The 53841-nt window shown below is 35.7% G+C and carries 44 protein-coding genes and 2 pseudogenes; 3 read left to right on the plus strand and 43 right to left on the minus strand.

Annotated features, from left to right (window positions below; all coding sequences use genetic code 11):
- Positions 1-318: 318 nt before the first annotated feature.
- The 5 genes and pseudogenes from RT261_RS02160 to pgmB form a co-directional block, all read right to left on the minus strand.
- Complete coding sequence (locus tag RT261_RS02160; protein WP_313128789.1) at positions 319-1350, minus strand: D-alanyl-D-alanine carboxypeptidase family protein; 1032 nt, start codon at positions 1348-1350, stop codon at positions 319-321.
- Between the two features lie 179 nt (positions 1351-1529).
- Complete coding sequence (vanS, locus tag RT261_RS02165; RefSeq protein WP_313129303.1) at positions 1530-2651, minus strand: vancomycin resistance histidine kinase VanS; 1122 nt, start codon at positions 2649-2651, stop codon at positions 1530-1532.
- Position 2652: 1 nt separating this feature from the next.
- Positions 2653-3354 (minus strand): VanR-ABDEGLN family response regulator transcription factor, encoded by a 702-nt coding sequence (gene vanR / locus RT261_RS02170; protein WP_313128791.1) that lies wholly within the window; start codon positions 3352-3354, stop codon positions 2653-2655.
- Between the two features lie 181 nt (positions 3355-3535).
- Positions 3536-3742, minus strand: a pseudogene (locus tag RT261_RS02175) (discoidin domain-containing protein); the annotation flags it as partial.
- Between the two features lie 146 nt (positions 3743-3888).
- Entirely contained in the window at positions 3889-4539 is a 651-nt protein-coding gene (gene pgmB / locus RT261_RS02180; protein WP_313128793.1) for a beta-phosphoglucomutase, read from the minus strand.
- Between the two features lie 195 nt (positions 4540-4734).
- Here pgmB and RT261_RS02185 point away from each other — a divergent pair, with 195 nt between their 5' ends.
- Positions 4735-5751: a LacI family DNA-binding transcriptional regulator gene (locus RT261_RS02185; RefSeq protein ID WP_313128795.1), complete on the plus strand. Its 1017-nt coding sequence runs from the start codon at positions 4735-4737 to the stop codon at positions 5749-5751.
- A 167-nt stretch (positions 5752-5918) separates the two neighbouring features.
- On the opposite strand, the gene RT261_RS02190 is transcribed toward RT261_RS02185, so the two are convergent.
- The 4 genes from RT261_RS02190 to RT261_RS02205 form a co-directional block, all read right to left on the minus strand.
- A complete protein-coding gene (locus tag RT261_RS02190) occupies positions 5919-8237 on the minus strand; it encodes a glycoside hydrolase family 65 protein (RefSeq protein ID WP_313128797.1) in 2319 nt (772 codons plus the stop codon).
- A 3-nt stretch (positions 8238-8240) separates the two neighbouring features.
- The gene (locus RT261_RS02195; RefSeq protein ID WP_313128799.1) at positions 8241-9119 is read right to left on the minus strand and encodes a carbohydrate ABC transporter permease; all 879 of its coding nucleotides are present in this window, start codon (positions 9117-9119) and stop codon (positions 8241-8243) included.
- A 12-nt stretch (positions 9120-9131) separates the two neighbouring features.
- Entirely contained in the window at positions 9132-10043 is a 912-nt protein-coding gene (locus tag RT261_RS02200) for a carbohydrate ABC transporter permease (RefSeq protein WP_313128801.1), read from the minus strand.
- Positions 10044-10156: 113 nt separating this feature from the next.
- Positions 10157-11632, minus strand: coding sequence for an ABC transporter substrate-binding protein (locus RT261_RS02205; protein ID WP_313128803.1), 1476 nt, complete (start codon positions 11630-11632; stop codon positions 10157-10159).
- A 448-nt stretch (positions 11633-12080) separates the two neighbouring features.
- Between RT261_RS02205 and RT261_RS02210 the strand changes: the two genes are divergently transcribed.
- Positions 12081-13037: a hypothetical protein gene (locus RT261_RS02210; protein WP_313128805.1), complete on the plus strand. Its 957-nt coding sequence runs from the start codon at positions 12081-12083 to the stop codon at positions 13035-13037.
- A 234-nt stretch (positions 13038-13271) separates the two neighbouring features.
- On the opposite strand, the gene RT261_RS02215 is transcribed toward RT261_RS02210, so the two are convergent.
- From RT261_RS02215 to RT261_RS02250, 8 genes are all read right to left on the minus strand, one after another.
- The gene (locus RT261_RS02215; protein WP_313128808.1) at positions 13272-14675 is read right to left on the minus strand and encodes an FAD-binding oxidoreductase; all 1404 of its coding nucleotides are present in this window, start codon (positions 14673-14675) and stop codon (positions 13272-13274) included.
- Positions 14676-14677: 2 nt separating this feature from the next.
- Positions 14678-15868 (minus strand): electron transfer flavoprotein subunit alpha/FixB family protein, encoded by a 1191-nt coding sequence (locus RT261_RS02220; RefSeq protein WP_313128810.1) that lies wholly within the window; start codon positions 15866-15868, stop codon positions 14678-14680.
- 13 nt (positions 15869-15881) lie between these two features.
- Positions 15882-16670, minus strand: coding sequence for an electron transfer flavoprotein subunit beta/FixA family protein (locus RT261_RS02225; RefSeq protein WP_313128812.1), 789 nt, complete (start codon positions 16668-16670; stop codon positions 15882-15884).
- A 286-nt stretch (positions 16671-16956) separates the two neighbouring features.
- On the minus strand, positions 16957-17655 hold the full coding sequence (locus RT261_RS02230) for a FadR/GntR family transcriptional regulator (protein ID WP_313128815.1): 699 nt from the start codon (positions 17653-17655) through the stop codon (positions 16957-16959).
- Between the two features lie 16 nt (positions 17656-17671).
- Positions 17672-18949, minus strand: coding sequence for an EAL domain-containing protein (locus RT261_RS02235; protein WP_313128819.1), 1278 nt, complete (start codon positions 18947-18949; stop codon positions 17672-17674).
- Positions 18950-19107: 158 nt separating this feature from the next.
- Positions 19108-19881: an ABC transporter permease gene (locus RT261_RS02240; protein ID WP_313128822.1), complete on the minus strand. Its 774-nt coding sequence runs from the start codon at positions 19879-19881 to the stop codon at positions 19108-19110.
- A complete protein-coding gene (locus RT261_RS02245) occupies positions 19881-20513 on the minus strand; it encodes an ABC transporter ATP-binding protein (RefSeq protein ID WP_313128825.1) in 633 nt (210 codons plus the stop codon). Before RT261_RS02245 ends, RT261_RS02240 begins: the two co-directional genes overlap by 1 nt.
- Before the next feature lie 334 nt (positions 20514-20847).
- Positions 20848-22131: a D-alanyl-D-alanine carboxypeptidase family protein gene (locus RT261_RS02250; RefSeq protein WP_313128828.1), complete on the minus strand. Its 1284-nt coding sequence runs from the start codon at positions 22129-22131 to the stop codon at positions 20848-20850.
- Positions 22132-22337: 206 nt separating this feature from the next.
- Between RT261_RS02250 and RT261_RS02255 the strand changes: the two genes are divergently transcribed.
- A complete protein-coding gene (locus RT261_RS02255) occupies positions 22338-23210 on the plus strand; it encodes an aminoglycoside 6-adenylyltransferase (RefSeq protein ID WP_313128831.1) in 873 nt (290 codons plus the stop codon).
- A 294-nt stretch (positions 23211-23504) separates the two neighbouring features.
- On the opposite strand, the gene RT261_RS02260 is transcribed toward RT261_RS02255, so the two are convergent.
- The 26 genes and pseudogenes from RT261_RS02260 to RT261_RS02385 all read right to left on the minus strand — a co-directional run.
- Positions 23505-27716, minus strand: coding sequence for an acyl-CoA dehydratase activase-related protein (locus RT261_RS02260; protein WP_313128834.1), 4212 nt, complete (start codon positions 27714-27716; stop codon positions 23505-23507).
- Positions 27717-28169: 453 nt separating this feature from the next.
- The gene (locus tag RT261_RS02265) at positions 28170-28982 is read right to left on the minus strand and encodes an MBL fold metallo-hydrolase (RefSeq protein WP_313128836.1); all 813 of its coding nucleotides are present in this window, start codon (positions 28980-28982) and stop codon (positions 28170-28172) included.
- Positions 28979-31132 (minus strand): ADP-ribosylglycohydrolase family protein, encoded by a 2154-nt coding sequence (locus RT261_RS02270; protein ID WP_313128839.1) that lies wholly within the window; start codon positions 31130-31132, stop codon positions 28979-28981. Before RT261_RS02270 ends, RT261_RS02265 begins: the two co-directional genes overlap by 4 nt.
- 20 nt (positions 31133-31152) lie before the next feature.
- Positions 31153-32466 (minus strand): amidohydrolase, encoded by a 1314-nt coding sequence (locus RT261_RS02275; protein WP_313128842.1) that lies wholly within the window; start codon positions 32464-32466, stop codon positions 31153-31155.
- A gap of 20 nt (positions 32467-32486) precedes the next feature.
- A complete protein-coding gene (locus tag RT261_RS02280) occupies positions 32487-33422 on the minus strand; it encodes a nucleoside hydrolase (RefSeq protein WP_313128845.1) in 936 nt (311 codons plus the stop codon).
- Positions 33423-34334 carry an ABC transporter permease gene (locus tag RT261_RS02285; protein WP_313128848.1) on the minus strand — a complete coding sequence of 304 codons (912 nt, stop codon included), beginning with the start codon at positions 34332-34334 and terminating at the stop codon, positions 33423-33425.
- The gene (locus tag RT261_RS02290; RefSeq protein ID WP_313128851.1) at positions 34327-35385 is read right to left on the minus strand and encodes an ABC transporter permease; all 1059 of its coding nucleotides are present in this window, start codon (positions 35383-35385) and stop codon (positions 34327-34329) included. Before RT261_RS02290 ends, RT261_RS02285 begins: the two co-directional genes overlap by 8 nt.
- A complete protein-coding gene (locus RT261_RS02295; RefSeq protein ID WP_313128854.1) occupies positions 35369-36940 on the minus strand; it encodes an ABC transporter ATP-binding protein in 1572 nt (523 codons plus the stop codon). The genes RT261_RS02290 and RT261_RS02295 overlap by 17 nt, the downstream gene beginning before the upstream one ends.
- Before the next feature lie 143 nt (positions 36941-37083).
- Positions 37084-38166, minus strand: coding sequence for a BMP family ABC transporter substrate-binding protein (locus tag RT261_RS02300; RefSeq protein WP_313128857.1), 1083 nt, complete (start codon positions 38164-38166; stop codon positions 37084-37086).
- Positions 38163-38354: pseudogene (locus RT261_RS02305) on the minus strand (PfkB family carbohydrate kinase); the annotation flags it as partial. The pseudogene RT261_RS02305 and the gene RT261_RS02300, both read right to left, overlap by 4 nt.
- A 72-nt stretch (positions 38355-38426) precedes the next feature.
- The gene (locus RT261_RS02310; protein ID WP_313128860.1) at positions 38427-39407 is read right to left on the minus strand and encodes a LacI family DNA-binding transcriptional regulator; all 981 of its coding nucleotides are present in this window, start codon (positions 39405-39407) and stop codon (positions 38427-38429) included.
- A 128-nt stretch (positions 39408-39535) separates the two neighbouring features.
- Complete coding sequence (nth, locus tag RT261_RS02315; RefSeq protein ID WP_313128862.1) at positions 39536-40162, minus strand: endonuclease III; 627 nt, start codon at positions 40160-40162, stop codon at positions 39536-39538.
- 277 nt (positions 40163-40439) lie between these two features.
- Positions 40440-40841: a hypothetical protein gene (locus RT261_RS02320; RefSeq protein ID WP_313128865.1), complete on the minus strand. Its 402-nt coding sequence runs from the start codon at positions 40839-40841 to the stop codon at positions 40440-40442.
- 201 nt (positions 40842-41042) lie between these two features.
- On the minus strand, positions 41043-41930 hold the full coding sequence (locus tag RT261_RS02325) for an aldo/keto reductase (RefSeq protein ID WP_313128868.1): 888 nt from the start codon (positions 41928-41930) through the stop codon (positions 41043-41045).
- 12 nt (positions 41931-41942) lie between these two features.
- On the minus strand, positions 41943-42281 hold the full coding sequence (locus tag RT261_RS02330; RefSeq protein WP_313128869.1) for a DUF6054 family protein: 339 nt from the start codon (positions 42279-42281) through the stop codon (positions 41943-41945).
- Between the two features lie 76 nt (positions 42282-42357).
- Complete coding sequence (locus RT261_RS02335) at positions 42358-42738, minus strand: DUF3783 domain-containing protein (RefSeq protein WP_313128872.1); 381 nt, start codon at positions 42736-42738, stop codon at positions 42358-42360.
- Between the two features lie 22 nt (positions 42739-42760).
- Entirely contained in the window at positions 42761-43615 is an 855-nt protein-coding gene (locus tag RT261_RS02340; RefSeq protein WP_313128875.1) for a DegV family protein, read from the minus strand.
- Positions 43616-43884: 269 nt separating this feature from the next.
- Entirely contained in the window at positions 43885-44352 is a 468-nt protein-coding gene (locus RT261_RS02345) for an HD domain-containing protein (protein ID WP_313128878.1), read from the minus strand.
- 151 nt (positions 44353-44503) lie between these two features.
- Positions 44504-45088 carry a thymidine kinase gene (locus RT261_RS02350; RefSeq protein ID WP_313128880.1) on the minus strand — a complete coding sequence of 195 codons (585 nt, stop codon included), beginning with the start codon at positions 45086-45088 and terminating at the stop codon, positions 44504-44506.
- A gap of 68 nt (positions 45089-45156) precedes the next feature.
- Positions 45157-46431, minus strand: coding sequence for a metallopeptidase TldD-related protein (locus tag RT261_RS02355; RefSeq protein ID WP_313128882.1), 1275 nt, complete (start codon positions 46429-46431; stop codon positions 45157-45159).
- A 54-nt stretch (positions 46432-46485) separates the two neighbouring features.
- Entirely contained in the window at positions 46486-47913 is a 1428-nt protein-coding gene (locus RT261_RS02360) for a TldD/PmbA family protein (RefSeq protein ID WP_313128884.1), read from the minus strand.
- Between the two features lie 116 nt (positions 47914-48029).
- Positions 48030-48302: a hypothetical protein gene (locus RT261_RS02365; protein WP_313128887.1), complete on the minus strand. Its 273-nt coding sequence runs from the start codon at positions 48300-48302 to the stop codon at positions 48030-48032.
- Positions 48303-48398: 96 nt separating this feature from the next.
- Complete coding sequence (locus RT261_RS02370; RefSeq protein ID WP_313128890.1) at positions 48399-49235, minus strand: mechanosensitive ion channel family protein; 837 nt, start codon at positions 49233-49235, stop codon at positions 48399-48401.
- 110 nt (positions 49236-49345) lie between these two features.
- A complete protein-coding gene (locus RT261_RS02375) occupies positions 49346-49981 on the minus strand; it encodes a chloramphenicol acetyltransferase (RefSeq protein WP_313128893.1) in 636 nt (211 codons plus the stop codon).
- 168 nt (positions 49982-50149) lie between these two features.
- Positions 50150-52378, minus strand: a complete 2229-nt coding sequence (locus tag RT261_RS02380; protein WP_313128896.1) for a Ger(x)C family spore germination protein — start codon at positions 52376-52378, stop codon at positions 50150-50152.
- Between the two features lie 70 nt (positions 52379-52448).
- Positions 52449-53841: spore germination protein (locus RT261_RS02385; protein WP_313128898.1), on the minus strand; the 1393-nt coding region annotated here is incomplete at its 5' end.

Genomic DNA, 53841 nt, shown 5'->3' on the forward strand with positions numbered 1-53841 from the left:
CCCAAAGCAAACATAGTGTTCCAAAGAATGCAAATATAATACTTTTAACAAAATAGCGGTATTTACTCAATCTGAATCGATGGATTAAACTTTTTATATAAATCAACTTCTATTCCCCCTAGCCAAATGAAAACCATAATTTGATAATTTAATAACTAATATCTCTATATATATTAGACGATTTTGAACGGAATTTTGTTTCAATAATTTTAAAAACAGTCAAAATGCAGTTAAAACAGTTAAATAGTCAACTACTTAAAAGTTTTAAATGTAAGTAAATTTGTTTTTCAATTGACCGGCAGTTTTTACCTGAAGTTATCAATTAGCTGCTGCAACTCCTAATTGACTATAAACATTTACAGCATCCATAATGTGCAATTGCTCTGTTTGATGTGTTCCGTCTGCATGTGCAGTCACTAATATATACTCATTACCATTAATACTAGCCAAACTTGCAAGGCAAAGTCCTGCTTCACCGGTATATCCGGTTTTTCCGCCTAAGATTTCCCCTCCGGGTACTTCAGAGGAATCCATGTTTTTAAACATAGTACTACGAAAAGTAAATCCATCTGGATGAGAATTAGAAGGGGTGGTACTGTATCTGCTGCTGGTAAAAACAGTACGAAAAACATCATTCTTTAGTGCATATTGAAGAAGTATAGATATGTCTTTAACCGTTGAATAATGATCATCGTCATGCAAACCTGTTGTGTTACGAAAATGAGTATTCTTCATTCCAAGTTCCTCAGCCTTCCGGTTCATCATCTCTACAAATTCAGATTCAGAACCAGCAATAGCGTCAGCGAAAGCCAAACAGCATTCAGCTCCGGAAGGGAGCAGTATTCCATATAGTGCATCTTTGTACTTTACTTCTTCACCTGGCTGAAACCCAGCCATGGAAGCATTTTGTGAATACAGGTCTTGAAATAACTCCGGCAAAAAAATCAATGTTTGATCTAAATCAGGTGTATTCTCAATTGCAAGTATTGCCGTCATAATTTTAGTTAAGGATGCCGGGTATATACGTTCACTGCTGTTATGTTCCACCAACACCTTTTCACTGTTTAAATCCACAAGAATGGCATTGGGACTATTTAAGCGGTCTAAATCAACCGGTATGCCAGTTGGATTGGCAGTTCTTCTATCCGGCGTTACTAAATCCTTAGTCTTTATATCCGATATTTTAAATGGTTGATCTTCATTCATTGACTGAAGCTCTTTCATTACTATAGGCATAAAGAGTAACAATGATATAACAATAAAAAACAACCCATATAGCTTAATCATTCTTCTGCGATGCTGCTTTTTCTTTTTCCTGACCAGCCGTTTATCTGTTCTATTTTCATTCAAAATAATACACACCTTTCTCTTTTAAAAAACTACTTTCATTCAAAATTATATACAATTTTCTCTTTTAGAAAATAAAAGGAGCTCCAATCCAGTAATCATTGTACCGAATCAGAGCAGCTTGTACTTTAACATTCCATTATTAAATTCCTAAGAAAATATTAATATTCTATTGATATTTACTAATCTTCAAAGGGCAGTGATACGATAAAGGTAACTGTGTTATCTTTACTTTGGGCTGAAATAGTCCCTCCATGTAGTGTAACAATTTCTTTTGCTATTGCTAATCCTAAACCAGAACCTCCTGTAACAGAGGTACGGGCTTCATCCATCCGGTAAAACTTTTCAAAGATAGTTGACAGTTTTTCTGAGGGAATGGTTTTTCCTTTGTTTTGAAAGGTAATAACCATCCTATTATTGTTTTTTTCAGCTGAAATTATTATTTCCGTATCAGGGTAGCTATAGGCTACCGCATTTTTCATGATATTATTAAATACCCTTGCCAGCTTTTCAGAATCTCCATGAATTGTAAGGTTTTCATCTGCCTGAATTATGGCAGTATTTCCTTTTGCAGTTAGGATTGGATAAAATTCATCTATTAATTGTACAAGCATAAAATAAAGATCAATTGTTCCTTTTTCCAAAATAATATGTTGCAAATTATACCGGGTAATTTCAAAAAATTCGTTTATTAGTTTTTCTAAACGGTTTGCTTTATCTAACGTTATATGAACGTATTTTGCTTTCTGCTCCGGTGGCATATCAGGAGCTTCATCTAATAAACTCAAGTAGCCAATTACAGATGTAAGGGGAGTTCTAATGTCATGAGCAAGATACATAACCAAATCGTCTTTACGCTGTTCAGCCAGTTGTGCCTCAAAAGCACGCTTTTCTAAAGTTTGGCGGACAGTGTTTAACTTTTTCTCTATGGCAAACATCTCGTCTGATAAAACAATCTCTTTTCCGTCATCTTTGAGTAATTTATCAATTCCTTGATTAATTTCATTGAAATACTTGGTAAATCCTATAAGAGAAAGCCTGAACAATATAAAGAAGACAATAGAAACAGCTACAATCCATATTATCTCATGATTGTCACGAAATACTTTCTGATAAATATTAAGTGCTTCATAATATCCCAAGGGAAAATACCTTTGGAGCACAGAAACCAGCCAATTTCCTCCTTTTCCACGCCAAACCGAATTATAAATTGCTCCTATAACTGCAAAGGCAATTACCACCATACCCAATGACTGTAAAAACATTTTAGTTTTTAACCGGGAAAAATCAGAATTATTTTTCATTTTATTTTTCAATTTTATAACCCACTCCCCAAATTGTTTTTATATATTTAGGATTTTCTACTGTATCGTTCATTTTCTCCCGCAAATGTCGAATGTGTACGGTAATTGTATTATTGCTTTTACTGTAATATTCATCTTTCCAGATTTCATGAAATATTTCTTCTGCACTTACTACGTTACCTTTTCTCTCAAGAAGGATTTGAAGTATGGCAAACTCAGTAGGAGTAAGAATAAGCTCCTTTTCATTTAATAAGCATTCATGGGTTTTTATATTCATTACAAGTCCGGAATGATCAATAACGGAATCCGTAATCCCATCATTTTGTACCGTATTATACTTTTTATATCGCCGCAGCTGGGCTTTCACTCTTGCCACCATTTCAAGAGGACGAAAGGGTTTCGTAATATAGTCATCCGCTCCCAAAGTTAATCCCGTTATCTTGTCTGTTTCATCATCTTTTGCTGTCAGCATAATAATAGGATACGCATGATGCTCACGTATCTTTTGGCAAAGAGTATATCCATTCATATCCGGCATCATTATGTCTAAAATAGCAAGATCAATTTCTGTACTTTCAATACAAGCAAGAGCATCCTTAGCAGAATAAAACTTAAAAACGGTATAATTTTCATTCTTCAAATATACTTCTACTAAGTCTGCTATTTCGTGTTCATCATCTACTATCAATACTTTATTATTCATTCATATTTATCCCTTCCCTAATACTTATCCCTATATTGTAACATGACAAGCAATAAAATGTGTTTATTTTTGCATAAAAAATTATTAATATTTTCCTAAGATTCATATTTGGGGATAGAAATTACTTTACCAATGGATAATCCAGTATTTATTACTCTTTGATTTTAAAATTTTGTTCCATTTATTTTTGATAAATTTCAAATTCAGCCACCTGTCCACCGCCGGCTCCGGAGTTCTCCGTAATAACAAGTTGTACATATCTTGCTTGTATATCATCAAAAAGCAGCTGTACTTCATTCCCCGTATCAGGATCGAAGGTATATCGCTTCTCCCCGGCAAGGAGAGTAAAGTTCTCACCATCATCACTGATTTCCACAGCAATGGTTTGAGTTCGTTTGCTTTTCGCTTACACTTATCAGTTCTTCCGATTTTGCATCTTGTAAGGATTTTGGGCCCTCATAGAGAACCACTGAGCAAACTCTATAAACTTTTTCCCTTTTTCCATATGCCTATTCCTCCTGAATCGATCCACTTCTATTCTTCCAAGATAACTTTCCAATTAATTTCTGCTCCAAGGTCCGGAGCCTCGTAATCTGCTCTCAGCTGTTTATATTCAGTTCCTATCCCCAATACTTTCATATGGGCCGCTTTCCCCGCCACCACACCGGCAAAAGAATCTTCTACCACCAAACATTCTTCATATTTTAGCCCCAGTTTGTCTGCTGCAACCTCAAATACTTGTGGATCCGGCTTTGATCTGGTTATATCAAGCCCACAGCTGACTTGATCAATATAATGATGGAGTCCGGTTCTTTTCAAAATAAGAGGCGCATTTTTACTTACGGAGCCGATTCCGATAAGAATTCCTTTTTGTCTTAGCATTAAAAGACATTCTTTCGCTCCTGGAAGTATTCCCCGCTCATCCAGTTCCTCCAAAAACTCTTTATAGTATGTATTCTTACGCTCTGCCAGCTCTTCTTTTTCGTTTTCCGTATAGATTTTACTCCCTTTACTTAAGACCACATCCAGTGAATTCATTCTGCTGATACCTTTTTGTCTTTTATTATCCTCTTTTGAAAATTTATCAATTCCAAGCTCTTCAGCTAGTTTTTTCCATGCTCTAAAGTGCAATTCATCCGTGGATACAAGCACTCCATCCAAATCAAAAATTACGCCTTTTATCATCCTACCTACTCCTTCATATTTCATTTTTCTTTTGATTTTTCGTCTTTTAATTTTATTTTTTGTATTACTGCTATTTACTACTATGTCTCCATTCTGGGAGGCAGTAATTGAATTCATCTGTACATTTTTACACAATTATGTTAAACTAATTACACTTGGTTTAACATAAAACCTGCAAAAGAAAGGAACTTAAAAATGACCACTATAAAAGACATTGCACAGGCTGTAGGGGTCAGTTGTACTACTGTCTCCAATGTAATCCACGGAAAGGCAGGCCGTGTATCCGAAGAAACCATCGCTCGTATTAAAGAAGCTATTGATACATTAGGCTATGTTCCGAATATGTCAGCACGCTCTTTGGTGTCTAGTTCATCGAAAGTAATCGGAATGATCAGCCACCTTACTTCAAATAAAAAAGAAAGCATTGTAGAAGATCCTTTTCATTCCGCCTTTATCGGTGCCATAGAGAAAACTTTAAGAGAAAATGGCTATTATTTAATGCTTCGTACCGTAGAAACCACTTCTGACCTTATGAATTTTTTACGCACCTGGAATGTGGACGGACTGTTCTGCACCGGAGTTTTTCAAGATGAATTTTTTGAAGCACTTAGTAATCTTACAATCCCTGTAGTGCTGATTGACAGTTATGTATCCCATCCAAATATCTGTAACGTAGGCCTGGAAGATTATGACGGTGGTTATATTGCTACCAGATATCTGATTGATAAAGGTCATAAAAAGATAGCATTTGCTTCTCCTACTATTCGGGAGAAGGGTGTTGTATTTGAACGTTTTCAGGGATATAAAGATGCTCTAAAAGAGGCTTCTATTCCTTTTAGACAGAACCTTGTATTTGAACAGGAACTTGATATTGATACCACCCTTGCACTAGGAAGCAGTCTTGCCCTGCGAAATGATATCACCGCGGTTTTTGCTACTGCCGATATACTCGCGGCAGGTATTATGTCAGGTTTAAAAGAGGCTGGTAAAAAGGTTCCTGATGATATATCCGTTATAGGTTTTGATGATATTAATCTGTGCCGGTTAACCTCGCCTAAACTAACTACCATTCATCAAGATGCTCCTCTCAAAGGAAAATTAGCCGTTTATTTTATGATGGATAAATTGGATAATAAGCCGATTCTAAACCGGGAAGTCATTCTTCCTATTCATCTTGTGGAAAGAGAAAGTGTAAAGTCTATGCATTATTAACCATAAGGAGATATTTCCACTCTGCTTATGCTGCTTGCTCATAACCTCATTGCCGCTGCGTGGCATTTCAGCAGGAACTTGAACTTCTGCAGAAACAGGTAATTTCCAGCTCCCACTTACCGGAGCTGGGAAACTTACCTGATGAGGTTGAAATCATACACTCCCTTTCAAGTTTCCTTCTTTTTAACTTTACAAGATGTTCTTCTTATAACAATTTCCTCTTGCCCTAATATATATGATTTCCCATAGACCAGTATCTGGATTCCCAAGCCATTTTTAGAAAATATCTTTATGGATTTCTTATCCACATGGAAACTAAGAACATCTCCTTTAAAATGAATTTTAAAAGTATATGCTTCCCACTCTTTTGGCAGGGATGGCGTAAAAGAAAGCAGCTTTCCATCCGACCTCATTCCACCAAAACCACAAACAATATTCATCCAGGCAGCAGCTATGGAAGTGGTATGCAGACCTTCTCCTGTATTTCTGTTATAATTGTCAAGATCCATTCTTGTAGCAAATCCAAAAAACTTATAAGCTTCTTCCTCTTTATCTAGCTGAGAAGCTAGAATAGAATGTACAGATGGAGAAAGTGAACTTTCATGGATACATCTAGGTTCATAATACTCATAATTGCTTTTTAACTGCTTTTTCGTAAAATTATTGTTATATAATAACATCATCATAAGAACATCCGGCTGTTTTAACATATCATTACGATATATCCTGTCATAGGTCCAATGATGATACAAAGGAAATTCTTCTATGGGTATTTTATCAATCTCTACATGAGGGAGATTAAAATAGCCCTCATGCTGTTCAAATATACCGGTTTCTTCCTGATAAGGAATATACATATGCTCTGCTATAATGCGAAATTCCTCAATTTCCTCTTTTGAAAGGCTGTGCATCTTAATAATTTTTTCATAACCGACTGGATTCTTTATAGAATAGCGTTCTAAAACTGTAAGGGTATATTCCATTGTTTTCTTTCCAAGATAATTGGTATAACAATTATGGTTTACCATCATCTGAAATTCATCCGGCCCCATCACCCCATAAAATCCATAACTAGTCTTCTCTTGATTCCAGTCGCCTCTGGAAGCAAGCATCCTGCTGACTTCAATCAGAATGGGAAGCCCTTTTTCAAAGATAAATTCTTCATCCTCCGTAATATTCTCATAATGCCAGAAACCATATGCAACCGCTGTAGAAGCTTGAAGCTGAAGACTTGCATGCTGCCATAAGGAGCAGCATTCCCTTCCCGTAATGGTGGCAATAGGATAAAAAGCACCTTTGCAATCCAAGGCTTTTGCCCTTTCCATAGCTTCTCCAAGTGTCAGATAGCGAAACTCCAGAAGATGCCTTGCGGCCTCTGTGTTATTAAAGATATAAAAAGGCAGGCAATAAGCTTCTGTATCCCAAAAGGTATTTCCACTGTATGCCTCTCCGGTCAGACCTTTCGCCCCAATAATGGTTCCTTTATCCGCACCGTGATAGGTCTGATGCATCTGGAAGATACAAAACCGAATTCCCTGTTGGTTTAATTCATCTCCTTCTATCACAATATCAGAGTCCTGCCAGGTTCTTTCCCACCAGTTAATAGTGTCCTCTCTTAACTTATGGTAAGATAAAGAATGTAACACTTCCTGGTTTTTTCCACACCTTGTTCTAAAATGCGCTTTATCTTCTTCACTATTTCCTTTTCTTGTGAGATTCCTTATGACTTTAACAAACTCTAAGGGTTTGCCTTCTTCTCCGGAAAGCACAAACTTTCTAACCAGCTTCTTACCATTCTCTATATCAGACCACTCCTTGCAATCTACCTGAAACCGGCAGCTTACAAGAACCGACTGTTCTGTGGATATGGTATTGCCAAGCATACTGATACTGTCATTATCTGCTGTAGTACCGTCAACATTCCACATGTTCCTTCCGGTCATGTGATGCATTAGCCCAAAATCAATACCTGAATAAAGAATAATATCTCCCGAAAAATTCAGAGGTGTTATTGTAATCTTCTGAGTGGCTATTTCTGCCTCCTTCATGGATAAAAACCTCTCGAATTCAAGCCTTATTTCCTTACCGTTTTCTAATACCCATACATAGGACCTGGTTAGAATACCGTTTTTTAAATCCAGTATTCTTACATAGTCTTTAAATTCACAGGTATATAGATCCACCTTCTCATTATCTGCCTGAATTCTGGTATACAGCCAATTTGCTGAATTCACAATGAATTCGGTTTTATCTATCATTCCTTTGTAAGAGGATTTTTCTAATTCTGCGGCTTCATAAATTCCGTTAAAATAATTTCCCGTAAGGCTGTCACCTGAATACCCTTCTTCAAAGTTTCCTCTGGTTCCCATATATTCATTTCCCAAAGAAAATATGGATTCGGACACCATGGCGTATTCTTTGCGGAAGCCCTCTTCTATGATCTTCCATGGATGTATTTTATAATAAATATCTGCTGATTTTGCCATACTCTACCCCTTTATTGCTCCTGCTGATGCACCTTCTGTTATTTGTTTCTGAAAAATAGCAAATAATATGACCGGCGGTATTATTGAAAATGCTACCGCTCTTAATACTTCTACGTCCGTTGCATTGGAAGTCCGAAACATAAACAACCGAACCATAACCGTTTCTTTTCCTGATCCATTTAATACAAGATAGGGAAGAAGAAAATCTGACCAGGCAGCATTTACAGCAAATATAACTACCACCATAACAATGGACTTAGACAGCGGCAGAATAACTCTGGAAAAAGTCTTCAGATAACCACAGCCGTCCAATTTGGCCGCTTCCACTAATTCCTTGGGCAGCCGTTCAAAAAATTGTTTAAATAATACTACATAAAATGCATTGGCACCGAAAGAAAGCCAAAGTGGTAAGAATGATTGATTTAATCCAATCCTGTTAATGTTAATAAACAATGCGACAACGCTGGTAGTTGCGGGAATCAGTAAACTCCACATAACCAGTCCATAAATGATTTTATGTCCCTTCGGTTTAATTACACCAAGTACATAAGCCAATAGTCCATTAAATATAACCGCAGATAGAACACTTCCTACAGCAGATATAAGAGAATTTATGTAAAACTTGGCAAATTTCAAATCACTCCAGGTTTTTGCATATACACCGAAATCAAACTGTGAAGGTAATATGGTGGCATTTCTCCGAAACTCTTTGATATCCTTAAAGCTTGCAAGGAATACCCAAATAGGCGGAAAGAGAGACACTATGATTACAGCCAGGCATATAAGGTATATCACAACCAGCAATATTCTGGTCCGTTTGGAATGTAAGTCATAAAAACGAACAGCTCCGTCTTCTTTTTTTCTGTAATTATCAAAAAACATGGAAAACACCCCCTAATTCTCTTTAGAAGCAGTAATCTTAAAATATAATCCGCTTAATATAATCAGCACAATACCCATCATAACAGACAAAGCTGCCGCCATTGGATAATTAAAGTCTCGAAAAGCATAATTATAAACCAGATGCATGATAGATATACTGGCGTTATTAGGTCCTCCATTTGTCATAACCAGAGGCTCGTAAATAATCTGGAACACGGATATAATTTGTAAGATAAGAAGGGTCTTTCCCAGAGCAAAAATGCCGGGTAAAATAATGTAGCGTATTCTGCTGAGTATTCCTGCCCCATCTATAGTAGCCGCTTCATATAATTCAGGATTTATATTGGAAATTCCAGCCATATAAATTAATGCGGTGGAACCTGCACCTTTCCATGTCATAATAATTATAATAAGAGGAATGGTCCACTTTGAATTGGTAAGCCAGACTTGAGGCTCAATACCAATTTTTCCAAGTATAATATTTAAAACCCCTGTACTTCCCGGTCGGAAAAAGAATCCCCACATAAGCACCGTAGCTAACCCCGGCATAATATTAGGAAAGTATATACCCACTCTGAAAAAACTTTTAAAGTGAGTAGTTTCTGTTATCAGCACCGCCAAAAGTATGGGTATGAAAAATCCAATTATCAAAGACCAAAATATGTATACGAAAGTGTTAGAAAAGGCTGCAAGAAAATCCGGATGCTTTAAAACACGGATATAATTTTCAAACCCTACAAACTTCTCCAGTCGGATCCCTTTTGCCGTATAAAGGGAAAGCCGAATGCTTTCTAACAATGGTTCCCACACGAAAAATGCAAATAGCAAAATAGTGGGAAGCATAATAAGCCAGCCTATCCCATCTTTTCTTTTTAATCCTCTTACCGTTATGCTATTTGCACTGTACTTATTTCTTCCAGCCACCTTATCTGTCCTCCTTAGCTTTTACTTATCTGTTTAGAAATTCCACTGATAAACAATTAGCCTTATTTAGAATTGATGGGCATCTTAAAAAAGATCCCCATCAACTTTATAATCTATTTATTTACCGTCTCATCCAAAAGTTTCTGATAGTTGTCATTTGCAGTCTTCATAAGAGATGCAACATCTGCATTCTTATCTGTAATAACTGCTTGGAGGACTTTGGTAAGTTCAGCATACAAATCCTGTGCGGATCCCGCTTCTTCCAGACGTAGATTACCTTCTTTCTTTAATATGTCAAAATAATCATTGTACAGATTCATATCAACATTATTATATTCTTCGGTAACTGCTTTTTCTGCGGCAAGTACTTTTTCATCTACCCAGCATGGGAAACGTGGAATAACAGGTACATTATTATTAATTTTATTTTGATTGTCAGCCTTCATACCTGCGATGGCATCATCCGTTGCAACAGGTGCTTTACCCATGATTTCAAGGTAATCAAGAGCTGCATTGATCTGTTCCGGTGTGGCATCTTTCGAGAACATATATGGAGTACCACCGGATAGGGAATATTGTCCGCCGGGACCTGCAGGAAGAGGTATTAAAGCAAGTTTTTCAGCAGGAAGTCCGTTTACCTGGGTGGGCTGGTTTACCGCATCATTTGCGGCTATGTACATAGCTGCCGTACCGGTTCCTAAGTTTACAAAACCGGTTCCCCAGTCTTCATTGGTAGGATCAGGAGTAAGCACATCATATTCCCACTTTAAGGACTTAACAAATTCCATTGCTGCAATGGCTTCCGGAGTATTTACATTTGCTATGAACTTTCCATCTTGTACCAGCGTTAATGTTGCACCAAAATCCCATGCAATATTACTAAAATGCCAGCCGCCTGCATTATCCTTTGCCAAGAGACAAAGTCCTGCCTGACCTGTCTTATCTTTGATGGTTTTTGCTGTCTGTGCAAGTTCTTCCCATGTCTTAGGATATTGAGGATATCCATCTTCATCTACTAAGCCTGCTTCTTCAAAAAGTTCAATATTAATCATAAGCCCAAGTGCGTAACCATCACGGGGAATACCGTAGATTCTACCGTCTTTTGATAATAATTCACGAATGGAAGGGTTCATCACCGTGTCCCAACCTCTTGCTTTTAATTCATCTGTAATATCTGCTACAAAACCACCACTGATTAATTTCTGAGGTTCTGTATACCATGTTTCAAAAATAGTAGGCAGATTACCAGACTCAGCAAGTGAAACAAAAGTATCTGTTGCATATTTGTAATAAGCAGGTACTACTTCAACGTTTGGATTTTTTTCGTTAAAAGTCTTTACATAGCCTTCATGAAGCTTAATATCATCTGTTAATGTATCTTCCGGCCAAATACCAAGTTTTAGCTGAATCTTTTCAGCGGGAGCTTCTGTGATTGCTGCTTCTGTAGGTTTAGCAGTATCTGTTGTAGGAGGTGTTGTTTGAGCGGAATTGGTTTCCTCCACTTTATTGCCCTTTTTGCAGCCTGGCAGCATAGTTACAGTCAGCAAAAAACACAACAGCAGGCCAATAAGTTTTTTTGCTTTTTTCATAATTTTCCCCTTCCTTATAAGAAATTATTATATAGTTTTACGTTAAACTCAACCTGCAAAAATTTTATGTATTGTTCATTTAACGTTAAACCTATTATAGCATTTACAAATTTTACTGTCAATAGAATTTAATTATATAATTGATTAATTTTCGCTTCGTCTCCACAAGCATCAGAAGTGTCCATGCTATATCACATGAAAACCTCTTATTACAATATCAATACGGCCTTAATAAAGACAGATGAAACTACCATAAAGGGGATGAGCTAAGTATTTAATTCTCTTTACCTTTTATAACAAAATGTTATATAATAGCACTAGGTACTAATTCACTGTTTTTCGAATTTATGAATTAAAGATTTTAGCTTAGGGAAGGTTAATGTTACTAACAGAAACTTTACATAAGTTAGTTTTGTAAGCATTTCTAATGTTAAAAGGAGTTATAAAAATGAAAAAGCATACTAAAATCTTTTTACTTTCCATTCTAGTATTTCTCTGTCTTATTCTTGCAGGGTGCAACAAGGATAAGCAGACTGGAAAGCAACACATTGCCTTAATTCCAGAGGAAATTACAAAAGTAGCCGTAACCCATATCCGTAGCAGCAAGGAGACTGAATTTACCATTGAGGGAACTGAATTGGAGGAACTAAAATCATGGGCATCGAATTTGTCTATGGAGCACAAAGTTTATCAAGACGGTTCAACACCAGGTGACGTTGATGGCGGGGAAGTTTATAGTTTTAATATGGATAACAACTATGCTGGTTTCTCATACATCATGAACGGGAAGAATGATTGCTATCTGTTAATTGGTGATGAATGGTATGTGGTTTCAGATCCAATAGCTCCATTTGATGAAGGTGAATTGAAATCTTCTACTGAGGAGGAACAAATTAAGTGGGATAGGATTCCAATGGTAATGGTGGAGGATACTCTTTACCTCGATACCGGTAAGCAAATACCCGTGGAAATTGAGGATTCTGCAATTATAGGTACAATCACATCAGAAGTAGATAGTACAGAAGTTCCATTAAAAAACGAGCAAAGTAATTTTGGCTGTATCGGTGCGGAATACGCTCTATATAAAGATGGAATTGTTGTTATGCTTAATAATGAATGGCAGTTTTTCCAAAGAGAAGCAAAAAAACTTTCTTTGGACATAGTGACAGAATTGTCTCAAAAGAAAGAGGCACTTTCATGGAATGATTTTGAAAACTATGACAGTATAGAAGTTGGCAGTGGTTTATACATTTTATGCTATGATATAGATGACAACTTCTACCTGCTTATAGGCGGTGGAGGTAAACACGAAGCTCCTATGTATATAAGACTTGTGAGAAAAGATAACAAGGAGGATTATATAGATATTCGAACAGACAATGTAGAAAGTTTTATTTCAAAATAATAACAATTTTCTTTAATAGCAGTAGATTTGCAGTAAAATTCAGAATAATGGCTGGTGACTTTAAAGGTAGTTTATCCTACAGAAAAGACAATCCTGCAAGGTGACATAAAGGATATCGGCGCACTTGCAAGATTGTCTTTCTTTACTTATAGGCTTATCTTTTCTTAACCTACAGGATAATTCTTTCTATACATTTTGTTATTCTTAGCCAAAGCAAAGAATAAATTACATCTATTAATTTTCAAATACTTTATGAGGATTTAATATATTCTTCGGATCAAAAGCTTTCTTAATTCCTCTCATGATTTCTACAACCACCGGATCCATGGATTCTAAAAGATAAGACTTTTTCGCATATCCGATTCCGTGTTCACCGGATACCTGACCATTTAATTCTCTTGCTTTTTCATAGATATGATCCATAGCTGCTTTCATCTTTTGCTCCCACTCCTGGTTGCTTAAATCATCCTTTAAGATATAAGCGTGGAGGTTGCCATCTCCTGCGTGGCCAAAACTCTTAATTCGAATATCTACTTTTTCATGAAGATTATGAATGTATTCCACCATCTCATTAACAGAACTTCTTGGAACAACAACATCCACTTCATCCATATAGGTAGTGGAACCTTTAATAGCCTCTAAGAATGCACCTCTTGCTTTCCAGATGGATTCTTCTCTTTCTTCCGTATCAGAGATTAGAATATCCATTGCCCCTTGTTCTAAACAGATTTGTGCCACTCCTTCATAGACCTTTTCGATTTCTTCTACAGAGTTACCATCAAATTTTAGTAACAGATAGGCATCAGCAGAATTATCTGGGAACTTTTTACCCAAATATTTTTCTGCGTCCATAATTACTTCCCTTTGCATAAATTCAATGGCAGTAGGAATGGACTTTGATTTTATGATTAAGGGTACAGTTCTTATAGCTTGCTCTAAGCTTGGAAATGGTATTAATAAACTGATGGCTTTTTGAGGTAATGGTAATAGTTTTAATACGGCTTTCGTAATAATTCCAAGTGTTCCTTCCGAGCCTATCATTAAATCCTTTAAAGCATAACCAGTACTGTTCTTTACAACCTTTCCCCCAAAGGTTGTAATATCTCCATTAGGCAAAACCACTTCAAGTCCACGGACATAATCTCTGGTAACTCCGTATTTAACCGCTCTCATTCCACCTGCATTGGTACTGATATTACCTCCTATGGTAGCAGATTTTTCCCCTGGGTCCGGGGGATAGAATAAGTCTCTCTCTTCTACGTAAGCTGCCAAGTCCATTAATAATACACCTGGCTCTACCGTGATAGTAAGATTATCTTCATCCAGCTCCAGTACATGATTCATTAAGCCGGCTTCTAACATAATGCCATGTTCCATGGCTACAGAAGAACCCACCAGACCGGTTCCTGCTCCACGGGGCGTTACCGGAATAGTATGCTCGTAAGCGTATTTCATAACCTTAGCAATTTCTTCTGCTGAGGTTACCCTTACCACTACATCCGGGTAACTTTCAGTACCGCTTAATTCATCATGGCTATATTCTTCGTTGATATTTTCACCATAGAGTACCCGCTCTTTATCTCCAATAATGCTCTCTATGTATTCTATATCTTTTTGATCCAATCTTTTATAATTCACAATTAAGCCCCCTTTTTTGCCTTTAACTTATCAATTAATTCCGGTATGATTTCATATAAATCTCCTACTAAACAGTCATTTGCCACTTTAAAGATTGGAGCTTTCTCATCTTTGTTAATAGCAATAATATGATCAGAATGGTCCATGCCTGCCACAAACTGAATAGCACCGGACACGCCGCAGGTGATAATAAGTTTTGGTCTGACTGTTCTTCCGCTTAATCCGATTTGACGTTTTGCTTCCATCCAGCCTGCTTCTGCCATTGGTCTGGTACAGGCAAGCTGACCTCCCAATAAATCTGCAAGCTTCTCAAGCATGGCAATATCCTCTTCCTTTTTCACGCCACGACCTGCTACTACTAATACATCGGCACCTTCAATAAATTGTTCTTTTTCTTTCTTAATAATATCCAATACCTCTACATTGGTCTTTAAGAATTTGGTGTCTATATTACAGAATAGGATTTCACCGGATTCCTCTTTTTCTCTCATGGGAGCATCCATAACTTTATAACGTACGGTTGCCATCTGAGGTCTATGATTCGGAGTCAGTATCTGCGCCATAATATTGCCGCCAAAAGCAGGACGGATTTGTATCAGATCTGTATCTTCATTCATATCCAATATGGTACAATCTGCTGTTAAACCGGTCTTAAGTCTTGCCGCTACACGAGGTGCTAACTGACGTCCTACCGTAGTTGCACCTACTAAGATAGCCGTTGGTTTTATATTCTCTATAAAATCCTTAAATACTGCCGTATATGGCTCTATTTTAAAACGGTCTAATTCTTTAAAATCATATACGAAGATTTTATCAATACCATAATGAAGAAGTTCCTTACATTTATCAATTATATTGCTTCCCATTATAATTGCGTATACAGGATGATGAATCTTTTTGGCAAGCTCTTTTGCTTTACCAATTAATTCATAAGTTACGGGATGGATATCTCCGTCAATATGGTCTACATAGACAGCTATACCTTTCCATATAGATTTATCAATTGCTTCTACTTTCTCTTCCACATATGTTGCAGCACCTTCCGGTCCTTTTTTCACACACAATTTGCACATCTTACAGGCAGCATTAACTCTTACTTCTCCCTCTGCTTCTTCTAAAGCACCAAAAGGGCAAATGCTGATAAATTCTTTTATATTATCAATTTTACTTTGATTAATAATAAGCTTAGCCATGTTTATATTCCTCCTATACCAGTTTTAACTCTTCTAATTTATCGTAAAGCCGGATTGCCAGTTCTGAACTATTACCTTTCCACATTACCTGTTCTGAATTCACTTCTGGCGGGAAGATTCGCTGCACTTGCGTTGGTGAGCCATTTAGTCCATAGTGCTTTTCATTCTTATCCTCCAGATCGTCAAAAGTAATCCATGTGATTTCTCGGCCTTTGGAGGCTTGTTTTTTCAAATAAGACGGCAGTCTCGGGGTAAATATGTCTTTATCCACTGATAGAAGGCAAGGAAATGGCACTTTAGTTATCTCTATATCCTCTGCCATATCCATTTCAACAATAATAGAATCTTCATGGATCTCTTTTATTCTACATACATTAGACACACTTGGAATCTGCAGCCATTCTGCAACTTCAGGTCCTACCTGGGCAGTATCTCCATCTGTTGTTTGTTTACCACATAAAATCAAATCAAACTGACCTAACTTTTTAATTCCCTGGGATATGGTATAACTGGTTGCCAGTACATCAGCCCCACCAAATTTGCGATCCGATATAATTGCTCCCTTATCTGCTCCCATGGAGAACGCTTCCCTTATAATACTAATAGCCTGATTAGGTCCCATAGTTATAGCGGTAATGGTTCCTCCTTTTTCCTCGCGAATCCTTAGTGCAGTTTCAATGGCATATAAATCATAAGGATTCATCTTAGAGCTTACGCCATTTCTTTTAAGTACGCCGGTAACGGGATCTACTTCAACTTTGTTGGTTTCAGGAACTTGTTTAATACAAACTAAAATATTCACAGAACTACTCCTTTCAAAATTGGTACTACCACTTTTGCTAAAATATAAAGTGGCAGCTAATTGGTAGTACCACTTGTTATTCTAATTATATAATTATTTCAGTCCTGGGTCAATAAGTTATTGGTAAATATACAATACTTATTAATTATTTCACGTAATCTTTATCCATATTCCATAAATTTTAAAGAAAGAGGCATCCCAATTCAATTTGTAATCAAAATGTGATTCACTCCTTCTTCCCGTATTCAACTCTTTCTTCCATATTTGTATATCAAAACCTTAATCCTTACTTGACAAATTTCTTTAATTTTTCATCAATTAATTCAAAATGTTTATATATTGATTTTCTGCCCAGTTCCTTGTCTTTTGTCAGCAGACTCTTAACCATTCCCCGATGGGCTTCATATAAACCATCTCTGCTGTCATCACTGCTTAATATTTCCCTTCTTAAATCCACAATAAACTGGTCCACTATGGTGGATAGGGCCTGCAATATATTCAGAATTAATACATTCTTCGATGCCACAGCAATGCTATAATGCAGTTTCTTATCCAAAATTACATTATTCTCTTCTGTCACATTCTCCAGCTGGGATATAATTTGTTCCATATGTTTTAATTCCGATTCTGTAATATGGTCAATGGCTAACATTAAAGCTTGCATTTCCAATCCAAGTCTCAACTGACTGATTTGTTCATAGTTAATCTGATTTAGCAAGAACATCATAGACATGGACTCTACCAAATTATTCTCAAAGTTTCCTTGAACATAATTACCGGCACCGTGCTGGCTGGAGATAACCCCCATGATATCCAAAGTACGAACTGCTTCACGAACTGAATTCCGACTGACCCCCAGTGTCTCAGATAATTCTCTCTCTGCCGGCAGTTTATCACCTATTTTTAACTGACCGGCAATAATCTGATGCTTAATATAATCAACCACTTTTGTATAGGATTTTTTCTGTAACTCTTTTTCTTCCATGACTCCTCCTACTTTCCTACGCAGTAACAGTTTCCTTTTTAGCTTTCCTCTTTTTTAACTGACCGGCTTTAACGTCATTTAAACTAGCAATTTCTGTGACTTTTTGCAGTAAATCTTTAACTGTTACTGTTCCATAGTACTTTCCTTCTTTTGTAACAACAATCATATCATACAACTTTTTATTTATTCTTCCCATTGCCAGATAGGATACGGTGCTGATTGGTGTATAATAATCCACTGATAAAAATTCTGTATCCATAACTGCAGAAATAGGTTTCTTATGAAAAATGCTAAATCCATGCTTTCCGCAAATCCTTAAGGTAATACTTTCTTTTGTAATAATTCCCAATACAAAGTCGTTATCCGTAACACATAATCCATTAATATCAGAGTCTTCCATGAATTCATTATACACCTCTTCTACTTTTACAAAGGGTGCTCTGACTTGTGATTTGCTAGAAATATTACCAATTAACAAATTAGGCAAAGACCTAATTTGACTATAATTTCTCTTATTTAACTCATTGATAAAAACAATTAAGTTTTTATCTATCTCTTTCATAGATTCATCCGGCTTTTGGATCAGGTAGCCCTGTCCATAATGTACTCCCATCTCCACCAGGACTTTTAATTCTTCCATTGTCTCAATGCCTTCTGCAATCAAATTAATATTGGTAAGATGCGAAAACTCCAGCATACTTTTTACCAATGCATACTTTACATTATCCTTATCAATATTTCTAATTAAATTCATGTCTAATTTAATATAATGAGGACGAATCTCACTGATTAGATTCAGACCTGAATAGCCGGCACCGGCATCATCAACGGCTATCTGGTATTGCTGTTTTTTATAGTGATTGATTACAGCTTTAAAACTATCCATATCCTGAATGGCATTTCGTTCGGTTATTTCGAATATAATGTTTTCCGGTCTAATATCATATTCTCTTAAACATTCTTTTGTAAAACCATCACGAAATTTTTTATCATGCATTACTTTGGGATTTACATTAATGAATAGTTTTTTGTCATAGGGCGACTTTATATATACATTTGCTGCTTTTAAGGATTTCATTCTGCATAACAGTTCCAAATCCCATAACCGGTTATAAATGCCTGCTGATTGAAACAATTCCTCCGTATTCCGAATCAATGTTTGGCATGTCACTCTGCTTAAGGCTTCATATCCTAAGATATGCCCGTCTCGTAAGGAAATAATCGGCTGAAAAACTGATTTAATCTTACCCTTTTCAATGATATAGTCCAGTTCTTCTCTGATGTTATCCCCCATGTATCTTCCTCCGTCTGTTAATAAACAGATTTTATCTAATATTATGTAATAAATTTTAATCCTATCGTAAAATTAAATTCCATATATATTATCTGAAATTTTTGTAAAGTCTTAGCATTGCTACTGTAAAATGAAAGTAAAAATTATAACCGCCTGTCTTAAAAATGAATCTGATTTCTGCTATTATAGAGGGTTTTATATCCAAAATGTAAAGTACAGAATATCGTTAAGCAAACAGAAGTACATATGGCAATCATAATGGATATCTGATACAAAATAGCGGTGGTGGGAAGTGTTCCGGATAAAATCTGGCCAGTCATCATTCCGGGTAAAGATACAATTCCCATTCCTACCATAGAGTTCATGGTTGGCAGTAAAGCTGTTTCAATAGCGTTATTTACATATGGAAGAAGAACCTTTTTAGGAGTTGCCCCCAGATTTAGAAGGGTATCTATTTTTCCCCTTTCTGATCGGATGTTTTCATTAAAAGTTTTAAGCCCCAAAGTTACACCAGTCATAGAATTTCCCATAATCATACCCGCCAATGGAATGGTATATTGGGGATTGAATATACTTTTACCAACTACAACTATAACAAAATAAGAAAGTATGAATATTCCTGAACCTGCAAGGGATATAGAAACAGCCCATTTGAACTTAGAATTCAATCCTTTATTCTTATTCAAAACTCGCTTTATGGAGAATGCAACCATAGCAATAATATAAATAGCTACAAAAACAGGATGTGGGTTCTTAAATATATAAGTTAAGATTAGACCTGCAAGTACCAACTGTACCGTCATTCTCAAACTGGCTATGATTAAGAATTTGCTTTGATTTATTTTGGACTTTTTCATAATAGCCAGAACAATGATAAGAAGTAAATAAACCAAACTAAATTGTAGAATGTTTAACTGAACAGCTCCCTGCATTACTCCACCCCTCTCTCTATGGTAATAATTTCTTCTGCAAACTTATCTGTTATTTTAGGATCATGACTTACTATAATTACTGTAATTCCCTTCTCTTTTGCAAATGTAATCACGTTTTCCATTACATCATTACTATTTTCTTTATCTAAAGCGGAGGTCGGTTCATCCAACATAATTATTTTCGGCAGGAATGATAAATAGATAGCAATATATACCCTCTGTTTTTCACCTCCGGACATAGTGATACAATCTTTATCTAAAGGAAAAGGTATACAGCATAGTTTAAGAAATTCCTTCATAATTTCTCTGGAAGGGGCAGGCATATCACGATAACGATAGAATTCTTTAAAATTGTCCTCAATACAGCCATCGAATAAATAAACGGACTGGCTGATTAACAGTACCTCCTTTCGTAATTCAATGGTATCCATTTGAGAAATATCATAACCATGATAGAATATGGTTCCATTGCTTGGAGATAACATACCATTAAATAATTTTAACAAAGTAGACTTACCGGTACCGCTTCTTCCTACAATAAAGTTTACTTTCCCTTCTTTGATTTGTATATCCTTATATTGAATTATCTGATTAAAACTTAAATTTTTTGTTTCTAATAGAATCCCATTCAAATCACTATTCTCCTTATTCCTAATCTGTTCTGTTTATCTATATACTGGCATTATGTTCATTATAATAATTGTAAACCCTAATTTCAATTGTTAAAAGACTAATTCTAAAATATATGCCTTTTGATTTTTCTATAAAGGTGTTAAAAAGCATTTATACTTATTATTTTAAGATATTTTAGGGTATCACAGTTAGAAAACTTTGATATCCTTAAGATAAAAGAAGTCCATTATAAACTATCATTGTCAATAGGCAATGAGGCTGTTATAATAAGACTTCCTTCAATTTTATATATTTACACCTGACATTCACATGATATGTAATTAAAATAAATATTTATTTTAATTTAAATATCTTTATAATCTGATCCAAACAGTAATTGAAATCTCTCTCTGCCACTGTTTTTGAAACTCGGATTGGAAATTGTTTATATACCTCCCCATTTACCCATATATCAATATACCCTACGGTACTGCCTCTATAAATAGGCGCTTTTACCACTTCTGGCATAGTATATGTGTAATCTACCTTATCGTTCTTGCCTAATAATAACTCTAAATTCCCTTCCACGTAAGTATCTGTAATACTTTCTAAACCATTCTCCACCATAATAGATTGAAAATCCTCCGTACCTTCAAATATGTTTTTATATTCAAAATTATCCAAACCATAATTCATTAATTTTGTAGTATCGCTCCATTTTAAATTTTTATTTGGTGGCCAGCCGCTGCCTAATACAGCAGAAACCAATGTTTTGTTATTCCTTTTTACTGCACCTACAAAACAATAACCTGCTTTCCCGGTAAATCCGGTTTTTACACCGATAGCACCATCAAATATGTACAAAAATCTATCTTTATTGCTTACCGCAAATTTTCTTCCGGTCTTCACTTCACTAAAATTCCATATAGACTCATTGGTAATCTTAATAAATTGTTCGTTCTTAATAGCATAACTAGCTATTTTCGATAATTCTACTGCTGTAGTGTAATGTCCGTCCGCATCCAGCCCATTCGGTGTTACAAAGTGAGTGTTCTTACATCCAATCTCTTTTGCCTTATCATTCATCATTTTTGCAAAACCTTGTACGGAACCACCTATATGTTCTGCAATAGCTACTGCCACATCATTATGGGACTCCAACATAAGGGAATATAACAAATCCTTTAATATGTACTGCTCCCCTTCATTGATACGCAATTGAACATCTGGCATGGTAGAAGCATATTTTGAAACGGTTACCACATCCTCTAGATTCCCTTTTTCTAAGGCTATGATGCAAGTCATAATTTTGGTGGTACTTGCCATGGGTAAAGGTTCATTACCTTTTTTCTCATACAAAACTCTGCCGCTATCTGCATCCATTAAAGCAGCCCCGATAGCGTGTAATTGCATATTGGGGTATTCTACAGAAGTAGATTCAGGAACTGTATCCTTAGAATCCTTAACTTTAATATTCTTATCATCAATTCCTTTTATCCTTACCTCCTCAGCTTTTACTTGGTTTTGTATATTTTTGTATTCCTGATCAAGCTTATTGCCCAATGCCTGGTAATAAGTGAATGAGGCAAGATATAAAATAAACATTGTAGCTACTACGGGAAGAATTTTCTTTTTCAAAGCACGTTACCCTAATATATATACTTATTTTTATTTTATAAATATTTTAGAATAATATGCTTAGAAATGTAACGTTATTTATTTATAAATTAAACTTTACTGTATATAATGGGTCTTAGTAGTAATTTAATCAGAACTATACTATAATATTGGATAGCTGCTAATAAATTATAATTCAAATTTAAATTATTCCCATGGAGGTTGTAATGCGTACGGAACAGGAAATGTTAGATTTAATAGTAAATGCTGCTAACTCGGATGATAGAATACGAGCTGTAGCTATGAATGGTTCCAGGACAAATCCCAACGCAATAAGAGACATCTTTCAAGATTATGATATCGTTTATGTTGTTAAGGAAACAAAGTCTTTTAGGGAAAATAAACATTGGATCGACCAATTTGGTGAACGGTTATATATGCAATATCCGGAAGATACCTCTTATTATCCAAAGGATGTTGAAAATTGCTATGGATGGCTTATGCAATTTTCTGATGGTAATCGATTAGATTTACATGTATCTACCTTAAATTATGTATTGGAAGATATGAAAAAGGATAGTTTATATAAAGTTTTGCTGGATAAAGATGATTGTATACCTTTTTTACCAGAAGCATCAGATAAGGTTTATTGGATCAAAAAGCCCTCAGAAAAACAATTCCTGGATACCTGTAACGAATTTTGGTGGTGTCTTAACAATGTTGCAAAAGGTTTATGGAGAGAAGAAATTACCTACACAATGGACATGATAAACTATGCAGTACGTCCATCATTAATAGATTTATTGGAATGGGAAATTGGCCTGCAAACCGATTTTAGTGTCAGTATTGGTAAATCCGGTAAATATATGTATCGGTGGTTAAAAGAGGAAAAATGGAATACTTTTTTAAGAACATATCCTTCTGGAATTATTAAAGAAATTTGGGATTCCGTTTTTATCATGTGTGAATTATTTCATTCTACTGCTAAAGAGGTAGCAGAAAAAATGGATTTTAATTATAACGAAATGGAAGCAAAAAATAGTTTTAAGTTTTTAAAAGATATCTATTTATTGCCTAAAGATGCAACGCATATTTATTAAAATGGGTAACGTAAAAAGCGGGACTTGAAAATCAGCCCCGCTTTTTTGCTACTAACACTCTGCAAATTTATCGGTAAAAATACCTTGAATATATCTTTCAACTTGGTTGATGAATGTATGGAATGAAACTCCAAAATTTCCATACCATCTATGTTCTTCTTCATAATAAGAAACACACTTCTTCTTAGGATTCCATAACAAATAAATACCAGAATAATTATCAATTTCCCTGCTGATTAAAATTTCTTTTCTTCCCTCAAAATGAATAAATATACTCTAGCATAATTTTTATTACTACATTTCCTTCTGAGCCACCGATAACATTAATTTTATCCGATTAAGCTGGTTCACATTTGAGATTCCGGGATCATAATCAATAGGCATAATATTGGCATTGGGATACTTTTCTTTTACTGACTTAAACATACCCCTTCCGGTTATATGATTTGGCAGGCAAGCCAGGGGCTGGACACAAAGGATATTGTTAATTCCATTCTCCATGCACTCCATCATCTCTGCTGTAATAAGCCAGCCTTCTCCCGTGTGATTTCCCAAAGATAACACCGAAGTGGCCAGTTCTGCCAGCTGATGAATGGAAGAAGGTGCCATAAACCTTTTGCTTTTCTCCAATTCTGCTTTCATAACCTTTCTATAATAATTTAAATATGCAATTCCAATTTTTCCAAAATCTTTTTTAAACTTAGTTCCTCCAAGATATTTGTATTGAAAATCGGAATTGTATAGGGAATAGAAAAAGAAATCTAACAGGTCCGGCAGTACAACTTCTGCCCCTCCTTCTTCTAACGCCCGGATAATTCCATTATTTGCTACCGGATGGTATTTAGCCAGTATTTCTCCTACAATTGCTACCTTCGGCTTCTTAATATTTATTACCTCCAGCTCATCAAACTGATTGATAATAGCTTTAATATTCCTGTGAAAGGTCTTTCTGTCTCCTTGTCTTATGTTTTCTTTTGCTTTTTCATTCCATACTTTATATAAAGCTTCTGCAGAACCCGGATCTTTTTCGTATGGTCTTGTTCCGTATATTACACGCATAAATAAATCACCATACAAAACTGCCATAATTAGTTTGTTTAACATTCCGGGACTCACCTTAAATCCCGGCTGTTCCCCAAGTCCTGCTGCGTTCAAAGATATTAACGGTACATTTTCAAAGCCCGCCTGCTTAAGTCCCAGTTTTAAAAATGCCATATAATTAGTTGCTCTGCAGCCTCCACCAGTCTGACTAATCATAACGGAAGTATGATTAATATCGTATTTACCGGATTTTAATCCTTGAATAATCTGCCCTACCAACAGGATTGCCGGATAGCAGGCATCATTATTTACATATTTTAATCCCATGTCTAATGCAGCCTGATCTACTTCCGGTAATATTTCCAGGTGATATTTGCTTGCCCGTACCGCTTCTTGCACTAATTCAAAATGAATAGGTGCCATCTGAGGTGCCAATATGGTATGAGTTTTTCTCTTAGCTTTTGTAAATATGGGGTAATCATAAGTTATTTTCTGCTTTTTCGCCCGGTATGCTTTTCTTTCTCTTTCTTCTATGGCAGCTTTCAAGGAACGAATTCTTATTTTGGCTGCACCTAAATTATTTCCCTCATCAATTTTTAACATGGTATACATTTTCCCGCCGGAAGCAAGGATTTCTGCTATCTGGTCACTGGTTACAGAGTCAAGACCACAGCCAAAGGAATTTAATTGTATCAAATCCAGACAGTCTTCCTGAGCAACCAAAGTAGCTGCCCGGTATAATCTGGAGTTATAGGCCCACTGATCCACCACACGCAATTCCTGATTGCAATTTTTCAGATGGGATATACTATCTTCTGTCAGTACTGCTAAATCAAAAGAAGTTATAAGCTGAGGTATTCCATGATTAATCTCCGGATCCACGTGATAGGGTTTTCCGCATAACACAATGCCTTTTTTATTGTGTTTCTTTAGAAAATAGAGTACTTCTTCTCCTTTTTTCTGAATATCCCTTTTATACCGCTCCAACTCTTTTCTGGCTTCCCTTACCGCCTTTTTTGCTTCATCCAAAGTAACCTGGTATTCCCTGAATTCTTCATAGATTCTTCTAATCAACAAAGAATCATTGTCCAATGATAAGAATGGTGCAATAAATCTTACTTCCTTTAACTTATCAATGTTATTCCTTACTACTTCTGCATAAGAAATAACAATCGGACAGTTAAAATGGTTGTCCACATTTTTGTATTCCTTCTTCTCATATACAATAGAGGGGTAAAATATAGTAGTAATTCCCTTTTCCAATAAATTAATAATATGCCCATGGCTTAATTTAGCCGGATAACATACCGATTCTGACGGAATAGTCTCCAGACCCTTTTCGTACAATTTTTTGTTTGACCGGGCAGATACCTCCACCCGAAAGCCTAGTTCCGTCAGCAGTGTAAACCAAAAAGGATAATTATCATACATGTTTAAAACCCTTGGAATTCCTATGGTTCCACGCTTTGCTTTTTCTATAGGTAAAGGTTTATAGTCAAAGGTTCTGTTATATTTAAAAGCATAAAGGTTTGGCATTTTAGAGAGTTTGTCTTCCTCTAAGCCAAGTCCTCTTTCACACCGGTTACCGGATATAAAAGTTTCTCCGTTAGAAAATTCATTTACGGTAAGCAGGCAGTGATTTCCACATCTATTGCAACGATTATAGGAGGTATTGCCCGAAAAGTTTAGTAGATTTTCTCCTTGTAAAAGAGTAGATACATCTCCCTCCTGATACCGCTCTCTTGCAATAAGGGCCGCTCCAAAAGCTCCCATAAGTCCTGCTATATCCGGTCTAATGACTTCCCGTCCGGATATCAGTTCAAAGCTTCTTAGAACCGAATCATTATAGAAGGTGCCTCCCTGTACAATGATGTTCTCCCCCATATCTTTTTCATCACGGATCTTGATGACTTTAAATAATGCATTCTTAATAACCGAGTAAGACAATCCTGCCGATATGTCCCCAACCTCTGCTCCTTCTTTCTGTGCCTGCTTTACTTTAGAATTCATAAACACCGTACATTTTGTGCCCAAATCTACCGGAGCTTGTGCAAATATCCCTTCTTTTGCAAAGTCTTCTACTTTCATATTCAGTGAACTGGCAAAACCTTCTATAAAGGAACCGCAGCCGGAGGAACATGCTTCATTAAGCAGGATGCTGTCAATAGTTCCATTTTTAATACGCAGGCATTTCATATCTTGTCCACCAATATCCAGAATAAAATCCACACCGGGAAGAAAATGCTCCGCTGCCTTATAATGTGCAATGGTTTCTATTTCTCCTATGTCTACATGAAAGGCCGCTTTCAATAGATTCTCACCATAACCGGTAACCGTGCTTTTAGCAATCGTTACGCCTTTGGGAAGATTTTGAAACAATTCTTTCAAAACCGTAACTACTTTCTGAATAGGGTCTCCTTCGTTACTTCCGTAATAAGTATACAGGACCTCACCATTTTGACCTATAAGCACCACTTTTGTTGTAGTCGAACCAGCATCAATTCCCAAATAACTCTTACCTTTGTATTCCGACAGCTTTTGCTTTTTGATTGTGGCTTTATCATGTCTTTCTCTAAATAATTCATATTCATCTTCATTTTCAAATAAGGGTGGAAGCTTTCGCACGTCATCATCTTTAATATCTGCGATGAGCCATACTTTATCTATAATTTCCTTTAAGGTAAATACTTGATTGCTATTTATTAAAGCCGCACCAATAGCCGGATAGTATATGGAATTCTCTGGTATAATTACATCATCTTCTGTTAAGCCCAAACTTTCTCTAAATCTTTCTCTAAGTTCGGATAAGAAATAAAGGGGGCCTCCTAAAAATGCTATTTTCCCCCGAATAGGCTTACCGCAAGCCAGTCCGCCTATGGTCTGATTTGCAACAGCCTGAAGTATGGAGGCGGCTATATCCGATTTATTGGCACCATCGTTTAATAAGGGTTGTACATCTGTTTTGGCAAATACCCCGCATCTTGAAGCAATTGGATAGATAACTTTATGTTTTTTAGCATAGTTATTTAAACCCGATGCATCGGTATTAAGCAATACAGCCATTTGATCTATAAACGCTCCCGTACCCCCTGCACAGCTATTATTCATCCGCTGTTCGATCCCGCCTGCCAGATAGGTAATCTTTGCATCTTCCCCGCCCAATTCTATTACCACATCCGTTTCCGGAATCAAGGTCTTAGTTGCCTTCGTGCAGGCAATCACTTCCTGTTCAAAGTTTATATTTAACCAATTAGAAACAGACAGACCGCCTGATCCTGTAATATTAATCGTACAAGGAATATCACCTGACTTTTCATAACAAGTATTCATAATACTGATTATCGTACTTTTAATATCTGATAAATGTCTTTTATAATCACTATAGATAATGTTATTATCCTCATTAAGAACTACTATTTTAACCGTTGTTGATCCAATGTCTAAACCGATTTTATACGGATTCATAATCTAGTTTCTCCTCTTCCTTATTCTCTTTATGACTACTCTAAAATTCCCGATATTATCTTTCTAAACCTTAAGAATAATGTAATTTGGCCTTAATAAAATATCTTTCTGAGACTTAAGTAAATGTTATTCTATGTCTTTGGAAATGTCTTTCTAAGCCTTAAGGTAAAGATTCTCATAAAAAGATTTCATATCTAATTATTATGTTCCCAGATTCCTTGAATCATACAGTTTTCCAATAATTTTATATTTTGTTCAATCAAAAAGAACATCTGCTCTGCGTTAATTGCAGAACAAATGTCCTTTTTAATTGTAGGTGAGAATAAATGAAAGAAGTATTATACCAGTTGAAACTTTATCTGTATGCAATACCCCAGGTAACATGTCCGGCGGCAAAATAATGCATTATTTAATTCTTTTATTTTAACAGCTTTGCCGGATTGATCATTGATATCATTTCCATTCAAGAACCAATCCCACACCTGTTTCCTCTATATTCAGCTCTTGTAAAAAACATGCCTTCACTTTTAAGGAAGTACAATGGCAGGGATAAAGATAAGGAATGTTCTGTTTCTTTAAATATTCCCTTGTCTTTTCCACTTGTTCATTTACATCAAATAAATGAAAACCTCCGATAATACCTGCTATCTTATCTTTTTGGGTTACCTTTTTACTATATTCAATGATGTTACAAATTCCTGCATGTGAACATCCTGTAATAATATAAATCCCTTCTTTTCCAGTAAAAACAAGGGCAGAATCATCCAATACATAGTCTTCTACAAGTCCCTCTTTAGTGTTTCTTATGCCAACAGGAGCCTTTGCCTCATAATCCATAACCCTTGGTATTTCACCAAGAAATATTAGTTTATCCGTTATATAATAAGGTGTTTTGGTTGTAATTACTCTGTTATTTTTACTTATTTCCTCTAAAGAAAGGGGTGAAGAAATAAGAATATCCTCCATTCTTTTCTCTTCAAAGGTATGAGGATGGGCAATTATAGTTAGATCTTCATTGTTTTCATTCTCTTTAAGAAGGTGGGACAGTCCTCCTGTATGGTCATTATGCCCATGGGACAATACCAGATAGTGAAGCTTTGCTAAATCAATATTCATGCTTGCTGCATTTTTAAGAAATACATCGGAATATCCCGTATCAAATAATATTCTTTTATCGCCATCCTCTAAATAATAAGAAACTGCCGGCTCACCTAAATAGTACTCATCAATATAGGTATTATTATCAACTAAAACTTTTAGTTTCATAAATTCACTCCTTGAATCTTATATTGTATGAAGCGAATACTGCTATTTAAAGCTGCCCTCATTCCTATGCCCCCATGTAAATATCTTTCTTTAGGGTCTTTACAGCTATATCGATTTCCCTCTATTTCTAAGGATATCACATTATCCTGCACAGTAACATCTAAGGTATATTCTTTCTTATATTCTATGAAATAAGGTATTGTTAAAAGAATTTCTTCCTTTCTTTCAAAGATACTTCCAACCTTAATGCTGTCTTTTTCCATCCTCACAAAATAAGAACGTAAATTTCCCTGATTGCGAATGAATAAATCTCCTGCTCCCTCATAAAGGGCGAATTCCAGACGGCAGGTATAATCTCTCCAGTAATAATCACCGGTTAGAATATGTTCCTCACCTGTAAGAAGAATTCCGTCTTCCTGCCACTTGATGTTATTAAGACGCTTATTATATTTCGTAAAACCCTGAATTTCTTTTTGAACCACGCTATGCAAAGAATAATCCTCCACCGGTATATCCGCCATAACCATGGAATAAGACGGATTAGCTTTTATAGTAAACTCGTCCAAGTATACTGCTACCTGTTCACCAAAGAAAGTGTCCTCTTGGTTTAAGGATGTTATCTGTATTCCCACTTCTTTTACCAGACCGTTTAAAGCGCCAGGAATTCTTCCCTTTATTTCTTTCCAGCCAGTAGAATCCAACAGAACCTCACCAAATTGCAGGATCTTATCATTGCCTGCGTCATAGCAGTATAGCTTTGCCTTTAATTTTTGATCCGTTTTTAAACTGAGATATCCCTTAACTTCATCCCCCGGATATACAATGGGGCTAAAGGCAGGTTCGTACCTGGCATCATGAAGATCTTTCGGCTCATAATAGGTTTTTTGATACACTGATACCGTATTGTTGGGATGAAGATTATTAATCATTATTTTAAGGCTGCGCTTTCCTTCAAAAGCCGCCTCATCCGTATTTTGCAAGAATACCTCACTGTTTTTATAATCACCTTTAACACGAAATCCATGAAGGGCATCCATAAATTCAAAATGAGAAATCCTTGTTTGCTCCTTAAACAACCTTCTTTCATATTCTTTAAACATGGCAGGCATTTCTTCCCCTGCTATTTCATATCCTAATTTGCAAAACAGCAGTGTATTTTCTGAAAGAGTGGAGATATTAAGACTTCCAACCACACTGGAAGCCAGCATAATATCCTTAATAGGTGTAATGAAACGTTTGGGTATTCCCCTTGGATTTTCCTCACTTTGTATTCCCGTTAATACACCCATAATAGCTCCTACATTGCCGGCGTTACAATCGGTATCAAAACCGCATAAATTAACCAATTCCATAGTTTCAAAAAAATCACCGCCGCCATAAATTAAAGAAAGAGCTATAATACCTCCATTGGGTATCATATGACATACGCCTTTATACCGGTCGGACCAATATTCATTTTTTAAGACTAAGAAAGCTTCTTCAGAAGAGCAGCCTTCTTCCTTACATAAAAGCATGCGCTCCACTACTTCTTTATAAGTAGAATCCTCCGGAATTTCCTTTAGGGCTTCTTTTATAATTTCTATAAGATCCGTATGGGTATACGCCAGAGAAATACAGGCAGCGATAAATCTTCCTCCGTACACCCCTTCCAAATCATGGGTTACCCTTGCGCTATGTTCTGCAAGGTCACTTGCTAACTTAGGATTTCCCGGTGCTAAAAATCCAAAGCCGTCAATGAAAATCTGACCGCCGATTTGCTCTGCCAGTTCCTGCCCGTTGACAGTTATACTGCCTGACTCTGGCGCTTCTATACCTTTTAACAGGTTTTTATAAGCAGTATGTTCCGTGGACAATTCATTGCCCCACCAAAAAAATCCATGCTCATTGGCAATATAATTTAAAAAAGTATAGCCCATTTCTTTTGGAGAAACTTGGCTGTAATGTTCCAAGGCTCTGACAAAAAATATGGGACCATTACTGTCATCATCACAAGCAAAATCATTATAATCCACTATATAATCGGTGATATGCTTTCCATAAAGCTGTTCTATTTTTTCTTTGGAATATCCCTCAATAGGTGCTCCCATACGGATGCCAATTACCTTGCCAAGCCAGCCGGCATAGGTTTTTTCAATATAATTATGAACCATTCCACGCCTCCTTCCAGGATTTAAATCTTAAGCCAATGCTTTAGATAAAATTCTTTTTTCTCTAATTTCTTTTCTTCTTTTATTTGAAGTTCTTCTTTACTCAATATATCAAGAATCGCCCCTGTGAGTACATAGGCAGTATCCTCATACACATGTTTTTTATCTACAATTTCAAACTGATTGCTGTGTACATTTCCATATATACCGGAAAATCCAAATTGGATTGTAGGTAATAAAAAGCTAATATCTCCTATATCACCGGAAGCTCCCGATACCACATTTTTAATAATTAGATCTTCACTGCATAAGTCAAGCATATTGGAATACACAACGTCATTTACTTTTTTGCTTTGATTTAAGGGCAGATATCCGTTTACATCAAGGATTTCACAGGTGGTTTCCAACGCTTTGGCACAATGAGTAATGGCGTTATTCACCTGTCTGTTAATCTCTAACAGATCCTTTTCTGTATTGGCTCTGATGTAAGTCTCCATAACCGCATAATCGCAGATAATATTGGCTGTTTTTCCCCCTTCTTTTAAGATAGGGTATACTCTTGCGCCGGATTCTACGGAAAAAGTATCTTTTAACATTTGAATGGCTGTTAAAGAAAGCGTTGCCGCCTGCAATGCATTTTTACCCAAATGGGGAATTACTCCCGCATGTGCTGCCACTCCTCTAAAAATAACTTCCTTACGTATAAACCCTGCCAAGGTGGAATTAATATCAAACAATGCATGGGGATTTCTTTCATCCTTTCCCATTACATGGCAGGATAACACCATGTCCATATCATCAAAAATTCCTTCGTATATCATATTCTGTTTGCCGGAATAAAACTTTATCTTTCCTGCCTGCATTAATTCTTCTCTGGATTCAATATCAATAAACTCTTCCGCTGGTGTGAATATAAAACTGACCCGGCCTGAAAGTTTATCCAATACTCCACTTTTATGAAAGGCTGTAATCAAGTTTAAAAGAACCGCAACTTGAATGCTGTGACCGCAGGAATGAAAAGGTGCCATAACTCCATCCATACTGGTTAATAAAGCATCCATGTCTGCCGCTACCCCTATATGATAGCCTGTGTCCCCTCCAAAAGTAACTTTTACTCCATGAAGGGCAATGTGATTGGTATAGGGAATACCTAATTCATCTAAATATTTACAGATATAATCTTCTGTATATTTTTCAAAAAACCCTAATTCCGGGTGGTTGAATAAATCTTCACCGATTTGATAAATACGTTCCCGGTTTTCTTCTAAAATAGACAGCATTTCTGCCTTACATGATTCTATCATAGTATTCCTTTCTATTCTTGAATTTAATTTCATCAAGTAAGTCTCCCCGCTTCTTAAGCCATGGAATCTAATCGAAAAACTGCTTCCTTTAGGTGTCTTACAAACTCCTCCCTGTCTACATCCATTAATACAGTTGTATTGTGCTTTGGCATATCATACCAGATACGCTTGTCCGTTACGCTCATACCTTTGGTTAAAGTGCCCTCCAGTTCAATATCCACATACAGATCCTTTGCAGTAAATATCTCCGGGTACATTAAATACATAACAGGACACGCATCAAAAATAGGGCTTCTATCTAGGTTTAGTCCTTTGGAGAATTTGGAGTAAAATCCCAGGAGATCATAAACAAAGCAACTGACTTTGCCCTTATTCTTAAATTCTTCTATTTCGCTGTGAAGTATACTTGCAGCAGTGCTTACTTCCGTACCTGCCTGTATAATGGGCAGACCGGAATGAAATACTATATATGCTGCATGGGGATCAATATAAAAATTAAATTCTGCGCTTGCTGTTGCATTGCCTGAAGAATAGCTTCCCCCCATTAGGGCAATTACTTCTATTTTTTCTTTTACCTCAGGATAAGCCTTTAACAGAAGGGCAATATTTGTCAAAGGTCCAAGGGCTGCTATGGTGACTTTTTCCTGAGATTCCATCAGTTTGTCTCTTAAAAATTCAATTCCGTTTTGTTTTTCATATCCAAAAGTAATTTCATCTACAATGGGGCCGTCCATTCCGCTGTCACCATGGGCTTCGGGAGCCACTCTTAAGGGTTCTATTAAAGGTTCACTTGCACCTTTGGCTACTGGAATTTTTCTATTTATTATAGTTAATATTTTAAGGGCATTTTCACTTACCTTATCTAAGGTTTGGTTTCCTCCCACAGTAGTAATACCTAAACAATTAAAAAATTCTGGATTTGCTAAGGCAAACATAATAGCCATAGCATCATCATGCCCGGGATCACAATCAAAAATTATATGTCTCATCTATTTATCCTCTTTCGTGTTACGAATGGAATACACTATAATACCAACAAATACTGCTACATAAGGAAGTGTAGTAACTAATTCAGAAGGAATGTTCTGAAGCTGCAATACATTTCCTATGGCACTGAAAATTCCGAATAAAAAGGAAGTGATGGTAGTAGGAATTACCATGGAACGGCCCATAGCTCCTGCTGCAATTGCAATCCATCCCCTGCCTGCTATCATATCTCTTGTAAACATGGAAAGGTACCCCATGGACATATAAGCTCCACCAAATCCGGCAAGCAATCCGCTAATACAAAGGGATAAAAATCTTACACGCTTTACGTTAATACCTACAGAAGCTGCTGCATGCGGGCTTTCTCCAACAGCTTTTATATGAGTTCCTAATTTGGTTTTATTTAACATAATATAAATCACTATAATAGAGAGAAGTGCCACATAAACTAAGATATTATGTCCTGAAATAATTTCTCCTAAAACGGGAATATTCTTTATAACAGGTATGTCCACAGAAGGAATCTGTTTACTTGCTAAAGAAGCAGAGTTTCCTTTTTGTCCTGTAAGCATGTAAAGGATATATATTGTAAACTTGCTGGCAAATAAATTAAGCGCAATACCAGCCATAATCACGTTAGTTCCAAGATACAGATTCAAATATGCCATAAAAGCACTGAATAGTATTCCCACTACCAAGGCGGCTAAAAGCCCTATAAATGCACTCCCTGTATAGGCAGATGCCAAAACTCCTACTAAAGAAGAGGTAAGCATGGTTCCTTCCATAGCTATATTGCTTACTCCTGCCTTACTGGATATTACATTTCCCAGAGCTGCATAAAGGATTGGAGTGGTTACACGAAGTACTGCATAACCAAATGCAGGCGTTAATAAAAGTGCTAAAATATTATTCATTTACAGTCCCTCCTGCCATTGCCTTTTTGCGCTTTAAGTAATTAATTATGAAATCTGCTGTAATTAGCAGAACCAATATCATCTCCACAATTGCTACCATTTCCACCGGTACGTCGGTGCTTCTTGCCATTATATTGGAACCGGTTCTAAGGTAGCTTAAGCCAAACGCCGCTACAATAGCCCCAAGTGGACGATTCTTTCCAAGCATGGCTACCAAACAGCCGTCGAATCCGTATCCAGGCAAAGAAGACCATGTAAACCGGTCATACATACTGAGCAAATGAATGGAAGATCCCATTCCCGCAATAAATCCAGACATGAAATGTACTATGATAGTTAATGCAAAAAAACTCATACCGGAATATTTAGCAAAATCTTTATTAATGCCTGTAATTTTAATGGTATAGCCCAGCTTGGTTTTATTGGAGATAAACCAGATAATTACAGTTACTATAATAAGTATAATAAATCCTGTTGTTACTCCTGTTTTCGGTATAATCTGAGTCAGTTTTGCAGTTTCCAGAAATTCTTTAGAAGCTACACCAGTAACCTCCATATCCTTAAGCCTTGTCTTTAAAATATAAAAACCGATACCAAAAAGAATGGTATTTAGCATTAAGGAGGTTACCAGTTCACTGGCATCATATTTGGCTTTAAAAAACCCGGAAATACAGGCAATGAGTCCACCTACCACTGAAGCTGCGAGAATAACTATGGCAGAATGAACAATATTTCCGCCCATGGGTCTTGTAGCCAAAACCGTAGCCACAATACCGGACATATAAAAGATACCTTCTCCACCCATATTAAACAATCCGCTTCTAAAAAGCAGGGAGGCAGATAGTCCTGCAAAGGCAAGAGGTACCATAAGTTCAAGTACATTACCGAAATATCGTAATTTTGTTATAGGAGCTGTAATTAATCTTGTAAATGCATACAGAGGTTCTTCACTGGTTGCAAAAAGAACAAGCAAAGTGATAAGTAAGGCAATAACAACAGCAGATAATATTTGTATGATTTCATTTTTGGTTTGGCTAGTTAGTTTTTTCATCCATTAACCTCCTGATTTCTTCTGGAGACTGTCGTTTTACTCCAAGCATATAAAAACCTAATTCTTTTTCCGTCAGATCGGCTAGATTATCAAAGTACGCCACAATTTCACCGGAGTACATAACAATAATCTTATCGCTGACTGCTAAGGCTTCACCTAAATCCGCACTAAATAAAAGAATTGATTTATTTTTATTTCTAAGCTCAATTAATTTTTCATGGATAAATCTTGCAGAACCGATATCCACACCCCTGGTTGGCTGCTCTGCAATTAGAAACTCCGGATTGGCATAATATTCCCTTGCTACCACTACTTTTTGAATATTTCCCCCTGATAAGGACTGGATTTCCGTATCGGAAGACTGGCATAGCACATTAAAGTCTTTCACCAATTGATCACTTACTTTCGTAATGGCATTATGATTCATCATAAATTTATGGTTTAATTCTTCCCTGTCATAATAGCTGGCAATTATATTTTCCTTAATACTTGCACTGGCTGCAATACCCTGCCTCATACGGTCTTCCGGTATGTAGGCAACCTTTGCATGCTCCCGTATTTCTTTGATTTTAAAATTACTAATATCCATATCTTGAATCAGAATTCTTCCTTTGTCAGCCCTTTTATAACCAAATAAAACATCCACAAGCTCTGATTGTCCGTTTCCCTCAACTCCTACCACACCAAGTATTTCACCAGTTTTGGTTTTTAGGGATAAATCTTTTAACAAAGGAATTCCGTTTTGAGTATATGTTATATTATCTATGGTTAAAGCTACTTCTTTGCTTTTAATTTCCTGTTTTATACCGCTGTATTCATACTCTACTTTTCTGCCGATCATAAGCTCAGATATGGTTTCTATATCCACATCCCGGGTATTATGGGTCGAAATTAATTCACCCTTTCGGATTACAGATATTCTGTCACTGATTTGCTTCACTTCCCCAAGCTTATGGGATATAAAAATTATGGTATGCCCGTTTTCTTTAAATTTTTCAAGCTCAACAAATAGCTGCTCTGTTTCCTGTGGAGTAAGAACCGCCGTCGGTTCATCTAAAATTAATACCTTTGCACCTTTATACAGTAATTTTAAGATTTCCACTTTCTGTTTCATTCCAACACTTAAATCACTTACTTTTTCATCCATGGAAAGCTGAAAATTATACTGCTTTGCCAACTCTTCTGCTTTTTTCTTACTAGCTTTTGAATTAATAAAGCTAAATTTTGTCGGCTCATCTCCTAAAACAATGTTTTGCAATACAGTAAAAGAGGGAACCAGCATAAAGTGCTGATGTACCATACCGATTCCAACAGCAATAGAATCTAAAGGAGAGGTAAAATTCATTTCTTTTCCCTTATAATAAATAGCTCCCTGTGTGGGTTTTTCAAGTCCGAATATAATCTTCATCAAGGTTGATTTACCTGCCCCGTTTTCTCCTACGATGGCATGTATCTCACCTTCACGAAAGCCTATGGAGATTCCTTTATTTGCTACTACTCCGTTATCGTATACTTTTTTAATATCTCTAAGTTCTAAAATATAGCTGTTGCTCATTCCATCAACCTCCGACCTAAGATGGTAAATATAAAAGCGGGTTTCCTGTAAACCTCGCCTATTTCCTATAAAAAGGGTCTGCTAGCAATTTAACAGACCCTATTAGAATTATTTATTTCAAGAATAAAATTTCTATCCTTGTTTTATGGCTGTACGCTTTCTCTAAAATCACGAACGGCCTTTTCATCCATATCAAATGCAGTAGGAAGAGTTACCTTTCCGTCTTTTAAAGCTTTTTCTGCATCGTCTACTTTTGCTTTTACATCATCAGTAAGAGCTTTATCATAGAATTCATTTCTAGCAATACCTATACCATTTTCCTTAATACCATATTGAACATGAGTACCCCATTCCAATTCACCTTTTTGAGCTTTTTCCACAGATGATAAAATAGTTTGATCAATGGTTTTAAAGCCGGAAGTAATGATTTTGGAAGCTTTGGCTTCATCTGTTTTTGCATATAGCATAGCTTGATCGCTGTCTACACCAATTACATATTTGTTTAATTCATTGGCTGCATCAATTACACCATTACCTGCATTACCTGCACAAGCAAAGATAACATCAATACCGGATTTGTATTGGTTTAAGGCAATTTCTTTCGCTGTTGCCACGTCTTGGAAGCCTCCAACATAGGATACCGCCACCTTAATATCAGGATTTATATATTTTGCACCTTCCACATAGCCTACCATGAAATCATTGATTCCCGGGATATCCATACCGCCGATAAATCCGATAGTCGCGTTTTCATCTGCTAATTCCATAGTGGAAGTAGTGGATGCTGCTGCAACTGCACCGCATAGGAAACCAATTTCATTGGTAGAATAAAACATAGAATATACATTGTCTAATTCTGAAGCAGTTTCAATATCAAAGTTAATGAATTTTTGTTCCGGATATTCTGCTGCAACCTCATTCATATAAGGAGTTATCTGCCAGTTACAGCTAAGAATTACATCGTAACCTTCTTCTGCTGCATCAATAAAGTAAGATTTCCATTTTGATTCGTCAGTACCGATTTCAATAATTTTAGTAGTAACACCTTTTGCATCCTTTTCTACTTGTTTCATACCTTCTACCGCTAAGTCATAAAAGGATTGATCTCCTTGGTATGGTATTAAAAGTGCTGCGCTAAATTCTCCAGAACCTGCTTTTTTACCACAACCGGTCATTAATCCCATAACCATAGCCATAGTTACCATTAATAAAATGATTTTTTTCATAATATTCCTCCTAGTGTATTTATATATAGCTTTGCGCCCTGTGCTCCTCTGGAAAATACTATTAAAATAGCGACCATATTGGCTAATATCACCGCTTCTTCCAAGTCTTTTCTAAGAAGTATAAAGACTGCAAATGCTCCATTAAAAGCATCTCCTACTCCTGTAGTGTCTACCACTTGAATAGTTTCTGCTTTACAATGTACAAGCTGTCATTCGTTATGAAAAATAATCTCCGTCCTTACTGCATGTTTCATTTTAGCTTATTCTATATTATTGCTATGAAACCCTTTTGTTGTTTCTCTGATTACCAGTGTATTCTCTAATATAATTTCAAAAGGCGGACTAATCTTTTGCTCTATTAATCCTATCATACATCGAACGGCTTCTTCCCCAAGTTCTCTCACTGGCTGACTTATAGTTGTTAGTTTAGGCTGTACCCATTCCGACATCTTTATGTTATCATATCCTAAGATTTGAATTTCTTCCGGCACTTTCTTATTTTTTTTATAAAGATAATTTAAAAGTTCAATTGCCGTAATGTCGTTCCAAGCAAATACCCCATCAAAACCACTCTTTAACAGCTCTTCCTTTTCATCCTCTGTTATAATATCCCACTCTTTTACTTCATAGACAATGCCGTATTCCTTCATAACTTCTTCAAAGGCTGCCTGCCTTTCTCTGGAGGGGATATTATCACCTCCTGACAGATACAAAATCTTATTGCAGCCACAGTCAATAAGATGCTTGCTGCCAATAACAGCTCCCTGCCTGTGATCGCTGATTATAGTTATATTAGAATTGGGCTTTGAGCTTTTTCTGTCCAAGGTTAAAGTAGGAATATTAGATTCCAAATCTTCAAATTTGGAAGAGCCAGTAATAAAAATAATTCCGTCAAAGCAGCTGGATATTGCCATTTTTAAATAGTTCTTCTCCAGCTCAATATTACCGTTGGTATTGCATAGTACGGTTTTGTATCCCGCTTTCATAAAATTTTGTTCTATTGTTTCTACTAATTCTGTAAAAAACGGATTGGTGATGGTAGGTATCATAAGTCCGATAGTATAGCTTTTGTTTGACTTCATTGCCCTTGCAATTGCATTGGGGAAGTAGTTAAGCTCCTCACATGCCTTTTTTATCTTCTGCTTTGCTTCTTCGCTGATATAGCTACCTTCTTTAAAATACCTTGTTACAGTAGACGTTCCAACCCCTGCCAGCTTTGCTACTTCTTTAATCGTTGCCATATTATTTTCCCCTATGTGGTATCGTTATCACGTCTTAATCATATTGCTATTTTTGTGATTTGTCAATAAAAATATTGTCGAAAAAGCATATTTTTTGTAACAATTACTTTTTATTACAGAAAAAAAGTTTAAACTCCTTTTTTCTCACACCATGGATTTAAAGTACATGGACCACAATTAGATTTCCTTGCAGTACAAATGCTTCTTCCATGATAAATCAACTGAAAATTAATACGGTTCCAATATTCTTTCGGAAGCAGTTCCATTAATTCCTTTTCTATTTGTACCGGAGTTTTTCCCTGTGCCCAGCCTAGACGCTGTGCAATACGCATCACATGAGTATCCACCGTAACTCCCGGTATCCCGTAAGCATCCGCTAAAAATAAAGTCGCCGTTTTTCTTCCAACACCGGACAAATTCACCAGCTCATCTATATTAACAGGCACTTTGCCACCATGTTCTACAAGGATTTGATTACAGCATTTTTTCATATTCTTTGCTTTGTTTTTATATAAACCGACAGATTTGATCTGCTCCTCAATGTCTTCTAACGGTGCTTCTGCTATGGCTTCAATGTAAGGAAATCTCTCCCACAATTTTGGCAGTATCTCTTCTACCTGCTTGTCCGTACTTTGGGCACTAAGCATAATGGCAAGCAATAGCTGCCAATCCTTAGAATGAAGAAAGCCCTCTTTGGTAGTTCCGTATTCTTTGTCCAATGTTTCCAATATGTGTTTTACTGATTCTTTTGTCATCTTCTATCACTCCGTTATTAAAATAATATTTGTTTGTTTTTGTTATTATATCATTGATAAAGCCATCGAAACCATAATAAGATATTTAACTTAAACTATCATTATGGTGTTTCGATGGCTTTTTATTGAATAATAAACTTCTTGTACTAAGATGCATTAAAGAAATGTGTAAAAAATCAAGTAGAAAAGCGAAGTATGTTTACACTCTTTAATATGAAATTTTGCAAAGGTTTTTAACTACATTTCTAACGAAAATTAGTATTAACTGTTCTATATATCAACTTTTTCGAATAAACTCCGCATGACATTTTGGACATGTAATACAGATTTTACCCTTTCCTTTTGGAATACGTATCTTCTGGGAACAAGTTGGACATTTATAAATATGAAATTTTCTTCTTTGCTCCGAATTAAGCTTTAGTTTTTTAAAAATATTTAAAAAGCGGTTCTTATAATCTAAGTATATATTATTTTCTTTATATCGTTTGGCATGATTTCTGGAAAACATTCGAAAATAACATATAATTATTAAGATAAGGGACAAGTTATAGGTAATAATATTAGGAAAGAACATAGAAATAACCATTATAATTAAACCAAGGGTAATTAAAAATTTATTAAGTTGATCCACACCATATCTTCCCATCATAAAATTACGAAATCTATTATTAAAATTCATATTCCTTAAGTCCTTTCATGTTTACTCTTTTCTTAGTAATAACATTTATTTTACTAAGATTTATAAGATTAAACAATGGTTTTACTATTAAGTATTTATAATATTTTTCTAAAATGGAATAATTCTAAATCAGCTCCACTACTATATTAATCCCGGTTATAGAGCATAAAAATCTAGTATAAAGAGGGATTGTTATTTCCCTTATGATACTTTGAATCCGGCATTTTGGAATTTTCTTGGAACATTGGGTTCGTCACCTATTCTTCCATATACATTTAAAGAAGCAATGGCTTTCATATCTTCCTCCGAGATTTCAAAGTTAAATATATCACCATTGTTTACAATTCTATCCGGATTTGATGATTTTGGAATGGGAATGGCACCAAGTTGGAAAACAAAACGTACACAAATTTGAGCAATGGTCTTATTATACTTTCTCGCCATATCCTGTAATATTTCTCTTTCAAATGCTTTTCCTTGAATTAACGGACTCCAGCCTTCCACACATATGCTATGTTCTCTGCAATATGCCCGAAGTTTTTCTTCCGTACATTGGGGATTTAATTGTACTTGATTAACCATTGGCTTTATCTTGGCATTCTTAATTAGAATCTCTAAATGCTCTATCATAAAATTACTTACACCAATGGCTCTTATTTTTCCCTCTTCATATAATTTCTCAAATGCCCGCCATGTTTCTAGAATATCTTCTTCATAGCGGTCTTTCTGTTCTTCTACAACCGGCCAGTGAATCAAATATAAATCAAGATAATCCAAATCCAAAAGTTTTAATGATTCGTGAAAAGAAGCCAGGGTGTTTTCATAACCATGTTGAGCATTAGGCAGTTTACTGGTTATAAAAAGGTCCTCTCTTTTAATACCTGATTTTTTAATACCTTTACCAACTCCAACCTCATTAAAATAGGCTGAAGCAGTATCTATATGCCGATAACCGCAGGCAATAGCATTACTTACCGCCTCTTCTACTACCTCATCTGGCATTTTCCATGTTCCAAATCCAATGCATGGGATTTTAACTCCATTTGACAAAGTTAATGTTGAAGATAAATTCCTACTAGTATGATTCATATTATTTCCCTTTCAGTGTATTCTATATTTTTCTAATGCGTCCGGTACAATATCAGCAAAATCTTCCGATGCTCCCCAGTCGAATCGGAATAATCCTTCGCCTCCACCGCCGCTTGAATAGTGTACTCTTGTATTTCCCCCTAAATTATCGAAAACTACTGTTAACGTTAAGCGGTTTCCGGCACGGTAGTAATGTTTTTCAAACACCTGAACCATACACTTTAAAGTTCCGTCATCCCTAATCTCATACTTGTCAATTATTTCCCCGGTAATGCTGCCGTCAACTACTTCATTATAAATAATATCTGCTGCTTCCTGAATAGGTATAGATACCATAAATGTTTGCTCCATTTGTTACCTCCACATAAAGCGAATATGCTTTCCATTTACATACAAATTCAAAGAACATTCCTTAAGAGAATCCCTGTCATCCCTTCATTGCTTCATGTTCTTCTTTCAATTCTTTATATAATTCCATAGAATTCCACTCTATATTATGTTCCGTAAGGATTGCCTTTAACGGTATTTTTTCAATATTATTATTCCGAAATAATCTTAGTAATTCATCAATTCTTTTGCTGGTAAAGCCTCTCATAACCAGCATTTCATCCGTAAAACCCTCTCCTGTATAATCTTCCCTATTCTTTTCAAAACCTTTAATACCGGCAAGAGAACCGATTGATTGTAAATACATATCTTTTGTAATTATTTTATTTCTAACTCCCATACGGACCAGAAAAAATCTTATTTTATTCAGTTTCTCAGGGTTAATATTATATAATAACACTACTTCATTGGTTACTTTCATAAATCTCTCCTATCCTAAATGTTTATTTGGTAACGTATAAGATACCTAATGTTCCAGGCCCGCAATGGCTTGTAATTACGCCTCCCGCATGGGTTACAGTAATTTCTTTAAATACATTTAATTCTCTTAAAAAGTTACACAATTCTTCAACCGTTTCATCATCACAGCCAGAATGAGTAATAAATACTCTATCAGTATCTGCATTTAATAAATTTTCTTTCAAATCATTGGCATATTTTAAAAGTACAGCTTTATGACTGCCTCTATATTTTTTCCCTACAGACATCTTTCCCTCGGATACAACAATCATAGGCTTCAATCTTAATGTATTGCCAATCAACGCCGTTACAGTAGAGCACCTGCCGCCCCGGGCTAAATAAATTAAAGTATCCACTACAAAACTAGCCTTCACTTTATCCCTCATGACCTCCGAAATATAGTGAACAATTTCTTCCGCAGGATAACCTTCCTCTGCCATAGTTGCTGCTTTTAATACCTGGAATCCAATTCCTGTAGATAAGCTTTTGGAATTAATACTATATATTTTATGATAATCATAAAATTCTCCTGCTAACCGTATTACATTGCAGGTAGAAGACATGTCTTCTGAGATACCTATAAATATTATATCTTTATTCGCCTCCACATATGGTTTTATAAATTCAATGGCATCATTTAAAACCGGTGCTGCTGTTTTAGGAGTGTTTCCAGTCTTATCTGACCATGCAAATATTTCTTCCGGCGTTATGTCAATTCCATCTTTATAACTTATTTCATCCATATTTATACATAACGGTATTATACTAATATCATATCGTTCCAACAAGTCTTTCGACAAATCACAAGTACTGTCAGCTATAACTTTTATATTATTCATATATCCTCTCTCCTCTTAGACATTCAAAACTTATTAAATCTATTATATACTATAGGTTAAATTAATCAAATCTTTTTTAAAAAAGCGGGCTTCCGCATACCTTTATGCTACAGACTTTACTTAAAAGTATATAAAAATAATGCCACTCTAAAGTAAATTTAAAAGCTGCAATTTTAACCGGAAGAATCCTTATCAATCCCATTTCTTCTTCGATTATGCTTTCTATAAATTTACATTTTGAATGACATGTACTTTATGGTTTTACTATTTTAGTTTTGGATTCTCAGTTCTTTTTCTATTTTCTCCACTCTTGGCAGTTCATGATTTGCTACTTTAAGAGTAGGATTGTTTAAAAAATGTTGTAATACATCTGCATCTTTTAGAAGCTCATTAAATGAAGTATGTATATTTTCTTTATCACTATGGTTATAAATCGCTTCACAAATAATATCTGTCTCATATTGATTAGTGATTTGTAACTCCTCTAATATTTTTCTTGCAAATACAGCTCCCTTGTGTGCATGTTCTATTGAATCCAGCTGTGAATAGGAATACAAATCATGCAGCATACCTGCCATCATTGCCAACTCTGGATTTTCTCCACGCTTCATTGCAAGGAGCCCACACGCCTGCGCCACACCATACAAATGTATATACGCACATCGGCGTTGCTCTGTATCTGTAATAAGTTCAATTATCTTGTCTATATGTTCTCTTAGTTTTTCTATTCTGTTCATCTTATACCCATTTATGTATCACATTTGTTTACAGATGTGTTGCTCTATTTACAGATTTTTTACTCTGTTAATAGCCTGTTTCTCTGTCCACAAATGTGATACTACCAAAAATAAATAAATTTTTAAAATTTAAATCGTGGCATTCTTTCTACTATTGTCTTCTTCTTTTTACCAGCGACTGTTTCCTCATCCCTTCATAGCATTTTTTACATAAAGCTTTATACTTCTCATTACCACCAATTACAATTTGTTCACCGGAAGTAATTAGATTTCCTTCACCATCAAATCTGCCATTATAATTTGCTCTTGCTCCGCATTGGCATACTGTTTTTATTTCATGAATACTTTCTGCCAGTTCTATCAGCCGCTTGCTTCCTTCAAACAAATGTTGGGAAAAATCCGTTAGTAATCCAAAGCATATTACCGGGATATTGAATGATATGTTATATAGCTCATCTACTTGCTTTTCCGTTAAGAACTGAGCTTCATCAATCATTAGTACATCTGTTTTATCTGCATCGTAACAGTTATATATTGAACTTTCCGGGTTAACCAAATTGCATTTCGCTTCTATCCCAATACGTGATTTAATAACTGATTTTCCTTCCCTGTCATCTAGAGAGGGTTTTAATAACACAACCCGAAATCCCTGCTCTTCATAATTGTATTTAATCATTAATAAGTTTGCTGATTTACTGCTATTCATACAACCGTACTTAAAATAAAGTTTTGCCATGGTGGTTCCTTCCTTACCCGCATTAAATATTGCCTATAAAATATTTTTCACACAATTAAAACTGCCTTTTAAGCTCCTGCTACACTTACATTCTCTAAACGTACAGCATAGGGTCCTTCAAAGTCAATCTCTTTTTGCATTTCCTTTGAAAAAGTCAAATTCTTCTGCGCCTCCAGTAGGTTACCGTTAATGGAACCTCCTGTAACAGGAATTACGTTTTCTCCGTCACATAAAAGTGCAAGTCGGATTTCTCCTGCAAAATGTCCGGAGAAGTCATCCATTTGAAAATCAGAGAAATTCAAAACATAAAGATACTTACCTGACTTCATTTCTTCAAAAGTTTTGGTACCGGAAGGAAGAGCAATACTGCGGTAATCACCTGTTGGTTCAATCCCTAAATAATAAGCAAAACGGCTGTTTCCATAGATGTTTTGCAGTACACCGTCAGTAATAAGTGGCCGGTCAATCATGGGAATACCCTCATTACTGTAAGGTGCCTTGGCTTTTAAAGTAATGTTTAATAATTCACCAGTTACATCCTGGCCCTGTATATTGTTACCGATTGCATAGTTTGAATATTTAGGATAAATCATACTTGTATTGGCATGGCTTAAATAATATTCACATATTACACCTACATGTTTTCCGGAAAGAATTACAGTATACTCCCCTGCAGCAGGTGTTGTAGTTGCCTGCGCTCTTGCCTTTGTAATTTCCAATGTCTGTTTTACTTTATCTTTAAGTGATTGTGTATCCAGGTTTTCATAAGCAAAATCCTGATAAGTCTCAACATCTTGAGGGGTTACACATTGTACAACATATTCACCTTTTACCAAATATTTTTCATAGCTCACATTAACACCATTGGAATTTATAATGCGGTTTACTGTCTTTTCCACAAATAATTCCGCAGAGTTGATGAAGGTGTCTTCAAAAGTATCTTCTGCGAACAAGGCTTCTGTCATGGTTCCTGCTGCATCTGCTAAGGTTCCCGAAGCCAAAGAACTGTCCAATATAACACAGTCTTCTTTCTTGCCTGATGGTAGTTCATAATATAGGTTATTCACAAAGGAAGCCGCAAAATACGCATCTTTTACCGTTGCTGCAATCTCTTCGTCTGTCATTCCTGCATATATGCCCACTGTAGAGGAACCTCTCATTTTAGTTCCTTCTTTTTCAAAATCTTTGTATACAGTTAAGGTATAATGATGTACTTCCTTTTCTCTTCTCATATCCAAATGTTTCTTTATAAAGAACACTTCCACACTTTCCTGTATATCTTCATTAATCAGGTAAGTGGATATATTATTTTGTTTTAATGCAGATAATATTCTATTAATCAAGATTATCACCAATCCTTTTCTTTATTTTTTTATCCATAATTTATCTAACCAATTCTAGCCAAGACGAATCTTCGCCTTTATATATGGGCCTCCATCGGATACTTTTACCCATTCTTTATAGCCCTTTCCACAGAAACCTCCGCCGGAAAGAACCGTTGTATCAGATATCATAGAGATTGACTTTAATAAATCAGGAACATATCCTGTCATAACAATTGGTGAAAAAATCTTCCCGGTTAATTTACCCTCTTTGATTTCTCTTGCTATATTCACCATACATTGAATTCCCCAGTTTTTTGGGTCCTCCATGCCGCTGCTGGCATTTTCTAATAGGAAACCATACTGAATGGAGGCAATCATATCTTCTAACTTATCCTTGCCTGCCTCAAAATACGTATTGGTCATTCGTGTATAGGCTTTTCTTTCATAGCTTTCTCTTCTACCGTTACCCGTTGGTTTAGTGTTCAGATACATGGCAGATTGGCTGTCACTGATACCACGTTTTAAAATACCTTTTTCGATAATAACCGTATCCTGTGCCGGTACCCCTTCATCATCAAAGAAATAGGTAGCTGCTTCTTTTACTGCAGCACCGTCGTGCATGGTAATTAAGTTCGAAGCAACATATTCACCAATATATTTTTCAGCCAAAGCACGTTTTTTTACAAACATATCCATTTCAACACCATGTCCGAAAGCTTCATGTACAATCATACCGGTAACCTCCGGTGTGCAGATACAATCGTATTCACCGGGTTTAATCGGCTCACTTTCTAAAAGTTCTAATGTATTCTGTGCAACAAACTTAATATCATCTTTCATTTCCTCCAATAATTCTGTTCCGCCAAGGTTAGAATAGCCTTTAAAATAATTTTTAATTTCTTCTCCCCGGGAAGCCAAAATAATGATACTGCCTGTTGTCCATAGAACATTTTGTTCCATATCTTTATTCCTGGATAAGAATAATTTATGATATTGCTGATAATTACATCGAACAATACAATCTAAAATCTTATCATCAAATTGTTTTCCTTCTTCACTGAGCTTGGTTATGAAAGCAACGATTTTTTCATCTCCCAGTTCTTCAGGATTTTGTATGTATTCTGTACTTTCTTTGAACACATTTGGTTCATCAAGAAGTTCTTTATACTTGCTTTCTGTTATACCTTCCGGCAAGGATTCTTTCAGAGGCATTAGACTAAACTTAATATTGTATAAAATATCTTCTATGGATCCTTCTGAAATTTCATTAAAAGAATATTCCCCATAACTATTGCCATCGTACACTTTGGCTACAAAGCCCCGACCGCTTAATAAGCTATCCTCCTTGATTACAGTACCGTTTTTGGATACGGCATAATTTTTCCCTTTGGAGTCCGTTGCTAAAATAGAAGCATAAGAGAACTCCTCCAGCAGACTGTTTAACAGTTCCTTTAATAGTGGTTTCACTTGTTCTAAGTATTGACTTGATTTTACTTTCATAGGTTTTTACACTTATTCCTTTCTATTCATAAATTAGTTATTAGCTTGTATAAACAAAATACGAAATACATTCTATATATAAATTTAATTTATCCGTATTCAAGTTAATTTTAACTTTATTCATTATTTCCTTTAGAAATATTTTCTCGTCTGAATTCTAAATATGTTTGCAAAATTGAAAAAGCAAAAGCCACCCCCCAGCAGATCCATGTAATGATAATACCCTTGTTAAACTCTGAATAAAAGTCATTAATCAATTTGTTAGATTGGGTATATATACCTAATCTGGAATGTCTGTATGAGATATTAGAAAGATTAGCTATCATAATACCCAAACCAATTAAGACAATATTATTTAAGATTAACAGAATCTTTTTTACTTTATTCATATGTCTCCCCTGCCTCTTCAATATGGTAATCTTCTTATGTTTTTTAGCTAAACTAAAGCCTGACAGCACATAAGAAGAATTTATACCCTTCTCGTTTTAGTTGGCCTCATCCATTTGATTTTCAACTGCTTTATTAATCATTTCAACTTGTTTATATGGTATCTCAATGTTATTTTCCTTAAACTTCTCCAACATACTCTTTCGTAAATCGCTGCAAGTCTTAAAGTTTTCTCCTACTTCCCTGGTCCAAACCTGTACCCTTAAAGCTACGCCATTGTCCGTTAAATCACGAATAGTAACCGCAACGGGAGTCTGTTCTGTGATTAATACCAGTTCATGTGAGGAAACCAGTTCTTCCAGTATACTAATAGCTTTATCCAAATCTGATTCATAGCTTATCACCACATCCAGGAAATTACCTGCCCTGCTGTCTTGGCTGCTATTGTTTTCTATCATCTGCTTATTCATAACACTGTTTGGAATCACAATCTTAGAGTTATTAAATGTTCTGATAATAGTATGTCTTACCGTAATATCTTCTACAATACCTGTAATCTTTAATCCAAGAATCTGTACACGTTCACCCACTTCAAACGGCCGGCTCCAGGAAAGCATAACTCCACTTAGAATATCATTTAAACTTTCTTGTGCCGCAAATATTGCAACAGCAACAATTATACCGGAACTGGTGATAAATGTATTCATATAATTTTTTTCCGGGAAAAACTGTCTATAAATTGCCAGTACACCCACAACATAAATTAGTACTGTAATGACAGAACGAGTGAATTTTAAATGTATTTTATTATGCCTTTTTAATATACTCCTAAATAAAACTTTATTCAATTTATTCAAAACAAACACTGATACAAATATAATTATACTTATATAAATAGCATCTACATTATCGCTTTGAAAGAATTTTTCAATCATATAACAGCTCCTTTTTTCTATTTTCCTCATATTCTTAATTATATTTTTAACCATTAGCAGAATATGCAATACGGCTATTTCAGAAATAGTCAGCGGGGCTATATAAGAGCCTAAATATCCGGATGTTCCATCATCTCCTGCAGTATATTATAGTATTCCCCTGCATGCAATCCATCTGCCAAAGCGTGATGCATCTGAATCGATAAAGGAAGTTTCATTCTTCCATTCTCTTCAAAATACTTTCCCCAGGCGATCCTTGGGATACTATCCACTGGATTCATTTGAATCGGATGTGCCATACTGGTAAAAGAAACCCATGGTATACTAGTCATATACAATAAATCATCCTCACCAGGTTCATCACTAAGAATTATATTTTTCTTTACTTTTTCCATAGCTTCCATGGCAGAATCCTTAAAAGCATAGAAATCCTCTATGTAATCAACAGTACAAAAGCTAAATAATTTTGTCTCTGTCATAACCGTAAAGGCTGGTCTGACTATTTCATATTCTATTACTTTATTTTCTCTTATTCTCTGCCGGAATTCCGGAATTTCATTTGCTGTTTTGCTGGCTAGATACGTAATAGACAGAAAAAAAGGAATATCATGTTCTTTTATATACTTAAAATAATTCGTAATATCCAGATTGGCACAAATACTAAAATGAGGATAACTAAATTGGTTAAAAAAATGATAATGTTCTTTCCTGTTCCAGTTTTCCATATCAATATATTTAAACTTCATCCCCTAACCCCCTGTTTATATCACCATAGTGAGTTTCAAAGCACTCTCTTATGTTCTATCCGATATGTAAAAACACGTACCATTATTATACAATAAATCAAAATAAAAGACTACCATAACTTCAAATTATTTATGTCTCAAAATTATGGCAGCCTTACGAGCTTTATTCTATTTCAATTTCATATCCACCTCAACCGTATATTCCAAATCCTGAATAAACCCTTCTTCTTTTTGTTCGTATTCCAGCCACATATCCTTATTCTTGTGGCTAGTCATCCGATAAAGGTTTAAAATATCTATATTTTCTTCTTTCATAATCTTATCAAATAATCTTGTAATCTTCCCCTTAATCTGCTTATTACACAAAGTTTGTATTTCATGAATATATTTATCATTTTCGGCCCCAGTAATACCCTTGGTATTTTTTGTCCCCTTTTCCACCAGACCACTTCCACTGATTTTAAAAGCCATCCTGGGTTTACCATTATCCCAGAAGAACTCCGCACTTCTGGAAACATTGATGATTCTAATTACATATTCTGGCTTATCCTCTTCCCTATCTCTTATATAGATACGGACATTTTTCCCATATCCATGGGCTATATTAATATAATCAGACTCTCTTTCATTCAATTCATAAACCAATTTACTTTCATCAAATACTGCCAGCCCAATATTTTCAACAGATTTTTCATGAGGCCTCAAAATAGGTACTTTAATTATAAGATTATCACTGTTTTTCCCATATATTAAATCACCGATACTAACTTCTGTTTTACCAATGTTAATTAAATTATTTCGGTAAAGCCGTTCAAGATATTGACCAATTCCACCGGAAACACTGCCATTTAGCGTAATAATCTCTTTTGCATTTTTTTCACTCAAATAGACTAAAGTGTTTCTTGCCAGTTCATAGTTATTTTCAATGTAAAATAACAATTCATCCAACTGCTCGCTATTCTCTGCCAGATCCTTGCCAAGTACTATAGCTTTTATATGCCTAAAGTCCAGACGTTTTGGGGACTGCAGCTGATACTCATCTTCTATTTCAAAGAAGTCCTTACCTTTTAATTCAACAATTAACTTTTCTGAGTCTTTCGTAGATTGTCCGGTTATTGCCTCCAAATCCGGCATAACATAATAAACCTTAATTTCTTCACCTTCCAAATCAATTCCCATAACCTGAACAAAATTTCTATCCTCTATTTCCGTCATATCTCCGCAGCCGGTTAACGATATAGTTGTAAATAAAGTTACCAGTATAAGAATAGATCTTGCCACTGCTTTGGCATTACTCATTTTTCTTAATTTTCCAATTAGTATTACAATTAAAGGCAGTATAATGGATTGAGGAATTCCTATAAACATCATGTATTTTCCAAAGTATTCATAATTTTTTTCTGCATCCATAGGAATAACGGAAGCTCCAAATATAAGTATAATAATTGGTATAATCAAGTAATTCTGTGTGGATACATGAAATATCTTCTTGGATATATAGCTGATGTAAAAGATAAATCCACTGATTATTGTAAATATACTAAGCATCCACAAGGATATAATTAAAGCGTCATGTCTTTGAATAAATCCACCTGGCAGTTTAATCAATTGAATAATGGAAACAGTGGACCAAATCTTTTCTTTTGTTTCCTCCATTCCAAGAATACCAACGGTAATGATAAATAGAAGAATATCCATAATCCCGCCTATTATCAATGCTTGTACAACATAAGAAAATATACTTCTTTCTTTACTTACATTGGTTTTACTAACTTGTATAAATGGTTCAGTGAATAAGATAAGTTCCAATAAGCTAAAGGTTAAAAACACAGCATAGCCGCCTGTAACTATATCTACAGGCCTTTCCGTAAATATAGGCATAAGATTGGACATGTCCGCATCTCTTAGACCTAATATTAAAAATATTAATAATGGTACGATGACAATAAAGTATAACACTTCTACGATTCTAGCCCTTACTTCAAAACCTTTAGAAGCTGCATAAGCAGATATCAATAAAAGCATAATAATGATTAGCCTCGGATCTGTATCCACCAACAACGTTTCATTAATAACCTCTCCAAATAATCTGGTAGCAAATACACAGCAGGCAAACAGCTTAATTACATAAAGTGCTCCAATGATGAAGGTAAGCAGCCGCCCTGCATTATGAATGGAATAATCCATGAAATTTTCATTGAGGTTTTTTGTTATAAATATTATTATTGCCGCATATATCAGTGCAATGATGGTTCCTAAAATAATAGCGCTAAATCCGTCTCTGCCGGCAAAATCAACAGCTATTCTTGGAATAATCAAACCCGATATACTAAATAAATCAAATACGATAATTCGTTTAAATTGTCTTAAGGAAATTTTTTCATTATCTGAAAACATGCCTACACCATGCCTTTCTCAGCTTACCTTTTTATATATAGAAGTCAGTTTCAAACAAAACTTGTCTGACTTAATGCTTTTTCTTTTTCCCCTCATCCGGATTACGAACCATTCTTATTCTTGCATCATCTTTTGCATAAATTGGCCTGTCCGTTAACTTTTTTAGAGGAAATCTGATTATAGCATCCCGCCCATCGCTCTTTCCTCCCATTCCAGAAGCTGCAAAGGGAAGTAAGTAAGGTATTCCAAAACTTTTTAGGCCTGCCAAATGAATCAGCAGAATCATAAACCCAAGTACAAAGCCATATAGACCTAAGAAAGCAGACAATATTATAATAAGATAACGAATCAATCGAAAAGCAGCTGCAAAAGCTTCATTTGGTACGGTAAATGCTGAAATAGCAGTCATTGCAATGATAATAACTACCATAGGACTTACTAAATTAGCGCTGACCGCCGCATCACCTATTACAAGTCCTCCTACGATACCAAGTGTACTTCCCATTGGACCGGGGAGTCTGATTCCTGCCTCTAATAGCATTTCAAATGCAAATTCCATTAAGATCACTTCAAACACTACAGAGAATGGTACTCCCTCTCTTGCTGCAGCAAAAGACAAAGCTAAAGCGGAGGATAAAAGCTCCGGCTGGTAATTTACCACAGCTATATAAAGTCCCGGTAAGGCTATCGTAATAAATGCACCAAGGAAGCGAAGTATTCGTATGGCAGTTGCAACTTCCCATCTGGAATAAGTATCGTCTGAGGCTTGAAAAAAAGAATTCATAGTGGTTGGTAATAAAAGTACCATGGGTGAATTATCTACTATTAATACAACTCTTCCCTCCATTAAGCCAGAAGCAGCTTTGTCCGGCCGTTCCGTTGCTTGGAATTCAGGAAATGGTGAATACACATTTCTCTCTGTCAATTGTTCCAACATGCCGCTGTCAAAGATACCATCTACAACAAAATCTCTGATTCTTTGTTGAATTTCTTCTACTACTTCTGGTTTTGCAACTCCTTCTATATAAACAATTGCCACCTCTGTCTGAGATCTGGTACCTACCGTAGTTTGCACGATCTTTAAATTGGTATCCTTAATTCTGCGTCGTAAAAGGACCCTGTTAATATGCAGAGCCTCACTAAAGCTTTCCTTGGAGCCCCTGACTGCTACTTCATTTTCAGCCTTTGGCACACCTCTATTTGCCATTTGTCTATTAGAAACTTTTAGGGCCTTATCAAAGCCATCCACCAGTATAATGGTATCCCCGCCCAGTATGAATTTTACGGCTTCATTTAAGGTGCTTACTTCGGAAATATCCGCAGTTCTAAGCCCCTTTTCCTTAATATAATCAAATTGATTCTCGGCAGGCATATCATCCATTCGATAAATTAGATATCGCAATGTATCTTCTTCCAACAAAGCCTTATCGACCATATTATCCATATATATAAAATAAATATCG

It is taken from the genome of Anaerocolumna sp. (assembly GCF_032079385.1).
Taxonomy (GTDB): domain Bacteria; phylum Bacillota; class Clostridia; order Lachnospirales; family Lachnospiraceae; genus Anaerocolumna.

Excerpts from the sequence above, each read along its gene's own strand:
- vanS (WP_313129303.1), bottom strand. The coding sequence starts at position 2,651 with ATGAAAAATAATTCTGATTTTTCCCGGTTAAAAACTAAAATGTTTTTA.
- vanR (WP_313128791.1), bottom strand. The coding sequence starts at position 3,354 with ATGAATAATAAAGTATTGATAGTAGATGATGAACACGAAATAGCAGAC.
- pgmB (WP_313128793.1), bottom strand. The coding sequence starts at position 4,539 with ATGATAAAAGGCGTAATTTTTGATTTGGATGGAGTGCTTGTATCCACG.
- RT261_RS02185 (WP_313128795.1), top strand. The coding sequence starts at position 4,735 with ATGACCACTATAAAAGACATTGCACAGGCTGTAGGGGTCAGTTGTACT.
- RT261_RS02190 (WP_313128797.1), bottom strand. The coding sequence starts at position 8,237 with ATGGCAAAATCAGCAGATATTTATTATAAAATACATCCATGGAAGATC.
- RT261_RS02195 (WP_313128799.1), bottom strand. The coding sequence starts at position 9,119 with ATGTTTTTTGATAATTACAGAAAAAAAGAAGACGGAGCTGTTCGTTTT.
- RT261_RS02205 (WP_313128803.1), bottom strand. The coding sequence starts at position 11,632 with ATGAAAAAAGCAAAAAAACTTATTGGCCTGCTGTTGTGTTTTTTGCTG.
- RT261_RS02210 (WP_313128805.1), top strand. The coding sequence starts at position 12,081 with ATGAAAAAGCATACTAAAATCTTTTTACTTTCCATTCTAGTATTTCTC.
- RT261_RS02220 (WP_313128810.1), bottom strand. The coding sequence starts at position 15,868 with ATGGCTAAGCTTATTATTAATCAAAGTAAAATTGATAATATAAAAGAA.
- RT261_RS02230 (WP_313128815.1), bottom strand. The coding sequence starts at position 17,655 with ATGGAAGAAAAAGAGTTACAGAAAAAATCCTATACAAAAGTGGTTGAT.
- RT261_RS02235 (WP_313128819.1), bottom strand. The coding sequence starts at position 18,949 with ATGGGGGATAACATCAGAGAAGAACTGGACTATATCATTGAAAAGGGT.
- RT261_RS02240 (WP_313128822.1), bottom strand. The coding sequence starts at position 19,881 with ATGCAGGGAGCTGTTCAGTTAAACATTCTACAATTTAGTTTGGTTTAT.
- RT261_RS02255 (WP_313128831.1), top strand. The coding sequence starts at position 22,338 with ATGCGTACGGAACAGGAAATGTTAGATTTAATAGTAAATGCTGCTAAC.
- RT261_RS02260 (WP_313128834.1), bottom strand. The coding sequence starts at position 27,716 with ATGAATCCGTATAAAATCGGTTTAGACATTGGATCAACAACGGTTAAA.
- RT261_RS02265 (WP_313128836.1), bottom strand. The coding sequence starts at position 28,982 with ATGAAACTAAAAGTTTTAGTTGATAATAATACCTATATTGATGAGTAC.
- RT261_RS02270 (WP_313128839.1), bottom strand. The coding sequence starts at position 31,132 with ATGGTTCATAATTATATTGAAAAAACCTATGCCGGCTGGCTTGGCAAG.
- RT261_RS02275 (WP_313128842.1), bottom strand. The coding sequence starts at position 32,466 with ATGAAATTAAATTCAAGAATAGAAAGGAATACTATGATAGAATCATGT.
- RT261_RS02280 (WP_313128845.1), bottom strand. The coding sequence starts at position 33,422 with ATGAGACATATAATTTTTGATTGTGATCCCGGGCATGATGATGCTATG.
- RT261_RS02285 (WP_313128848.1), bottom strand. The coding sequence starts at position 34,334 with ATGAATAATATTTTAGCACTTTTATTAACGCCTGCATTTGGTTATGCA.
- RT261_RS02290 (WP_313128851.1), bottom strand. The coding sequence starts at position 35,385 with ATGAAAAAACTAACTAGCCAAACCAAAAATGAAATCATACAAATATTA.
- RT261_RS02295 (WP_313128854.1), bottom strand. The coding sequence starts at position 36,940 with ATGAGCAACAGCTATATTTTAGAACTTAGAGATATTAAAAAAGTATAC.
- RT261_RS02300 (WP_313128857.1), bottom strand. The coding sequence starts at position 38,166 with ATGAAAAAAATCATTTTATTAATGGTAACTATGGCTATGGTTATGGGA.
- RT261_RS02310 (WP_313128860.1), bottom strand. The coding sequence starts at position 39,407 with ATGGCAACGATTAAAGAAGTAGCAAAGCTGGCAGGGGTTGGAACGTCT.
- nth (WP_313128862.1), bottom strand. The coding sequence starts at position 40,162 with ATGACAAAAGAATCAGTAAAACACATATTGGAAACATTGGACAAAGAA.
- RT261_RS02320 (WP_313128865.1), bottom strand. The coding sequence starts at position 40,841 with ATGAATTTTAATAATAGATTTCGTAATTTTATGATGGGAAGATATGGT.
- RT261_RS02325 (WP_313128868.1), bottom strand. The coding sequence starts at position 41,930 with ATGAATCATACTAGTAGGAATTTATCTTCAACATTAACTTTGTCAAAT.
- RT261_RS02330 (WP_313128869.1), bottom strand. The coding sequence starts at position 42,281 with ATGGAGCAAACATTTATGGTATCTATACCTATTCAGGAAGCAGCAGAT.
- RT261_RS02335 (WP_313128872.1), bottom strand. The coding sequence starts at position 42,738 with ATGAAAGTAACCAATGAAGTAGTGTTATTATATAATATTAACCCTGAG.
- RT261_RS02340 (WP_313128875.1), bottom strand. The coding sequence starts at position 43,615 with ATGAATAATATAAAAGTTATAGCTGACAGTACTTGTGATTTGTCGAAA.
- RT261_RS02345 (WP_313128878.1), bottom strand. The coding sequence starts at position 44,352 with ATGAACAGAATAGAAAAACTAAGAGAACATATAGACAAGATAATTGAA.
- RT261_RS02350 (WP_313128880.1), bottom strand. The coding sequence starts at position 45,088 with ATGGCAAAACTTTATTTTAAGTACGGTTGTATGAATAGCAGTAAATCA.
- RT261_RS02360 (WP_313128884.1), bottom strand. The coding sequence starts at position 47,913 with ATGAAAGTAAAATCAAGTCAATACTTAGAACAAGTGAAACCACTATTA.
- RT261_RS02365 (WP_313128887.1), bottom strand. The coding sequence starts at position 48,302 with ATGAATAAAGTAAAAAAGATTCTGTTAATCTTAAATAATATTGTCTTA.
- RT261_RS02370 (WP_313128890.1), bottom strand. The coding sequence starts at position 49,235 with ATGATTGAAAAATTCTTTCAAAGCGATAATGTAGATGCTATTTATATA.
- RT261_RS02375 (WP_313128893.1), bottom strand. The coding sequence starts at position 49,981 with ATGAAGTTTAAATATATTGATATGGAAAACTGGAACAGGAAAGAACAT.
- RT261_RS02380 (WP_313128896.1), bottom strand. The coding sequence starts at position 52,378 with ATGTTTTCAGATAATGAAAAAATTTCCTTAAGACAATTTAAACGAATT.